Origin of the sequence: Pseudaquabacterium terrae, from assembly GCF_013266755.1 — a bacterium.
GTDB lineage: Bacteria > Pseudomonadota > Gammaproteobacteria > Burkholderiales > Burkholderiaceae_C > Pseudaquabacterium > Pseudaquabacterium terrae.
In genome coordinates, this window is record NZ_JABRWJ010000020.1 from 1 (window position 1) to 53,870 (window position 53,870).

The following is a 53,870-nucleotide window of genomic DNA, read 5'->3' on the forward strand; positions in this document are numbered from 1 at the left end:
GCTCGAATGGCCGCGAAACAGGCCAGTTGAGGTCGCTCCGGCGGCACCGACGGGCTGTATGACCTTGCCAACCGGCGTAGCGATGGTGGAACGCGCTTTCATCGGCGGTAATTCAACGGCCTGTTAGCGGAGCAGTTTCACCCGCAGGCGCCGCGCCCGTTCGGTAAACGCCTTCTCACCCCCTTCGAGGATGTCGCACACGACCTTGCGGATCCCGGCATCTTCCAACCCGCCGGCGATGTAGCTGAAGGTCGGCAAGCCGCCGTCCGCTGCAGGGCTGGTGTTCGCCACGATGATTTGATCGGCGTCGGTGTTGATGACCAGGTTCGCGTTGTGCGTAACCATGATTACCTGTCGCTTGGCCTTCGCCACTACGAACAAGTTGACCAGTTCGTCGAACACCGATTTCGGATCGAGGTTCTCTTCGGGCTGGTCAATGATCAGCGGACGGTCGTCGGCGTCGTCGAGCGCGAGGTAGAGCAGCAGTAGGACGATGCCTCTCGTACCCGGCGAGAGTTTGCGGATGTCGACTCCGTCGTAGACGATCTCGTACTGGACCGCAATGTGGTCGGTGCTGAACAGCCACTGCGCGAACCGCTTCAGCCAGTGCCGGAACGCCTCCTGCTCGGTCGGTGCGTACGGAGCATGAGCGAGCAGTTCTTTGTAGTGCGCGGCTACGAAGGCGGACATGGCCCCTTCGATGTCTTGTGCCGAGCCAGTCTCCCATGCCGGCTGAAGTTCCGCGCGGACGACCTTTTGTAGAGCACCGATCCCGTAGAACGAGCCGGCCTTGCGGCGATCGATCAACTCTTCTTCCCCTTCGGTGGCCCAGCCGGCAATGTCGGCGACACGTCTGACCTTAACGCTCAGCCGTTTCAACGTGCCACTCATCGCGTCCAGCCGCCGCATCAGCGGCGCATACAACTCGATCAACGCCTCCTGTTCTTTGATCACCGCTGCGAACAGACGACCATAAGCTTCGTCGCGCTCACGCTGTAAAACCTTGCGACGTTCGAACGCGCCCTTCGCGTTCTCCAGCCGGGTCTTAAGTGTCTGCAACGCCGCCTTCTCGGTCGAGATCTTCTTGGACAGCGCCGCATACTGGTTCTGCACTGCCTTGTCCGCGCTGATTGACAGCTCCAACCTCGTCATTTCGGCACGCAGCAAGGCGATCGTCGACTGCTTCAGGTCCGCATCCAACGGAATCAGCGGGACCTTGGGATCCCCAGGCGCCGGCACGGTGCCGTTGATCTTCGCGATCTCTTTGTCCGCCCAAGCGATGTAACCGGTCAAGGCCGAGTCGACGTTGCCCTTGTAGACCAACAGAAAGTCGTCCCACTGCTTGGCATCCAGACCGCTGCCATGGTGCCGGGACATAACGTCGCGCAGCATCTCGGGCGATTTGGCATTGCGCGTGTTTTTCACCTCGTCCTGCATCGCGACAAAGGTCCTGCGCTGCGCGCCGAAGGCGTTGACCTTGGCCGTCAAAGATGAAGCCGTTTCCGCCAGTGCCGTGTGACGCTGGACTTGTGCTTCGGTGCCCTTCTTGATCGCGAGTTTGGACTGGTCTGCGATGTAGCCCTTTATCAACTTGTCCTTTGCGGCCACCTGCGTGGTCAGTGTCTCGACGAGCGCTTCGTTCTCCAGTTCCGTGGCGATGCGATCCGAAATCGCCACGATCGACTCCCCTTCCAGCCGGCGCGCCTGCTGATAGCGCAGTGTGCGCTGCTCGCGAAGCTCTTCGAAGCTGTAGGCGCCCTCCTGGCCATCCTGCGTGTGCGCCTCGAAGACGACCCGCTCGATCTCGCGCACGAGTCCCTCCGAGGCTCCCTTCGAAGAACACAGTTCCTCGACGAACTGCTGTGACAGATATCGCGCGCGAGGATAGGCAAGATCGTCGGCATCCCTGCCGTCGAGTCGAGAGACCGACGTATCGCCGCCGCCCCACGACAAAGCCACGCGCGCATTGCCGACCAGCGGACGCGCCCTGACCAGGAACGAAGGGCTGATGTTCTCGTCCGCGTTCCACGCGCTCGAGGAGATCGCGTTGCACCCCGCAGCAACCATGTCCGCGAGCGCGGTCTTGCCAGACCCGCGCGCACCGATGATCGCGACGAGTCCGGCGTTGAGCGGAATGTCGCTGGTCGTGATCCACGATGCGTCGATGATGCGGACCTGCGAGACGGCCTGCGAAGGCATCGCGCCCTTGGGCGGTTCGCTGCCAACCCAGGCGCGGCCGTGCGGATCGATGCAAGCCTGGCGCAGCGCATCGAAAGTCAGCGCACCCTTGACCCAGGTGTAGCGGTCCTCGGCTGGGCGGCCGATGCTCGCGAGATCATGCGCATCGCAGCCGTTGAGGCAGGGTTTGCAGCCGCCATACCTGTCCTGCAGTTGGTCGGCGGTGACATCCTTCAGGCCAAGCCAGAACTCACGCTGCGACGGACTGCCGGCGAAGATGATGTGCGAGAACTTCTCGATCTCCTGACGGATCGTCTTGTCCGCAGCCTGCTGCAGTCCCGAGGTGCCGTCGCCCTTCGCGCCTGCGACGGCGATGAGGATGTTGTCTCTCGCCCAAGCGCTCTCTTTGAATGCGCTGCGGAGCCCGTCGAAGCTGACCCTGAACTGTGTGGCACCGTGCGCCAGCGCCTTCCTGTCGTCCTTGATCGATGCATCCGCCGCCTTGCCCAGCCGGATCAGATCGGCCTCGGTGCAGTCGTATCGGTCGCTGTGCGCGCCGAAGTGCAGACGCGACAGGAAGCGCTTGATCTCGTTCACGTGATCAGGATCGTCCGGACTCACTAGGAGGTGGAGATTGACGAACCCTGTCTTGGCCGCAACGTCCAAGCGAAGCTCAATGTTCGGGAAGAGCAACTTGACGTCCGAGAGTCGTCCCTGCTCTCTGCGGAGTCGAACCGCTTCATACGTGTTCGTTGTGTAGTAGTCGGTGACCCCGAGCGCTTCGATGCGCGGCGCGCAGCCTTCGACGGCCTTCAAGTACGCCTCCCACGGATCGCCACCGCCGAACTGGTCGTTCAGCAGGGTGCCCGGCCCGTGGATGTGCGGGTCCCAACGATGCCATTGCGAGCCGCGCGTGATCATCTGCACATCTCCCATAGACAAGCGGCGACGTTCCGCTTGCTCGTGCTGAGTTGCCCAAGCTGGCTCACGGTGCCGGACGCGGTCTGGACGCGTTCGCGCAATTCAATCACAGCCAAAGAGGCTGCGAATGAACAGCCACTGCAACCGATGCCAAGCCGTCGGCCGGCTCATCGGATCGGGGTAAACCCGTCCTCAATCTTGATGAAGGAGCAAGGCCGTGAAACGCCGTGCCTCGCCCAAATATTCGTCCCTGGGGGTCTCGTCGAAAGACCGGAAGAACTGCTTTCCTCAGGCCGAATGGGTTCCCCAGCTCGAATGGCCTGTCCGGATCGACGAGGTTCGGCTCTATGGGAATCCTGCGGTCAGATGCCCGATGGCGGCCTTCGCAGGTTGAAACAATAAACGATGTCATTGGGCTATCGGGCCTCCTGAACTACGTCAACACGGTCGACCAAGCCTACCTGGACAAGCTTCGTCGCAAGTTCGGCGCCGCAGTGGTCGACCTGTTCATCCACAGATCCTTCGGCTGAAGCATGCAGTTCACCGTGGTGGGGTTTGTGTCCTCTCACCGTCGACCGGCAGGCCCGTACGGCGCGAACACTTCCACCGTCCAGTCGACAAAGGCTCGCAGCTTGGCACTCACGTGCCGACTCGACGGATACGCAACTGACACGGGCATCGGCGGAGGTTCCCAGCCGGCCAGTATCTCGACCAGCGCGCCGCTCTCGACGTGTGGCTGCGCCATGAAGGCAAAGGTCTGTGCCACGCCGAGCCCGGTCAACAGCGCCGTCAGGTGGGCCGTGCTTTCGTTGACCGCGATGACTGCGTGCCCGTTGATCTCGATGCGCTCGCCGTCGCGCTCGTAGAACGGCGGAATGTCGCGACCCGTGCGCGACGAGAAATAGCTCACTACCCGGTGCCCGTCGAAGAGATCGGCCGGCGTCGCGGGCACACCGTGGCGCTTCAGGTAATCGGGCGTCGCGCAGGTCATGTAGCGCATCTGTGCGACGCGGCGCGCCACCAGCGACGGGTCGCTCAGCTCCCCCCCGCGCAGTACGCAATCCACTCCCTCGCCAATCAGGTGGACCGGCCGGTCGCCAACGCCGAGCTCCAGCAGGATGTGCGGGTAGCGCGCCAGGAATTCCGGAAGTCTGGGAATCAGGATTCGGTTGGCCAATGACGAACCGACGTCCACACGCAGACGGCCCCTGGTCTGTGCATTCGTGACATCGGCTTCTATGTCGTCAATCTCGGTCAGAACCCGAGAGATGCGCTCGTAGTAGGCCGCCCCTTCGGGCGTCACCGTCACACGCCGCGTCGTGCGCTGCAGCAGCTTCACACGCAAGTGGCCTTCCAGTTGCTGGACCATCTTCGTCACGCTCGGCTTAGGCATCTGCAGCAGGTCGGCCGCTCGGGTGAAGGTGCCAGCTTCGACGACTCGGGCGAACACGCGCATGGCTGTGATCTGGTCCATCGCCGGATTATTAGCGAAGCGGAAACAAAGTTGTCCCGCTCACCGTCTTGGTTGGCGCAGGCTGCGATCCCACACTTCGTTCCGTCGCCAAACTTGGCGACGCACCCCACCGAAAGGAATCGACATGACCACGACCAAGATCCAAACCGTGCTGATGACAGGCAAGACCCACACGACGGCCAGCCACCGTGAAGGCGCACCGCGCGGCGTAGAGCGCGTCGACATCAGGATGTCGATTCCGGGCAAGGCCGAGAACGAGATCGTGCTCGAGGCGATCCAGTTGCATCCGACCGCTGAGCAGTTGTTTGCCGGAGCTTGGTCCGCCTGCTACACCGGCGCACTTGGCTACGCGGCCAAGGCGAAGAAGGTGGCCCTGCCCTCCGACATGTCGGTCGACATCGAAGTCGACCTCGGCCAGACCGGGGGCGCGTACTTCATTCAAGCCCGGATCGATGTGCACATGCCCGGCGTCGCACCCGACATGGCACAAGCCATCGCGCATGCAGCTCATGCGATGTGCCCTTACTCGAAGGCCGTTCACGGCAACATCGACGTCGTCACCAACGTCCATGCCGCTGAAGCGCTCGCCGCGTAACTCAACTTCTGGGAGAACAGCATGTCCAAGCCCCTTGCCGACAAGGTCGCCCTCGTCACTGGCGGCTCACGCGGCATCGGCGCTGCCATCGCGCGCCGCCTGGCGCAAGACGGCGCCGACGTCGCCATCAGCTATTCGGCCTCGGCCGCCAGCGCCGAGGCGCTGGTCGAGGAACTGAAAGGTCTGGGCGTGCGCGCCGCAGCTTTTCAGGCGGACCAAGCCGAGCCGACACAGGCCGAGGCGCTGGTGAACAACGCCGCTCGCCACTTCGGTAAGCTCGACATCCTCGTCAACAACGCCGGCGTGTTCGTGGTCGGCCAAGTCGGTGCGCCCGACATCGACGTGGCCGCGCTGGAGCGCCAGTTCGCCATCAACGTCGGCGGCGTGGCCGCTTCCGTGCGCGCGGCGGTGCCGCTCATCAGCGACCACGGCCGCATCATCTCGATCGGCTCCGGCGCCGCCGATCGCTCGCCCTGGCCAGGTGTGGCCGACTACTCGGCAACGAAGGCAGCGGTGTCCGCCTACACGCGCGGCTGGGCGCGCGACCTCGCCCCGCGCGGCATCACTGTCAACACCGTGCAGCCAGGCTCGATCGATACGGAGATGAACCCGCAGGAGGGCGACTTCGCGGCCACGCAGAAGGCCGCCATCCCCCTCAATCGCTATGGCAGGCCCGAAGAGATCGCGGCGGCGGTGGCCTTCCTCGCAGGCCCCGACGCCGCCTTCATCACGGGCATTTCGCTCGACGTTGACGGAGGCGCTGCGGCGTGATTGCCAAGCTCGGCAATTGCAGGATGAGAAGTTGGATTTCGCAGCTGGATGAACGGGCCTTCGCCTGATCCAAAGCGTCGACGCCTGGCTTCTGAAGTGAACCTGGCAGCCGCCAAGTGGTGTCGCGAGAGTCGGCTTGCGTAGGAGCGCACGGTCGGCGATCAACGCCGACCAGCTGCATTCAGCCGAAACGTCCATGACATGCGGCTGTGGTCATCTTGCTGTCGCTCGACGCGTCGAGTCCACTGTCAGGAACTGGGGCCGCTCCCGGAGGCCGCGAGCGGCTGCTTCCTGGGTGCGAAACGCGAAAGGCCGGGGGTCTGGCCGTCGGGCAGGTTGGAGAAGCTCGACGGGCGGGTGTGGGTCGGCAGCGCGAATTCAGGTCGGAGAAGACCAGTCAGCGGAACGGTGCTGCGGGTCATTCGTCAGGTCTACGATCGCTGTACCGCCTACCGCTGACCTTCGTCCCGTTCGCGGTCGCCGAGCTCGGCGACTGCTTGATTCCAGATAGCGTGAGTTCGGCCTTCGCGCCCGAGTGACCGACAACGCTGCGAAGCGGCCGAGCGGCCGACCGAGCCACTGCCCCTCGTGCCCCGCGTCCGAAGAGATCGCTCGGTTCACGGTCGCGCGGGTGAGCCGGACGTCAGGGTGTTCGCGGTGGCTGGCTGGGCCCCTGGAGCGATCTCCTCACCGAAAGGTCAGATCGCCAGGTGTGTAGAGCAATCCGCGCTCGCTCAGACTCCGATGGCTCTGCCCGCCAGTGCGGCACAGGTCGCCGACAAACCCCTGCCGTCTCGGATTGCCCGCGTAGCCCCAGGCACCGGTTGCTGCGTCGAGCCAGTAGCTGCCGCTAGGGATGAAGGTGCACTGCATCCGGTCCAGGACGAGCATCTGCTGCGGGTTCATGAGTTGGCCGTTGACGAAGACCTTGCGCTGAGCTTGCACAGCACCGGCGGCGAGCATCAGGCCAGCCGCGAACACTGCCGTGGTCACGATCCGAGTGAACGTCATGCCGATCTCCGGAAAGGCCTTGAACATGAGTTGCAGGGATGAAGCGTTGAGGTGCATGCCACTGCGTACGCGTCGTGCAGCGCCAGCAGCGCGAGTACCCCCCGGCGCCACCGTCGGTCCGTTGTTCCCGGTGCGGCTCAGCCCAGTTGATTGCGCATGCGCTGCGCGCGATCGCGCGGCGCTGGGTGGGTGGACAGCCAGTTCGAGCCGCCGCCGGACAGCTTGCCCAACTTTTCGAGGGCCGTAACGGCCGCGCGGCGGTCGTACTGGCGGCGCGAGAGGAACTGCATCGCGTAGTCGTCCGCTTCATTCTCGTTGCCTTGCGAATGCTGTGCGCGAACTACCTTCACGAAGAGCTCACCGAGCTCCGACTGGGCCAGTGCTCCCGCCTTGCCGCCGGCAGCCGCAGCGGCTTGCTGCAGGGCGCCCGAACTCAGCGCGAGCTGCATGCGCTTGCGCGAGTGACCGGCCTGCACATGGCCGATCTCGTGGCCGATGACGTACCGGACCTCGTCGTCGGTCATCATGTCCATCAGGCCGCTGTAGAAGCGGATCGAGCCGTCGGCGGTGGCGAAGGCGTTGACGTCCTTGGTCAGGTAGACCTTGTAGTTGAGGTCCAGGCCCTGGTCATCGCGGCACTGTCGGGTCAGTGCGGCGAGGCGGCGGGCATACGGGTCGTTCGCGGGCGCGATCGGCGCGCGCGCGTCCATTTGCTCGACCATGCGGCGCGACTGTGCACGCATCTCGTCGTCGGTGATGCTGTTGGCGCTGACGAGGCCCTGGGCGGCGCCCAACGCCTTGCCCAGATCGAAAGCAAAGCATTGCGGCGCCAGAGCGGCAGCCGGCAGCAGCAACAGGGATTGGCGGCGTGTGATCATCGTGCAACTCCGAAGGTGCTTTTGCGACGTTCGTCCGGCGGGGCATCTGGCCGGTTGCAAGCGCCTCAAACGTGACTCTGCCAAGCAGTTCGTGGCAGCGTCCGATGAACCACCGGCTTGGCCGCCCGATGCCCACAGGCGCAACAATGCGCCGTGCTGCCGAGGGCGCGGGAGTGGCTCAAGTCATGTCCGGCCGCGGCACACGCGTCGGCATGTCCACGGAACGCGCGGAGCGGCATTCCTTCACGATTTGCCGCACGTCCGGACTGCGGCGGTTCTGTTAAATCGGATGTGACCAGGCGCACAGGGCGTAAAGCCACTGGAGCGCACACGAGAACAGAGCAGCGCGTCAGCTCTCGCTGTACAACTGACGATCGTTGCATCGTCAAAGTTGATCAACTGCCCGCGACCGCCCATGAGTCGCCGCCTGCGATCGTCACCCATCCAGCAGTCCCCCCGCACTCGAGGCCGCTGCCCCGGCCTTCACCCATGGCGCCAGTTGCTAGTCGTGGCCAAAATGCCTGCGTGCCACGTCGCCCCTGACTCACTGGACCATCACCGCCGATACAGCCTGGTCGCGGCCCTGCACCTTTTCAAATGATCGTCTTCCCGGGCGCTGTGTTTCCTCGTTCGCGCTCCAGCCCTCCTGGCAGGATCGCCCTTGGCCGCCACGCGACAAGTGCGGCCACAGCGCAAGTGACGAGAGCTGGGATTGTTTGTCTCTGCCGATGCACGCGCCTGGGCTTGACCGTTCCAATCGTTCGCAAAGAAGGGATGAATGTGCTCTCCTGCAAGTTGATTTCCGTCCTGCTGGCCGCGCTGCTGGCTGCCCCGCTCAGCTGGGCCACTCCGCCGGTTCCTGAAGGCACGAGGATGCGCGTGATGGATGCCGGCCTCGGCACGCGCGATTGGCTGGAAGGGCGCCTGAAAGCGGGTGCCGACAGCTGCATGATGGTCTTCCTGGACCGGCCATCCGCCAGCGGACACACCGCCGTCTCGGTCGCGGGCGCGCGGCAGGTCCAGATGTTCCAGAGCGGCCAGTGGGTGCCGGCTCCCGTTGGGGCCATCAACGCCGCGCAGCCCCGTGAGTGCCGCGGCGGCGGCGACAACGGCTGATCGGGCGCCTCCATCATGCGCCCCGCAGTCGGATGCGCGCTGGCTCCACCTGACCTGGAAGGCAACCGCGCGTTCCAGGTCAGGTGGAGCGGCCCTGCGGGCGCGGGCGATCGCATCGTTCTGGTTGACCCGCAAGGGAGTTCGCGAGCCGCCTCCCTTCTTTCGCATGCGATCGCAACCGGCACCACTGCAGCCAATCTGCGCGCACCCGCCCAATCCGGCGAATTCGACGTCCTCTTCCGCATGGCCCAGGGCATTGCCCTTGCCGGACAGCGACTGACCGTCGCCATGGAGCCCATCGTCCTGCGCGTCCCCGGCCCTGCCAAGGCCGGCAAGCCCTTCCAGGTCCAATTCACTGGCGATCACCGAGCGGCGCGAGGATAAGCACGCATCGCAGGGTCGGCAACTTTCCTGCACGCTCTTGCTCCAAGCGCAGCGGGGGCAGGGACATCCCGCTGCGCGAACCAGGAGCGGAGTTCGATGATGAATGGCAGGACGATATTCGCCCGGTGGGCCTTGACCTGTTCCATCCTGGCTGGCGGCCCGTCGTGGGGCACAACGCCCGCATCAACCGAGCCGTCCGCGCTTGAGGCGCTGCAAGACGCCTACTCGCGAGCGGTCACGCCCGGCGATGATGCGGTGCGCTATCGCGAACTGCTCGCGATCCTGCTGCAGCGGCTCAAGCGCAGCAGCTCCGCGACGGTCGAACTTGATGCCCTGGCGCGCGACGCGACTCGCGCGCTTGAACCCCTTGCTCCGTTCGTCGGCGACCCTGAGAAGGTATTCCGGACGGCCGTCAACGCAGCGGCGGCCTCGCTGCGCTCGATCGATCCGCACTTCCGCTACATCGACGCCCGGACCTACGGCAACGAGCGCCACGAAACGCCGGCGGGATTCGGCGGGCTGGGGCTGCAGGTCGAGTCCAGCGGCGGTGCCGTGCGCATCGTGTCGCTGATACCCGACAGCCCGGCCGCACGCGCGAACATGCTGGCACCCGGCGACCTGATCGTGCGCGTCGACTCCGAGCCGCTGTCGGGCATGCCGCTGAGCGACGCCATCGCCCGCATGCGTGGCCGACCCGGAACGCCGGTGTCGATCACGGTCCAGCGCAGCGCTCACGATCCGGAGATCACCGTCGCGCTCAAGCGCGACACGATTCGCCGTCAACTCCTGCGCACCAGCATGGAGGGCGACGTGCTGGTGCTGCGATTGGCGGGGTTCGGTCCGTCGGTCGCGGCGGCACTCGAGCAGGCCATCACGCAGGCGGCCGCCGTGGCACGGCCGAAAGCCGTGGTGCTCGACCTGCGCAGCAACCCGGGCGGACTTCTGATCGAGGCCGTCAAGGTCGCCGACACCTTCATGAATGGCGGTGAAATCGTGTCGCTGCGCCGCCAGGAGTCGACGCGGTCGCGTTCGTGGCAGGCCGACCCGGCGGAACTGCTGCCAGGCTTGCCGATGGTCGTGCTGATCGATAGACGCTCGGCATCGGCGTCCGAGCTCGTGGCGGACGCGCTGCAGCACCATGGCCGCGCGACGGTGATGGGGCAGCGCAGCTTCGGCAAGGGCAGCGTCCAGACCACACTGCCGCTCGGGCAGGACGGTGGTGCGATCAAGCTCACGACTGCCAACTACTACGGCCCCTCTGGGCAGACGGTGCAACGCATTGGCGTCGCACCCGACATCGAACTGGTCGCGGACAAACTGCGCGGCAGTTCCGATGACACGGCGCGGCCAGCGGACGCTGTGGCGACGCGCAAGGCACGCGCGCGCGTCGATCCCGCGCAGTGCTCGGATGCCAGTGCACCAGACCCGGCTCTCGCATGCGCCATCGACTTCTTCAGATCGGGCGGTCTCGAAGCGTTCGTCGCCAGATTGGGCGAGCGCGCGCAGTGAGCACTTTGGCACCCTTGTGTGTGCTGCCGGCAGATCTGCGGTGCCGCACGTAGCGGCCCGGCGTCTGGCTCCAGTCACGGGATGGCCAACCGGCCGAACCGCTGCAGAGCGGCCTGCCAGCGCTCACCGGCCGCTCCAGTTAAGGGTGTGCGCCACCTGCCGTTGCGCTGGTGATGGCACAGACGCGGTGCCTGCGGGCAGGTGTTGCATAAGCCTCTAGGGAGGAAACCGACGGGCGATTTCACGGACTCGGCCAGAAGCAGTCAGATCAACCAGAAGCATCCGGCCTGCCCTTAGCGCCGGACCAATCCTTGTCCAATAGGCAGTCGATGAACGCCCGCAGAGCGGCTGGCACGTGGCGTCTGCTGGGGTGATAAAGGAACAGCCCCGGACGTGAGATCGACCAGTCAGCGAGCACTTGCACCAGCCTTCCCCGTGCGAGATGCTCATCGAAGCACTCGAGGTCGAAGGCATAAGCGATGCCGAGCCCTTGCAGGGCTGCGGCGACGCCGGTGCCCGAATGATTGGTGACCAGCGGTCCTTCCACCGCTACCTCGAGCCGCTTGCCCTTCTTCGAAAACGCCCAGCGGTAAGCCCGGCCATCGAACTCGAGTCGCCAGTTGATGCAGTCGTGGCCGTGCAGGTCGGCGGGCGAGCGCGGTGTGCCGCGACGCTCCAGATAGTCCGGCGACGCCACCGCCATCATCTTCACGTCAGGCGTCAGTCGCACGGCGATCATGTCCTTCTCCAGCCGCGCGCCCACGCGGATGCCGGCATCGAAGCGACCCGTGACGATATCGCTCAATCCGTCGTCGACCACGATGTCCAGCGTCACTTCGGGGTGCGCGTCATGGAACCGACGTAGCCGGGGGGCGATGATCTGCCGGGCGGCCATCCCCAAGGTGTTGATGCGCAACGTGCCGCTCGTCTTTCCGGCCGAGGCGGTGGCCTCGGTCACCGCCTCGGCCATTTCTCGGATCAGCGGCGCTATCCGTCCGTACAACTGCTCCCCGGTGACGGTTGGGGCAACGCTGCGCGTGGTGCGGTTCAACAGCCGCGTCCCAAGCCGTTCTTCGAGCTGCCGAATGGTCTGACTCAGCGCTGAGGGCGAAAGCCCCAAATGATCCGCTGCGCGCGCAAAGCTTGCCCGCTCCACCACTGCGGCAAAGGCCTTCAGCTCGGCAAATTCGGATCCGCGCATTCTGTATCTTTATCTACATAGCTCATAAAGATTCTAGGTGATTCCCTAAACTCTCGCTCGCGCGCATTCTGTCGACATCATCAACAAGGAGTCCCCATGCGCACCTTGATCCTTCCCGAGCCGATTGCCGCTTACTTTGCGGCCGACCAACAGAATCCCGAAGCTCTGGCCCGATGCTTCACTCCACAAGCCGTGGTGAAAGACGAAGGCCACACCTACGCCGGCCTCGAAGCCATCAAGGCGTGGATGGCGGCGGCATCAGCCCGATACAGCTACACGACTGAACCGTTTGCATTGGTGAAAGAGGAAGGCTTCCAGGTCGTCCGCGGCCGGGTCAGCGGCAACTTCCCCGGCAGCCCCGTCGATCTTCATTACCGATTTCGACTCGAGCGCGGCCTGATCGCGTCACTGGAGATCGCGGTATGAGCTTCGATCTTCAACTGAAAGGCCTGCGGGCGTTGGTCACAGGCGGCACCAAAGGAGTCGGCGCGGCGGTGGTTCAAGGCCTGAGCGATGCAGGCGTCGAGGTGATCACGACTGCGCGCTCCGAGCCGAAGAATCCGATCGAAGGCGTGGTGTATGTCGCAGCGGATCTCTTGACGGCCGAAGGAGCGGCTGAAGTAACGGGTTCAGTGCTGAAGCGTTGGGGAGGCATCGACATTCTGGTCAATGTACTGGGTGGTTCGAGCGCGCCCGGCGGTGGCTTTGCGGCCCTGGACGATGCCCAGTGGCTTAAGGAGCTGAACCAGAACCTGATGCCGGCGGTACGGCTCGACCGTGCACTGCTGCCCGCGATGCTGGCACAAGGCTCGGGTGTGATCGTCCACGTCAGCTCGATCCAGCGACTGCTGCCACTGCCGGAATCGACGACTGCCTATGCGTCCGCCAAGGCTGCATTGTCCACTTACAGCAAGGCATTGTCCAAGGAGGTGACACCGAAGGGCGTGCGCGTGCTGCGCGTCTCGCCAGGGTGGGTCGAGACCGACGCGTCCGTCGCGCTGGCCCAGCGACTGGCAAGCCAGGCCGGTACGGACTATGAGGGTGGCAGGCAGATCATCATGCAATCGCTTGGCGGTATTCCGCTGGGCCGGCCAGCCAAGCCGCAGGAAGTTGCCGACCTGATCACCTTCCTGGTGTCACCCCGGGCAGGCTCCATTTCAGGCTCGGAACACTTGATTGACGGGGGGACGGTTCCGACGGTCTAGGCGTGCGCGAACGTAGGGCCGCTTCGGATCGGGCCCGGTCGGCTGTTGGATCAAGGCCGCGCTGAAAGGCCGTCATCAAACTTGGGGATGCCGGCGAGTTGACGGTCGTCGCCGACGGTCAGGGCCACAACCAGTCGGTCGCGAACGTCCCAGGCCAGAAGCGGGTGCACCCGAACGGCAGCATTCGTCTGAGGTCTGTTACGCCGCCCTCAACATGCCACTGCGGTCGTGGCAGTTGAGGTACTCGAAAAATTGCTCGTCCGCACGAGCCACCGTCACCTCGTGGTAGAGCTTCAGCTTGGCCGCCGGGCCCAGGGTCGACAGGTACTTCATCGCGGCACCGAAGATAGCCACGTGCGTGGGGTGTGATTCGGCCCAGCGTTCAAGCGCGGCCAGGCTCTTCCACCAGCTCATGCCGAAGCTCTTTTCGGTGCTGCGGCCGTCGGCTGTTTCCACGCTCAGGTAGCGATTGGCAAAGCAGCCGATCGCGAGGCCCTCGTCTCGCAGGAAGGCCATGCCTGCGCGCAATACCGGCTCCACGTCGCGTTGATACATGGCTCGCTCTTCGGCTTGCGTGTCGCCCCAGTCCTGGCCGGAGCGGATCAGGCACAGGTTGTCGTGCGGCACCACCATCACCCGCCCACCATCGCGCACCAGGCGAGGCGCGCCCGTTGACTCCATCGCGTCGATCTGCGAGGCCGGGATGCGGTCGCGCGCACCGCCCCAGTAGGCATGCTCGGTGACCATGTCGCTCATGCCCGCAGCGAGCGTCGCGATGCCCTCGCGGCGATCGGGCGCGGAGAACAGCGTCTCGTAGCGCCGCACGTCGGGGCGCACGCCTTCGATGAACGTGCCCACGCCGGCGCGCGGCTCGCTCGTCCACTTCGCTCCATGCACCGCAAACCATGCGTCGAAGCGCCCGGGATCGTCCCAGTACGCCGCGCAGATCACGTTCGTGTAGCCGGCTTCGTCGGTGTAGCTCGATCGATCCCAGTGGGCCGGGCAGCCATCGCACGCGAACGAAGCGGCAAGGTCCTTCAGCGCCGCATCGGCCGCCGCCGCTTGGCCGAGGTGCTGCACGCCGAAATACGCCATCACGACGCGCACCACGCCCGGCGCGTGACGCGCGACGAAGGACGGATAAGGCGGCACATAGTCGTCGGGAACACGGCGGTGGCGCGTGCGCGGGCACTGCAGGTGGGCGGGAATGGCCGATTCCATGATGGTGTCCTCCGCGGTGTGTCAGGCGGCGCGGCGCAGCGTGGGCGGCGCCTCGGCCAGGTCATCGCGTTGCGGCACAGGCGCCATCTCGTCGTCTGCGCCTCGGCCCAGTTCACCGGTCGCGCTGGTGCGCACCACCATGCGGTCGCCCGGCGTCTTGTCGAGCAACAGGCGCGTCACGTCCGGCCGCGCGTAGTGGCCGGCCGGGTCGGCCGCCGCCTTGGCCAGCGAGATCATGCCGAGATCGAGATCGGCATAGACGATGCCCTCCGCATCCTCGGCAAGCGGCTCGTGCATCAACTGTCCATCGGGCGCGTAGATGGCGGTGAAGCCACCGCCCGGCAACAGCAGCTGCTGCTTCGTCGGATCGTCCCCGCAGAGCAGCTGCACCATCTCCTGCGAGACGGTGGCGCAGGGCGCGAGCACGAAGCACTGGCCCTCGACCGCGTAGACGCGGCTGGCGGCGTTGTTCACTTCGGGCCCGAGCGCGTAAGCGCCGCCGCGGTACAACGAAAAACTCGGCCACGCGGCGATGTGAACCTGTTCGTTCTGTGCATACATCGCGTACTTCGACAGCGGTTGCAGGTGCTCCCAGCAGCACAGCGCGCCGATGCGGCCGAGCGCAGTGGGGTACACGCTCAGGTCGCTGCCGTCGCCTTCGCCAAACACGGTGCGCTCCACGTGCGTGGGCTTGAGCTTGCGGCGCTGCGCCACCGTCCGGCCCTCCGCATCGATGATCCACTGCCCCATGTAGAGACTGCCGCCCTGTTTCTCGCTCAAGCCCATGACGACCACGATGGCGTGCTCCTTGGCCGCATGCGCGATGCGCTCTGCTTCGGGTGTGCCGTAGACCAGCGAGTGGTCGTGGTAGCGCTGGATGAATTGCATGCCCCAGGCCGGAGAGTCGAGCCAGATGAACCACGGATAGCCGGGCAGCCAGGTTTCGGGGAATGCGATCAGCTTGGCGCCGTTGGCGGCCGCCTCGGCGATCAGGCCGATCGCCTTGTCTATCGAGGCGTCGAGGTCGAGGAATACGGGGGCGGCCTGGATCGCGGCTGCGCGGAATTTGGGGTGGTTGGCTGGCATGGTGGCCTCCGGCGGATAGGTGGTGCAGATCGTAGGCAGGTGCCGCCGCAGGGGCTTGCCTGAGCGTGGCGCAGTGCTTGACTGCAAGGCGCAGCGCCGTTGCGCCGCCCGGCGCGCCGGCCTATGCTGTGGCGCATGTCCAGCACCCTCAGCACCCACGACGTCGCTGCACCGCGCCGGCTGGCCTTCTGGACCGACATGGTCTGCCACACCTATGTGCAGCTGGAGTGCGACGCGCCCGCGGGCGGCGATGTCATCGACGGTGAGATCGTTTCCGACGAACTGGCCACGCTGCAGCTGTCGCGCGTCACCGCCACCGCGCAGTTCGTGCGCCGAACGCCGGCGCTGATCGCGCGCGCCAGCGAAGACCACTTTCTGGTCAGCATCCAGACCCAGGGCCGCGGCGTCGTTTCGCAAGACGGGCGCGACGCGGTGCTCGGCCCCGGAGACTTCGCGCTGTACGACAGCACGCGGCCTTATCAGCTCACCTTCGACAGCGACTTCCAGCAGTTCGTGCTCAAGCTTCCCGGCCCGACGCTGCGCACAGCCCTGCGTGACACGCAGCGGCTGACGGCCACGACGGTGAGCGGCGATCGCGGCGCCGGCCACCTGATGATCCAGATGATCCGCACCCTCGCCGCCGACATCGGCTCGCTGGCGCCGCAGTCCGCCGCTGCAGTGGCCGACAGCGTGTCGCAGATCCTCATCGCCGGCCTCGCCACCTTGCCCGCGGCCACTCAGGTGCCGGTATCGCAGTTGACGGCCTATCACCGCGAGCAGATCAAGGCGCTGGTGCGATCGCGCCTGGCCGACCCCGATCTCGGCGTGACGCAGATCGCGCAAGCCCTGCGGCTCTCGCCAAGCACGCTGCACAGAGCCTGGGCCGGCGAGCCCTGCTCGCTCAGCGATTGGATCTGGTCCCAGCGCCTAGACGCCGCCCGTCGCGACCTGTGCGATCCGGCGCGCGCCGCGCGCACCGTGAGCGAGATCGCCTTCGCCTGGGGCTTCAGTGACGCGGCGCATTTCAGTAGAGCCTTTCGCGCACGATTTGGCTGCTCCCCCCGCGACATGCGCAATGCGTGATCGCGGCGCCCAGGGCGCCTTACCTTGGCATCGAGAACTTTGCCGTCATCCCAGACGGTCCGTCGCCGGTGGCCGGTAAGCTTGAGCCGGAAGCGTTGCGAAGTGAACGAGCTCGGGTATCTCCGGGAGCCTCCGCTGGCGTGAAATGCTGGTGATCACAATCAGGCTCCCAGGTTCAGCGTCGAGTGTTCGCTTTGCGCCTTTGCGCCGACTCGGAGGCACCTTTGAACGTCTGCTTCCTGCAGGGCGACCGGGACGGTCGCACAACAGCCGGTGGCGCTACCTCGACTGAAACCCGTCACCCAAGTTGCGGACGCCGGTACCCGCCGCCGCGAGCGGCGCTGGGCGGCCAGAAGGAGACGGTCGGGTGTCTGCCTCTTCGCCGTCACTCGACGGGCCCTGGGGAGCGCCTGTTGACGCTCTGCGCCGCCACCTCGCGCATTCCTGAGTTCTGCGAGAATCGTAATTCTGCGACACTGGAATCGTCGCACGAAGAGGACCGAAGCTTGATCAAAGAAGTCCAGCCAGCGGCACTCGCGAGCTTGCGTATCTTCGTCAGCTACCCGCGCGGTGGAGCCGCGCACACCTGGGCCGACAAGCTGCACGCGGAATTGCGCGCGCGAGGTGCCATCGTTTGGCACGACGAATACAGCATCCAGCCCGGAGCGTCGAACTGGCTGGCTAGTATCGAAGACGGGCTGCGGCGTGCTCACGTCGTTGTCTGCGTGATCGGCCAGGAGAGTGGAGGCTGCCGGTGGCAAGAGCGAGAAATGCTGCGCGCAGACCAACTCGGACTCCCGTTGCTGGCCTGTCGGGTTGCAGACGTGGAAATGCCGCTTTACGCGATTGAACGCCAGCCGATCGAATTGCGCGAGCCTGTCGACTGGCAGTCAGTGGTCCATGCGCTACTGGCGTTCAAGCTTCGGCCAACGTCTGTCGAGCCGACGCAATCCCCTCCCGATCCTGCGCGGCGCAAACGTGAACTCGCGTACCTCAACGCATTCGTAAGTGGGGATTTATCTGCGCATGAGGAGCGATACGAACCGGTGGCGGGTGAAGTGCGCCGGGGGCCCACGCTCGAACGGTCGCACAAAGGGCTGCGCACGGGCCTGAGGATCGACGTCACATCGGTACTCGAAGCCTTTGGGTATCGCGACGTACCGCAAGTCGATGACGCGCCGGTGAGGCATGCTGACGTACTCGACGCATACCGCGCGCTATCGACTCGGCCGATCCGTCGTCTGGTGGTGCTCGGTGAACCTGGCGCCGGTAAGTCGTTCTCACTTCAGCGCATTGCAGTCGACCACGCACGCCTCGCAATTGACGATGGGGCGGCACCACTTCCCGTACTGGTGCAGTTGGGCCTTTGGACACGAGCCGCCGAACCGTTGGGAGCCCTAATCGAGCGGCAGCTAGGTGATGCCCTAGGCCCTGACTTCGAGACTCTCCTCGCCGAGCACCGCGTCGTCCTGATGCTTGACGGCCTCAACGAGATTCCGCCTGGCCAACGCCACGACAAGGCCGCCGAGTTACGCCTTATGGCCGAGGACGATCGTTTTGCGGCCGTGCTGGTAAGTTGCCGCGAGCGTGACTTTCGGGAGGAGTTCAACCTACCCTTCGACCGTGTCACGCTGCAGCCACTAAGGCCGGCGCAGGTACTTCGCTTCCTTCGACGAGTCTACAGGCTGGACCGGGGCGACGACGAAGGTGAAAGGGAAGCCGAGCGTCGCTTCTGGGCGTTGGCAGGCGGCGAAGAAGTTCGCAACGTATGGCTGAAGTGGCGAAACGCGGGCGCCAGCTGGGACCAATTTTGGAGCGAAGGTTGGGCAGAGAGTGAGGATGCTTGGCAGTTCAAATTCAAGATGTCGATGGTGCTGGACGAGACTTGGAATGGAATGCGCAAACGCAGCCTACTACGGCTGGCCTCAAATCCGTACCTTCTGACCGTGATCGCGCTGCTACCGGGTCCTGCGCGCAACAGGGCAGAGCTATTTGACGGATTCCTCAAGGTGTTGCACCTTCGTGAAATGAATGCTCGCGAAGCACGTCACGACGGTGCCAGCGTGCCTAGCGAGGCCAGTTGGCAGGCGGCGCTCGTTGAGTTGGCGGAAGCGCTGCAGCGGGCTCGGCCGGTCGACGATCGTGACGAAGGTGCCGGAACCTCGCTGCCCCGCGGCCGTTGGCCAGCTTCTATGACGTCTGCGATGCTGGCCTTCAGCATTGACGCCAGCGTACTTCAGCGTAGCGGTGACGAATTGCGGTTTACCCACCAGTTGCTGCAGGAGGCGCTCGCCGCCCGTGCGCTACGGCGGGCTTGCGAAACTGGCGATCGACCGGCGACCGACTTTTGGGCTGGCACGACGTGGCAACGTCGCACGGGCTGGGAGGTGGTGGCCGAGATCGCCGCTGAGTCCTGTGTCGGCGACACCGTCACGCTATTCACCTTGTTGAGCTGGCTCGCCGATGCCCAGCCTGAGGTGGCATTCCAGGCGTGGAAACGGGTCGGCGCACCGGCATTCTCCGAAGGGCTCGCCGAGTCCATATCAAGTCGGTTGTCAGCACGGCTTGTCGAGGAGACGCTCGAACCCGACCCTGTAAGCCGTGCTGTGATTGGGCGCACCCTGGCTGCATTTGGGCTCGACCGTCGTCCTGGTGTGGGTCTTCGATCTGACGGGGTACCGGACATCGCGTGGGTACAAATTTCTGACGGGTCCTTCGTGTATCAGGGTAAGAAGCACCGTGCGCTACTCCCGTATGAGATCGCCCGGTATCCGGTGACGAACGGTCAGTTCAAGGCCTTCGTCGACGCTGGTGGCTACACGGACGCTCGATGGTGGCATGCGCTTGCCATGAGCAAGACGCGCCCGCAGGCCTCCGCCTGGAGTGACTCGAATGCGCCGCGCGAGACGGTGAGTTGGTTCGAAGCGATGGCGTTCTGCAACTGGTTGAGTCACGCTCTTGGTTGCGTCGTGAGTTTGCCAACAGAGCGGCAATGGGAGCGCGCTGCGGCGGGCGACGACGGACGCAAGTACCCCTGGGGCAATGGCTTCGATTCCCGATGGGCAAACAGCGGCCATTACCCGCAAGTGGGACGAACGACGGCGGTTGGCATTTACCCTCACACTAGCGCCGAAGGCTTGCACGACCTCTCGGGCAATGTCTGGGAATGGTGTCTCGACGAGCCGACGAAGCCTTCCCGCGATCACACGAATGGAGACACTTCCCGCGTAATCCGCGGCGGCTCGTGGGGGAATGGCCTTTGGAACCTACGAGGAGCTACCCGCGACGGCCGCGGCCCGAACTTCTCCGACCGCCACATCGGCTTCCGTGTCTGTCGTTGCTAACACCCGCTTCGCCTGCAGTTGGATGTCTGCTTTGGGTCGGCAGTGACCCGTCGAGTCCATGGGCAGCAGTCGTTCGATCTGGCACGCACGATTTCTGTCACGGTCGGCGGCCATCGGCCCTCCTTCCGCCGTCTTGGCCACCGGCGATTTCAGCTGAATCCAGAGCTGCCGGTGGTGAACGGATCCGGTGCACGCCTGAACGACCGCAAGGTTGTCTGAGACCGTGAGTACCCCGCTACGTGCCCGCAGCGGGCGGCAGCGCCGGCGTCGAGTCAGTGCCTTCCAGCAGCAGTCCGGTGTCCTGTGCCTACTCGATGACGATGGCCGACGAGGTGCCGAGCAGGGTCTCGTGCTCGGCGGCCACGACCTGCAGTTCGCGGCGGATGTCGTCGATGCGGCGATTCAGCTTCGCCCGCTCAACATCGCGCGCCCCGTACAGTTCCGGCGGCTTCTCGACGAGCTTCTCGCGTTGCCCCAGCACGAGGGCCAGTTCGCGCGTCAGTGACTCGCGGACCAGGTTGGCGCTGGCATCCGAGCCCGGGCGCGGCACGCGCAGGCGCAAGGGCCGCAGCAGCACGTCCAGGCCCTGCTTCTCGCGCATCTGGCGAGTGAACCACTCGATCACCTGGCGCTTGACCCGGCTGGTGCGCAGCCCGGCCAAGCCGCCCGAGAAGATCTTCCGCGAGTCCGCCCTGGTTCATCGGCTAACTTGAGCAAACGCTGCTCGCGGGAGTCGGCGATGCTCCTTTGTGAAGTGCTCTCTGAAGCGGACTAAGCGCGTCCTGTCCCTGAAGCTGTCCGCAGGCGGCTCGAATAAGTTCGGTGACATTCCAAGGAGCCACCTGAAGCTCTGGGCCGTTTCCGATTCCTAGCAGTCGCCCATCAGGGCTCAGCACCAGCTTCAATTGACCTCGCCCCAAATAGCGAAAGATCTGCAGCTCCTTTCTTGACTTCAAATCCCAGATCCGAATGTTGGAGTCCATAGAGCCGGCAATTAGTTGCGCCCCGTCGTTGGAGAACGCCATCGTCAAGACCGGAAGTATGTGATCCAAAGTTGCAACTTGTAGGGCGTCCTTCACAGACCACAGTTCGGCAACGCCACTACCTCTTCCGAGGCTAGCCGTGCCGCCGTCCGGCGACAATGCCACGAAGTTTGCACCAGGGAGCGAAGCGAGGAGTCTATTGGTCCGCAAACTCCATACTTCTGTAGCGCTTGTCCCGGCGATCAGGACGTTGTCCCCGTTCCTATCAAACGCAACACCTGTTAGGTGACCGATAGCTGCCGTCCGTAACCGAATTTCGGCCTTGTCAATGTCGTAGACAATTGGGTTCTGGTATCCGCAAGCAATGAATCGACCTGCTGCGTCGAATCTTGTTGCCTGGGAGACACGGCAATCAGGATCGAGATCCGCGATCTTGCGAGAGCTGCCCCCCTCTACTTCGTAGATCGCGCCTTCGCTTTCGGCCAGAAGCTTACCGCGCACATTGAATCCCACCGCGGAGATCCGACCAGAGAAGCTCGCCGATTCGAGTCTAGTCGCGTCGACAGTGCTCCAGGCTTGGACCTCTCGGGAAGTGCTGGCCGCCACCCGTTTTCCATCCGCGCTGAACGCGAGTCCTTCGAGGGTCCCTGACAGACCCGCTCTGACATATGGCACCTGAAGCGACCAGAGGTCCGCGGATCCGCGGCGGTTGCCTACTAGGAGCTGGCTACCAGCCTCGTTGAACACGCCGTCGATGACGGGGCCGTCGACTGCAAGCCGTGCTGTCTCCGTGCCGCTGCGAACCTCCCAAACCTGCGCAATGCCGGTTTCCGCCCCGGGCTCTTCGCTGCCAATGAACACGAGCCGGTTATCCGGACTGAACTTTAGCGAGCGCACGCGTGCCAGACTTCTGAAGGTGACCTCACTGACACGCTCCGCATCAGTAGCTCCCGAGACAGACCTAATTCGAACAATTTGGTCCTCGCCTGCAATGCCAACACGCCTCCCATCTGGGGAAAACGCCACTCGAACGGGAACCGATGAAACAGCGATTGTTTGTGTCACCTGCCTTGTTCTGGTGTCAACAATGCGCACCTCGCGATCGGTCGCGATTATCACTGCCGATCCGTCCCGATTAATGGCCGCGGCGCGGATCCGCTCGGTGGCAGGCCGCACAGGCAGCTTCTCATGCCTCTGAGAGGAATCGAGAAGTTTCCAAACATTCAATTCGGTGCGATGAGAAAAGCCTTCCGGCACAATCGATGACACCAGCAAATGCGTTCCGTCCTGGCTAAATTCCAGATAGTCAACGTAGCCAGCGGCCGGCCCGAGGGACGTCGGCTGCGAGTGATCACCAATCCTGGAAATCCAAACTTCATTGCGTGCTACTGCAACCAGGCCCTGAGGCGCGAAGGCTACGGAGTCGCTGACACGACCGGGCATTGGCTCCGCCATCAGTTGTCTGCTTCTGAGGTTTACGATAGACAGACCAGCCGCTACGGTTGCACCGATCGGCTCATTCCCGTGGAAGGAAACTCCCAGCACGCCCGCATTGTGGAAGTCAAAGTGACCAAGCCGCTGTCTGAGCAGTGGAGCAACTTCTTGGAGTGTCGCAAACGCGCTGCCGCGCATGTCCGCCGGAAGCGAAGGCAAACGGCTTCGCAGGGTCGCCGCGCGTTTAAGCGACTCGATTGCCAAGAGCGCCGAAAGTGCCGGCATGGCTTTCCTACTTGAGGACTCCGCCGCCAAGTGCTGCACGATTGCAGAGTCACGTAGCTGTTCCGCATCGCTGAGGTCCTTGACTGCCCTCGCCGTTGCAGCCTTCGCCCGATACGACTCAATCGTCAATCTTGCCGCCACCTGCCGACTGCGTTCTGCCCTTTCGCTTTGCTCTTTGGCTTCCCGCGCCGCGGAACTGGCGGCCTCCTGCTGCAAGAGCGCCTCAGCCCGCGCAGCAGACGCAGCCCCGGCTGCGGTGCTCGCGGCTTCAATGCTCTCGCGTCGTTGAGCGTTGGCACGGTAGACAAGAAGTCCCAGGACTAGAAGAACCAGCGCGAAGCACGAAGAGGCGAAGCGCTGTCGGCGGCTCAGATTCCAGAAGCCAATGCTATTGCGGATCCGCGCGACGATGCCCGCCGAAGGTTCAAGGTCTTTGCGCTCCGAGCTATCAATCTCTTTCGTGCGCGCCACACCAGCGATATGGGGCCACCAAGCGGAGCCTTCGACTGGTTGACCAAGTTCGATTGGAAGGATGGGGCCTCGACTCCACCTTTCAAAGACGATGACTTCCTCTGCCACGTGCCGAGAGGATGCGGCCTTCGGTGTGACGATGATGACCAGCACCTTGCTAAACGCGATTGCGAACCGCAACGACAATGGGAGGGTTGCGTTCGGTCGCGTCTCCTGCATATCAATCCGGACCGAAGCGACCGCTCCTAGTGAGTTACTAAGCGTTTCTGCATATGCGGATCCGTCTTCGCGCGCGTACGACACAAAAGCATCGAAGCCGAACAGCAACTTTGCTGGCAATGTGATCGCCCTCGCAAGCCATATCAAGGGGGAACGCCAGCGTGCTTGTGCCACGCTTGAGGCGGTTCGTGGAGTCATCGAAGCGCGGCTTACTTCCATCGGGCATCGGTTGGTGTTTCGCTCAGGTGGTACCTTGCCTGTCAGACGCATTCATCGCCTACGCAACTCTTTGCCCGGGACGTCATGCGGTGTTGCATGCATTGTCGAACTTGCCAAGCAGATGGGCATAGTTTGTCTGTCCCCGATTGATAGATTGATTTCTTTGACCGCATTAGTGCAGCGAGACGTCAATGCCCGCGCGAGAAGCGACGAATCGGCGCTGCGGCCCCATTGATGGAAACTAATGTTCGATGTGGATTCTTGGATTCGATCCGTTTGACCGATCGCTCGTACTGGCGGGCCCGCGATCATCAGTGTTGCCGACGCGCGGCTGGGATCACAACGATGCGTGCTGAGCGGCGCGGTGTCAACAGCCGCACCAGAGATCGATCTCCGGTCACATTAGAGCAGTGGGACGCCGATGCCAGGCTGGTCCGTCTCGGGATAGTGAGTGACACAGTCGTACCGCTCGCGGACCGCCGTCAGCGCTGCGCTGCCCCACACCTCGGTCAGCCGGTTGTTGTAGTTGAAATATAGTTCCTTCCGATCGCCACCGTACTTTAGGAGCCGCGCGATCGCCTGCCGGTCGGGATGACAGAAGTGGTCTCCATTCGTGGAGATCAGGTAGCGCGAGCAGTCGAGCAATTCCATCAACTCGCGGCTCACGTTGTTCTGGCTGCCGTGGTGAGAAACCTTGAATAGGTCGAGTTTCAGGCGCGACACACCGCGTTGGTCCAGCAGCGTCTGAATTGAGGAAACTAGGACCGGCGCGTGGGCGTCGGCCGCGAGCAGCACGCTCTTGCCGCCGAACTCCGCCAGCAGCGCGATGCTGCTGCCGTTCGGAGCGCCGGCATCACCGGTGAACTTGACGTCGGCCAACTTGTCGACGTCCTGCAGCGTGGCCGCATCGGCAATCGTGCTGCCCGTTGCCTTCAGTAGGCGGCTGTAGTCAACGCGCCCGCCCGGCTCCAACCCCTGGCGCTTGAGCTCGCGTTTCCACACTGGGCCGAGCTTGGCGAGGCTTGCACGCGTGGGCGACAGGACGGTCAGCTTCATACCCCCCGGCAAGATGTGATCGAGCAACGTGTCGTCGCCGGTCACGATGGCGGCGCCGTCGTGCCAGCGGTTCCACGGCAACTCGAGGTCCATGATCGCGGTGGTGAACATCTCCGCCTGGCGGGCGCCGAGTTGCCCCGCCACGTGGCGCCAGCCGTTGAACCACAGGTCCCCCAGGCGCAGGCCACGCCTGACGGCCCTCAGCATCGGCACGGCCCCGCCGATGTGATCAGCATCGATGTGCGAGAGCACGAACAAGTCGAGCACCCGCTCATGCGGCGGTAGCGCGTCAATTCGCGTCAGGAGGGACTTCGAGGACCCTTGCGTTCCGCAGTCGATCAGGACCCGATGCCACGGCGGGCGATCGCCATACTCGATCCAGATGCAATCGCCGTGGCCGGCGGGCAGGGCTTCAATATGGAACGCCGGCCCGTCGCGCCGCTCGCCGAGCGTGGCGAAAAGCCTGGGCTTCGTCCCGCTTGTTGACGCCGACGCCGACGCGGCACCGCCGGTGGCGCCCGCTACCGGTCCCCCGCCATATGTCGACGGCGGAGCCGGCCCCGCAGGCGGGGGTGCCGGGGGCGGGGGCGGGGGCGGCGTACCGCCGCCTACCTCCCGAGGGCCGTGACGGGCCAGGATGTCGATGAGCCGCTGCGCCGTCTCGACCAGCCCGTTGCGACGACTCCACGTGTCGCGCCTGTCTTGAGCGCCCGGCGGCATGGCCTCGCGAAAGGCCGCCGTGCCCCACCAGGACGCATAACGCTCAAACTGCCGCCGGGTCGATTTCACCGGAAAGGCGTCGATGCGCGGGTAGGCGGAGTCGAGTTCCTTGGCGTGCGCGAGCGCTTCATCGGCGAACTTGCCCAACTGCTCTTCCGTCAGGCCCGGGTCGGCAAGGCGAATGAGCCGCAATTCGGCCAAGCTGGCATGCGCCCATGCGCGTTCCTCTGGATCGCGATGGTCTAGGTAGTGCTCAGCCGCTAGCCAAGCCGCCTCCCACTCGCCGGGACGAAGCTCACGTCCGAGCACCTCGGCAAGCGAGACCAACTGAACCAGCACCCAGTGCAAGGTCGCCTTGCGCTGTACCGCCTGCACGTCGTTGACGAGCAAGCCGCGCACGGCCTGCGCGTAGTAGGTGCGCGCCTGATCGAGGAGCACATGCTCGCGCTCGAAGGGAACACCGGCCGCGGACCCGCGTTGGCTCGCGATCGCGAACGCAGCCTGCGCCATGCGCTTTCGGCTGCTCGCGCGCAGACCCAAGCACTCGACCGCGAATTGTCCGTTGCCCGGCAGCCGCTCGATGGCGATCGACACCGCCTTGAGCGGCTCGACCAGTCCGTTCGATGCGTGTGCTCCTGAGGCAGCGGCCAGATCGATCCCCTCGAGCGCCGCGTTCATTGCCAGCCTGGCCTGCGAATAGCGCAGGGCCTCGATCTGAAGGTCGAGGTTCGGCGGCAGGGATTCGTACACGACGATACTGGCCCAGTCGTGCCACTGCGTACCGAAGCGGGCATGGAGTTCGCCGCGCGCCTGCTGCAGTACATGCAGCGGATGCTCGCCCCACAGAAGTCCTTCATAGAGTCGTGCCGTGAGCGGCACCGAGCCCGGCTTGCTGAGCGGAAATTGGGATCCGATGACCAGCGGAATGCCGGCCTGATGGAGGGCATGGGCGAAGCTCGCGCCCGGCGCCACTACCGACCCGACATTGCCGCTGTCGCAACTTGCTATCGTCACGACGGTCGGAAGACGTCCCAGCGGGGTGATGGCACTGACGAAGCGTCCACCAGGGACGACCTCCGGCGAACCGTCCTCGCCCCGCAGAACGACGCCGTATGATTCGCTCGAGAAGTCATCCACATCGCCATGGGTCAGCACGTGAATGTGGGTGAAACGCTGGGCTTCGCACTCGTGCCGCACCTGTGCAACGGTCGGGCCGACCAGAATCGTGAGGTGATCGCCGAATTGCTCGCCGCCATCGGTGCGCGCTGTCCTACCGCGGTCGGACTTCGGAGGGTAGAGAAATGGCGTGATAGCTGTGACGAGTGCGGCGCGATGCGCTTCGAAAGGCACGTCGTCCCGGTCGGAAGCCACGAACAGAATGCGCGGACGCTCGGGCCACGCGAAACCGTCGGAGGGTACCGTGCGAATGTGGCGGGTGACCGCGACCGGCGGACGCGTCTGGACCGACACCGCGGACGCCGTGGAACCGACCGGCACTTCTGCGAGCTCGAACGGCAGCAGGGCAAGCTCCGCGGCCGACAAGGTGAGGCGCAGGTGCACGAGGGTGTTCGTACGCCCTGGCTCCGCGGACACGGCCCCGGTGAATCCGGGCACCGACTCGAGGATCCTGCCCATGTCGCGGCCGATCTCGTGGAGCATGTCGAGCCGATCCCGCTCGTCACCCGTTTCGTACCGCAGTTCCTTCAAGCGCCGTTCGAACACGCGCTGCTCGTACGGCACCGTGACGACGGCCGCACCGGCGTCATTACACACCGCGAGGTATTGCGTGTATGGCGAGAGCAATTGATTGTGCGAGGGACCCGGGCGTAGGAATTCGACGCTCACGCGTCGGATCGCAATCGGCTCACTATTCACGCCGCGCTCCTCGAAACTTCCCGCTCCGCCTTGTCGCCAATCCATGTCGAATTGAAGTCTAGGACCGGACCGACGCGAGTTGAAGCATGCACTATTGCATGGGATCAACGGATTAGCAACTTCGCCGGTCGAAGTGCCCGGCGGTCGCCATTCCTCTGCAGCCGCAATCATCAGTTTTGTGGAGACGCCTGGACGCCGGTCCGGCCGCGCTGCACCGGGCCTCGTCGCCCTGGAGAATTCCCCTGGGCACTGTGGCGGTTGCTCCCCGTGCACGGCGGATTTATGTGTCACATGCACACTTGGCCGATCCAGGCACCCAGTCGTCTTCATGTCGCGGTAGCACCGGCAGTCGTTGGCCTGTTCAGCGGCTGTACCGTCATGCCCCCCGTGCGCCCTACCCCTGCCCTACCCCCGCCATGTCGACGTTCGCGACGGAATGGCTGTGTCGATTGAAGCAAGCAACGCGTCGGGTTCACCGAGTGAAGATGAACGACGGAGACCGCATGATCAACACCTGCGCCGAACCCAAGCCAAAGGCACTAGTGGTACCGCATTGACTCTGCATGCCTTACTCGTTAGGCTGCGTCGCTCACGGAGCAAGGCGCGGCGGGCACTGGCTCGGGGGCCCGCAAGATGTGGTGAGCCGCCTTGCTGAGGATCGACCAACGATCGAGGGAGCAGCCATGGCAGTCGAAGTGAGTGGGAGCTCGCACCGAATCGGTCTGGCGCTGTCGGGCGGAGGCTTTCGGGCGGCCGCGTTCCATCTAGGCGTGATGCAGGCTTTGCACAGGCTCAGGCTCCTGGACAAGATCGACCTGCTGTCATGCGTGAGCGGCGGCAGCATCGCCGGGGCAACGCTAGCGCTGCACTGGAGCGATGGCCAGGCGCTTCAGCAGTTGGATACCTACCTTCGCACGACGTCCATCGCAGTTGCCTCGGCTATCGGAGGCATCCTCGATCCTTTCGAGTCCCGGCTCGACAAGCTCGCGCACTCCTACGATCGCGACTTGTTCGGCGGTCAGGCGCTTGCGGCGCTCAGCGCAGGGCCGCGTATCTACCTGAACGCCACGAACCTGGCGACGGGCAACATGTTCTTCTTCGTCGCCGGCGGAAGCAAGCCGACAGAGATGGGTGACCATGAGATGGGAGTCTGTGCCGCTGACGGCATCGCGATCAGTCGGGCCGTTGCCGCATCTTCGGCCTTCCCGCCCGTGTTTGCCCCGCTCAAGCTTGGCCCTGAACTCTACCCCCACGCCGCGCCCATCGACTACGTGACGCTGACCGACGGCGGCATCTACGACAACATGGGCGTGAACCCGGCGTTGCGCACCGATCGCAACCCGCTGGACTACCTCATCATCAGCGACGGCGGAAAGCCGTTCGCCAATCAGTCCGAGCCGACGGGCAAGGGCTCTGTCGTCCTGGTCGCCGCGCTGGACATCATGATGGAGCAGATCCGCGGTCTCGAGTTCGACCGCGTCCAGCACCGCCACCTTGCTGGCAAGGGACCGAAGCCCCTGTGGTTCTCGATCGACAGCGAGATCGGCGAGGAGCGGCCGGGAGACGCCGTGTTCGCCTCGTCGATCGGCACGAACCTGAAGGCGCTGCGAGGTCAGGAGATGGACGTGCTCACGCGTCACGGCGGCGCGCTCGTGACGTCGAGACTCGCGAAGTACGCGCCGGAGCTGATCGCATGAAATGGTGAATGAACGCCGGGGAGGGCGGGCATGAATGGAGTGTCGCCGCGCGGATTACCAGGGTTGCTGTTTTTCCTGCTCGTGGTCGTCTGCCTCTGGTCGCTGGGCAACGTCGCAAACTTGTTGCGAGGCGATGGCCTGCGTGCTGCCGGGGTCTTCGATGGCATCGGCGCGACTCGGGCGACGGGAGAACCAGAAGGCGAAAACTCGTCCGGGAAGGCTGCCGCAAGGAAGGCCGCCGACCCCGCGAGTGGCGCAGCTTCGCACAGTGCGCCCGTCGAGGGAGCCAAGGGGAGCGATGCGTCGTCTGATGACAAGCGCAACACGGCCGAGACGGCGCGCGTGCCGAGAGATGCCGAGCTGCTTTCGGTGCTCGTGTTCCTGTGCGGGTGTCTCGGTGCGTCGTTGCATGCCCTGGGCTCGTTGGTGGCGTTTACCGGCCTCGGCACGTTCAGCGCCACGTGGACCCTGTGGTACCTCGCACAGCCGCTTCGCGGGGCAATCCTCGCGTCAGGCTTCTTCTGGTTGATCCAGGGCGGCCTGTTCGGTGGCATTGCCGCAAACCTGCCAGTGAACGTCGTGGCCATGATGGGTGCGACGTTCCTCGTCGGACTGTTCAGTGACCCTGCCATCGAGAAGCTGAAAGAGGTATTCCAGGTCTTGTTCAAGACGGAGACCGTCCGGGGCGCCGGCGATCAGCCGAAGGCCCCTTCGATCCGCAAGGCGGTCTACGAAGGCGGGCCACCGGTTCTGATCAAGGTCGAGGGGGAAGGATTCACGGCCACGGACCTCGTCAAGGTCAATGGTCAGGCAGCTACTGTGAGTCAGCGCGATGCGACCACGATGACGATCGACCGGCCCGCGCCCGAGCAGAAGGGCGCCCAGCTCAGCATCGTCGTCACGCATAGCGGGCCTCGAGGGCAATCGTCGAAGCCGTTCGTACTAACCGTGCCGTAGGGGGAGCTTGGAAGATGGCCGCTAAGGGAAACACGCAGATGTTCACGATACTCGCTCAGGACCCGGTGGTCCGGGGCCCAGGCGGGGAACTGGTCTTTGCCCGGGTCGCCGTGCCGCTGGAGACGCTGTCCATCGGTCCGACGGGGTACCGCCTGAAGGTCGTCGATTTCAACGCGTCAACTAACCGCCTGTACGAGGCACACAACTACGCGACGGATGCGGACGGCCGGATCGTCGATCCGTACGCTGTCCCAAATACCGGCGGCGTGCGGGCTCGACGCAGATTCGAGAACGACGTGCTCGCCGACCCGAAATTTCACAGTCAGAACACGTACGCGATCGTGATGCGAACGCTTGGGCGGTTCGAGCACGCCTTGGGTCGCCGCATCGGCTGGGGGTTCGACGGGCACCAGCTGCACGTCGTTCCTCATGCATTTGTCGATGCGAACGCTTTCTACTCGCGAGAGGACCGTGCACTGGTGTTCGGATACTTCACCGGCGTCGATGGCGAACGGGTGTTCACGTGCCTCTCCCATGACATCGTCGTACACGAGGCCACGCACGCGATCCTCGACGGATTGCGAGCCGGCTTCATGAACGAGTCCGGCCCTGACCAGGCCGGCTTCCATGAGGGCTTCGCGGACGTGGTCGCGCTGCTCTCGGTCTTTTCGCTGAAAGAGATCATTGCGCTCGCCCTGACCGGCACCGACAGCCTGCCGGTCCGGACGACCGACGGTATCCGCCTGATCGACGGCAACCGCCTAAGCGCCCAAGCCTTGGCCGACGGGATCCTGTTCAGCCTCGGCAAGCAGTTCGGCCAGCAACTGGACGGGTTGCGGGCAAACGCGCTGAGGCAGTCCCTGAAAATCAAGCCCAGCCGCAGGTTGCTGCAGACCGAGGCGTACAACGAACCTCACTCCCGGGGCGAGGTTTTCGCCGCGGCCATGCTGCGCAGCATGCTGGAGCTGTGGTTGCGCCGCATCAAGGAACTCGGGACATTCGGTCCCGGCATGTACAACCTCGATGCGGTGATTGCCGAAGGGGCGAAGGTAGCCGATCAACTGCTGACCATGGCGATCCGGGCGCTGGACTACTGCCCGCCGCTAGACCTCGAGTTCGGAGACTACCTGGCTGCGTTGCTCACCGTCGACTCGGAGGTCGCCCCGGACGACTCCCGATACGGCTATCGCGAAACCATCCAGAAGACGTTTGCCTCCTACGGGATCGATCCTCCATCGGCCCGCACGGAGTCCGATGGTTGTTGGAAACCCTTCACCGCGCACGACCAGACGCAGTATCACAAGACCAACTTCGACTCGATGCTCCGCGACTGCGAGGAGGTGTTCCGCTTCCTGTGGGAGAACCGAGCGCTGCTCAACGTCGATGACCAAGCCTACACACAGGTCATCTCGGTTCGGCCGAGCGTCCGGTTCGGCCCGGACGGGTTCCTCTTGAAGGAGACCGTCTGCGAGTACACGATGAAGGCCAACATCTTCGGCGCGGAGATCACGGCCGTTTGTGGAATCAAGCGGCCCGCCGGCATCGAGACGACGACGCGCCTGACCGTCTATGGCGGCGGCACGCTCGTGTTTGACCCGTACGGGCGGATCAAGTACCACATCCAGCGCCCCCTAAGCGACGGAGCATGGCAGGAGAAGCGCATTCAGTACCTGCTGGAGCAGGGCCTCATTGGCGCACAGGAGCCGGATGTCAACCCCTTCGCCGAAGTCCATCGGCTTCGAGCTTCAGCGGCCAGGAACCAGGACAGCGCGAGCAAGCCGGAGGTGAACGCATGACAACGAAGACGCCCGTCGCGGTTCACATCTTCGCGTACCAGGTCGGTTTCGGCGACTGCTTCTTGGTCCGCTTCCGCTACGCAGTGGGCCCAAGCCGTCACATCCTGATTGACTTCGGATCCATGGGCATGCGCAAGGGGACCGCCGCGGCCGACTGGATGCTCAAGATTGCCAACGACATCGCCGACAAGTGCGAGGGCAAGCTAGACGCGGTGATCGCTACGCACCGCCATGCCGACCACATCAGCGGCTTCGCGACGAACAAGACGGGAACGGCCAGTGGCAACATCATTGCTAGCTTGACCCCTTCGGTCGTCGTTCAACCGTGGACGGAGCAGTTGGACCTGGCCGAGGATGCGGTGGCTCCCAATGTCGCTCACAGCGCAAAGGCTCGATCCGCCGCGTTAGCGCTGCGGAGCATGAACGCCGTGGCCGGATCGGCGCTGGCGCTTGTGTCGGCAAAGGGACATGGGCTTGCCCCCGCGCTGGCAGCACGCCTGGGTTTTCTCGGTGAAGACAACATATCGAACCTCTCGGCGGTGAAGAACTTGGCCGCGATGGGTCCGAATGTCTACACGTTCCACGGTGCTTCGGACCCGCTGTCCAAGGTACTGCCCGGGATCAAGACGCACGTCCTTGGGCCGCCGACCGTCGAGCAGACGGATTCGATCAAGAAGATGCGCTCCCGCGATCCGGACGAGTACTGGCACTTCCAACGCATGCGGATGGCCACCGAGGTGGCGACCTCGCAGGACACCGACGAACCGTTTCCCGCTGCTCGAAGCATACGCGGCACGCGTTTGCCCATGAGCACGCGCTGGGTCGCGAAGCGGGTGAGGGATGTGCGCGGCAGCCAGTTGCTGCAGATCGTGACCTCGCTCGACAAGGCAATGAACAACACGAGCCTGATCCTGTTGTTCGAGGTGGGAAAGAAGAAGTTGCTTTTCCCGGGCGATGCACAAATCGAGAACTGGAGATACGCGTTGAGCTTCCCGAAGATTGTGAAGCAGTTGACGGAGGTCGATGTGTTGAAGGTTGGGCACCACGGCAGTCTGAACGCGACCCCCAAGAGTCTGTGGGGTGCGTTCGCGAAGAAGGGCACAACCGCGACTCCGAACCGATTGAAGACTGTCCTATCAACCATGCCGGGGAAGCACGGCGATGAAGCACGAAAGACGGAAGTGCCGCGAACGACCTTGGTCAATGACCTAACAGAACACTCAGAGCTTCACAACACCCACGACCTTGGCGAAGGGGAACTCTACAAGGAAGTGGTTCTTGAAATCTGAACAAGACGAGTGGCTGCTACTGTCGACGATGACGAATCATTCATTGGTCGCGCTTCGAGGAAATTGTCTCAGCGCAGCAACCTTGACCTTCCAAATCCCGCGACACAGCGGTGATATGCGTCGGTCAATGCAACCCGTCGGCCCTTGGAAGGCCGCAGCATTTGATCGTGGACCTACGCCAACGCACAGCCACCCGGACCTTCAGAAGTGCCTGGCGCGGGATCCGTGCTTCGGTATGCACTTCAACCCTTCCGGCGCATCGTGGGGCCGCCTGGTCCCAAATTCGCGTGGCCGTCAGTCGGCCTTCGTGACCCAGGCGCAGGTCGGACGCCCATCGTGGGACAGCCGCACACTTTCGGCATCCACAAACGTCGGGGGATGAGGAAGTGCGCACTTGAAACCCGCGAAGCGGTCGAACTGGCCCCGCTGCAATGGGTGCACTGGTTCAATCATCACCTCATCACCGCCTGCTTGAGCCCATCGGCCACATCGCGCCAGCCGAAGCCGAGGCTAACTACTACCGCCAATGAGAGGAGTCCGTCATTGCGGCGTGACTCAAACCAATGTGTCACCGGCGAACCCGTGGCAGCTCGTTCGCCTACGCCAATCCGATCGACCCGGTGCTCGATGCCCTCGAGATCGAGCTTGGCTGATCTCGGGACTTCAGTTCAGCTTTATCCGCATCGCCCTGAAACGCTGCCCGGTCTTCGGTGCAGCGCCGCATTCCACCTCCGCGCTGTTCGCTCCGTCGTCACTCAGCAGCATCAGCTGCTGACCGTCGAAGTTGAACGCGGCTTCGGCATGGAATCCTGGGGCGAGCTCTGCTCGTAGCCGCGGCGCCTCCAGCGGCTTGCCCGACCATTGATAGAGCGCAAAACCCCCGGCATCCGCCACGGGCCCGGCAACGATCAAATACTGGTCTGCGGCCCGCTCGATGCTGCGAACGCCACGGCCGCCCAGGTCCAGTAGGACGGGATCGGCGAACGCGGGCTTGGCGCCCTTGATGACGTCCGCAGGGTTCGCAAGCGGAACGAGGATCGCCTTGCCCTGGCTCAGCGGGTTCCTGAATCCGATCAAGAGGCCGCCCTCAGGGGTTGCTGCCAAGCCCTCGATGTTGAGCCCATCCTCTTGCTCGGGCTTCTTCTTGGCCGCCTTGCCGAGTTTCAGGCCTTGAAGCGCCGGCGCAGCTATCAACTCCTGCAGCAGGCGCTTGAAGGGTTCGCCGGTTGGGCGAACCGTCGGCGCCGCGCCGGCGCCAGGTTCGATCTTCGTGGCGAAAATCCTGTGTCTGCCTTCGAGGAACTTGCCCTTGTTGCCGGTCAGGCTGTGAGAGGAGATCCAGTAGACGACGTCGCCCACGCGAGCGGCGCCCTCGATGTCCGAAGCCTTCGCTCCGGCGCCGAGGAACTGGCGCAAGTCGACCGGCTGCCCGACCGGTGCCGCTTGGCCTGCTCGATAGACCCGCAGGACATTGCACTCGTCGTCCGCGACGACGAAGTGTTGTGCATCGAGCATCGCAGCAGCTGATGCCTCGGCCATGCCGGTGTAGCGCTCGACCGCTGGCGGTTGTGCATGCGCCGCGAAGGGGACAAGGGATGCCCACGTCACCCAGGCTACGGCGTGAAGTGCGCGGGCAGTTTGTCCCATCGTCAAGGCCTGCAGTTCTGCACCAGCATCCGGCCGTGCGCCGGGAAGTCGACGAACGGGTTTCTCGTGCCCTGGAGCAGCTGGATCCGGTCATTGCGCCGGACCTCGTCGGCAGCCGGCTCGGTTTGCTCGTGCCAGGCAACGTACATCGCCCACTCCGGCTCCGACAGCCGCACGCCGTAGGCGAGCGCCATGTGCATCACCGATCTCGCCAGCCGGCCTCGCGCATGCTCGGCGGGTTCCACGACCGTGACCTTGCCGCCGCCCGGCCGCTGGATGGACTCGACCTCGAAGTCGCACGCCGCGAGCTCAGCTCGGTTGGAGTTCGAGAAAGTCCACTGCTCGCCAGGAATGTTGTCCGTGAGCGCGAAGTTGGAGCGTGCCTCGTTGACCTTCAGGATCGAAGGCCACAGGTTGTGCAGGTCGCCCTGGCCGGCAGCCACGTTGATCTTGCTCTTCGGCAGCACATGCTCGATGTTCAACGCCAGGCCGCCGGCGGTCTTGCGATCGGCACCTGGGGCGAACGGCGCCTGGCAGTAGATCTCTTCGCCACCGTTCGGATACAGGGACCACAGTGCCTGCTTCGCGGCCGACTTGTAGCCGCCAAACTTGCCTTGGCGCGTCGGACACGCGACGTCAACTGCGTCCGGCGGCTCGTCGATGTCCGGCGGAGGTGGCGGGGGCGTGGTCTGCCGCGGGGCCCTGACCTTGACCTGTTGCCCGTCCGGGGTTCCACCAGCGGGACAGGCAATTGGCTGCGGGTTGCCGCCGGAGCTGAGGCAAATCCAGATCTCCTTGAGCCGGTTGCCCGAAGCGACGCTGACCCGCACATTGTTTCGAGCTAGCTTGCCAGGGTTCTGATCGACGAAGGCTTGTTTGATCTTGCCGCTGGTGACCGACGCCGTTCCAGCGGCGGCACCGCCAGCGGCCATAGCCGCAAAAGCCGGCCGCTTGATCTGCCCCAGGAGCGACTCGATGGTGTTGAAGTAGGCTGGCGCGTCGTCCCACGCGCACGTGCCGTGCGCCTGCCACTCGTTCTGCATGAGGTCGGTGCCCGGCACAGAGCACAAGTGCCGCTTCAAGAGGTCTACCGGCAGCGGTCCGGAGGTCTTGCAGTGCCGCGGATGATCCTGGGCCGAGTGGGCCTGCTGGCTCTGCGGCCAGAGGCCATGGACGACAAACTCGAAGTTGTTCAGCTGGCACTGGTAAGCGTGCTTGGCCCGCTGGGCGGAACTCGTCTGCTGCGCGCAGTGCTCCGGCGACCACGACAGCACCAGCGCCAGGTAGTCCGTCGAGACGTCGGGATTGCGCCAGTCCGGCTGCCGTACCGCCGGCTCCTTGATCGTCTGCGGCAACTGGCAGGTGGCCTGTCCCCACGATAGGCCAGCCGAGGCGAGCAAGAGACTGGCGAGGCGCATCGGACTGAACGGGCACGTTGCGTCTGCGCCCTCGCCTCGAGGCGGCGTGAGAGGTCCGGCATCGATCGTCTCCCTGAGGCACGCGGTGGTGGCGCGCTCACGCTCCATTCTCGGGCTAGAGCGCTGCTTTTGGTTTCATCAACCTTGGGGAGTGCCTTGGGGAGACTGTCGAGCCATCGCAAGCGGGCACTGATCACGCAGCATCCGACACCCCGGCAAGCGTTGCAGCGTCTTCGTGCAACTGACGCAGCGCCACCAGCGCCGCAAGCGCATGCGCCGCGGCTGGCGCATCGGCATCTCCAGCCGCACCGGACAAACCTTCCCCCAGCGCTTGCACCCGCCCGCCCAGCTCGCGCAGCCCGGCCGCCGTGAGCTCGCGCGCGATGCGCGCGTTGTCCGCCGGCCATGAGCGCGGCAGGCCGCTGAGGCCGTGGTGCACCAGCGCACCCAAGTGCCGCCGCAGTTGCGCGAGCCGCTGTGCACAGGGGTCGGCAGGCTCCGGCGGCAGCGCCGTCAGCGGCAGCGCGGCCAGCGCGCCGCTGGCGGCGCCGGCAAAGTCCGGCACGACCACGGCATCGCAGCCGATCGCCCACGGCTCGATGCGTGGGCGGCCATGATCCCAGTCGAGCAAGCCGGCGACATGGCGCAGCCGGCCAGCACGCCCGCTCAGGGCCGCGGCCACCGCGCCCAACGCGTGCGGCACATGGCGCTCGTGCGTGCGCTCCAGCAGCAAGGGCTCGCCGGCGCCATCGCGCAGCAGTGCGAGCACGCTCTGCTCCTGTGCGTCGTAGCCCAGTTCCTCGACCACCGCGCCGCTGAAGACGACGAATCGCCGCGCCGCGTGCCTCGGCAGCAGCGCGGCATTGGGATGCGCGCGCTGCTCGGCTGCGAGCGCCGCGACGCTTTCGAAGCGCACCGGCGCCAAGAGCTGGGCCCAGTCGCCCGACTGGGGCAGCACGCTGTTCTGGGCGCTGCGCGCGCGCGCCAGCCGCACGCTGCCGTCGGCGCGGCGAGCGGCCTGCTGTGCCAGAAGCTGGCCCCGCGCCAGCGCCTCCAGCCGCACGCCGGGCGCCAGGCGCTCGGCAGCGCGCAGCGCCGCTTCGTCGGCCTGGGCGCCGGCAGGGACGCGCCAGTCGTGCGGCAGCACCAAGCGGGTACCGGTGTCGACATCGGCCATCACCAGCGTCGTGCGGCGACGTTCGCCGTCGCGCACCGTGCGCGCGCCCAGGCACATCAGGCGCAGGCGGTCGAGCGCGGTGTCGCCGGCGACGCCGAGACCCAGCACGCTCTCGCCGCGGCCCGGCTGTGCGCCGGCCGCCAGCCGCAGCGCGAGCTCGGCCAGCAGGTCCACGCCCTGCGCCGCGTCGTACAGCGCGCTGCGCTGCGAATAGGCCTCGCACCAGGCCTCCAGGTCCGCCAGCAACAGGCCGAGCCACGCGGCGTCGCCCGTGGCGGCGCGCGCGCTCGACAAAGGCTGCGCCAGTACCACAGCACCGCGCGCGACGCCATGGCGCAGCAGCGCGGTGATGAGGGCGTCGAAGGGCGCGCGATCGATGTGGTGACGCGTGCCGGCGCCGCCTAGCCGGACCGTGGCGATCGGCGCCGACGGCGCATCGGCCGCGGCGCGGCGGAAGGCCCAGACGCCGAGCGCGACGTGCTCGCAGGCCGCCGCACGCAGGCAATCGCAGCGGGCGGCCTCGATCGCCGCGCCAGCCCAATAGCGCACGGTGGCGCTGGGTAGGCGCGCGGTGTCGCAGGGCTCGCCGCTCGCGCGCCGGCGCAGCTCGACGCTCAGGCCCGAGTCGGCCAAGCGCCCTGCCAGGTCGAGCAGGCTGGCCGGGATGGTGCGGGCGAGCGCGTCGTCGTCGGCCCGCTCGGGTGGCGGCGGTTCGGCGGCGGCCGGCGTCGCCGCGCCGCCGCCTGGCTCGTCAGCGGGCGCCGGCAGCGCCTGCTCGCGATACGCGAGCGCCACGATCACGCGGTGCCGGCACACGCCGGCTGCTCCGCAACTGCAGCTCGCCTGCTGGATCGGCATGCCACTTGGCCATCGGCACTGCACGTTGTCTTCGAACGCGGCGTCGAGCATGCCCGTGGCGTCGAGCGCCAGGCGCGGCCGGTAGCCGGCGGCCAGCTCGCGCAGCGCGCGCTTGACGATCCCGGCGTTCGTCGCCTGCGCCAGCGCTTCGGGCGACAGGTGTAGCAGGTCGGCGCGCACGCTCACTTCAGCTTCTCCGCCAGCCACGCGGCGAGCTGCCCGGGCGTCATCGCGCCCACGTGCGCGCCTGCCTCGACCAGCCGCGCGGCCAGCGCGCGGTCGTAGATGGGGTCGGCGCGTTCGTCCAGTGCGGCCAGGCCCAGCACCTGCGTACCCTGCCCCACCAGCGCACGCACGTGGTCGACGAGCACGTGCTCGGCCATGCCCTCGAAGAAGTCGCTGATAACCACCATGATCGCGCGCCTCGGCACCTCGATGCGCTCGGCGGCGTAGCCGACGGCCTTGCCGATGAAGGTTCCACCGCCGAGCTGCACGCCCATCAGCACCTCGACCGGATCTGTGACGTTGTCCGTCAGGTCGACCACCTCGGTGTCGAAGGCGATCAGATGGGTCTTGATGCCGGGCAGCCCCCACAGGCAGGCGGCGGTCACCGCGGCGTGGATCACCGAGCCGAGCATGCTGCCGCTCTGGTCGACGAGCAGCAGCACCTGCCAGGGCTCGAGCACGCGCTGCGTGTTGACGTGGAACAGCGGCCGCTCGATCACCAGCCGGCCGCGCTGCACGTCGTAGTGGCGCAGGTTGCGGCGCAAGGTCTCGCGCGCGGCGAACTGCGCCGCGGCGCCGGTGAGCGACAAGCGCTGCGGCTGGCGCCGGCCGTTGAAGGCGCGCCGCACCTCTTTGGCGAGCTTCTCGATCAGCTCGCGCACGACCTTGGCCACCAGCTGGCGCGCCATCGCCAGCACCTGCGGATTCATCAGGTGCTTGGTGCGCAGCACGGCCTGCAGCAGCGCGGGGTTCGGTGTGGCGCGCTCGAGGACTTCGAGGTTCGTCACCACCTCGTCGATGCCGTAGCGCTCGATCGCATCGCGCTCCAGGCGTTCGATGGTTTCCTTCGGGAACAGCTCGTGGATCTGGTTGATCCATTCGGGCACGCTGAGCTGCGAGGCCTCGCTGCCGCCGTGGCGGTCGAGCGTGTCGCGCGCCTCGGGCCCGTCGCCGGGCTGCGGGTCGTCGCGGCCGTAGAGCCAGGCCAGCGCGCGGTCCATCGGCGCGCCGGCGCCGCCGGGGCCCAGGCTCGCCGCGCCAGCTTCACCGAGCAGCAGGCGCCAGCGCTCGGCATCGTCCAGCGTCGGCAGTGGCTTCATTCGACAGCCCCCGGTTCGGCACCGGAGCCGGCATCGAGCCCGATCTCGCGCGCCCAGGCGAGCGCCTGCGCCTCGACGCGGCGCGCGTCGAGCAGCGCATCGACACCGCCCTGCAGCGCGAGCAGCCGGCGCTCGTGGGTGCGGTCGAGGCCGAGCAGCCGCGCCACCAGCGCGGCGAGCAGCCCGCGCTCACGCGGCGGGAACCAGCCGAACGCGGCTCGCAGCTGCGGCAGCGCGACCAGGAAGTCCTCGTCGCCCATGCCCGCCAGCGCGGCGTGCACCGCGCGCACGACGCCGTCGGACTCGGTGGCCAGCGCGCGGGCGCACGAGAACAGGCCGAACAGGAAGTCGCCCAGCGCGTCGCGTGGCGGCATCGCCCGCGTGACGGCCAGCACCTCGTCGCGCGCTGCGTCCGGATCGGCGCCGGCCAAGCCCTCATGCCCGTAAGCGACACCCAGCGCCGCGCCCCGCAGCGCGGGTGGCAGGGCGGCGCTGCGCGCCAGCCGCGTCAGCGTGCCGAGCACGAAGTCTTCATCGAGGCCGGTGAGCGCCAGCGGCAGCAGGCGGTCGAACACCGCCACCGCCTGCACGTCGGCTTGCATCTGCTGCGGGCTCCCGGGGCCGGCGCGACCCTCCAGCAACCACAGCAGGCGCTCGGCGATGCGCACCAGCGTGGCCTCGAGCAGGCCACGCGGATCGTCGCCCCAGAAGCCGGCCTGGCACAGCTGCGCCAGCGTTTGCGCCGCGGCGGCGAGCGCGCCGTGCTCGTGGCAGTGCGCGAGGCCGCCGGCGAGCCGCGCGGCGGCCTCCTCGCCCAGATCGGACAGGCCGGCACGAACGGCCTGCAGCAGGCCTTGCGTCAACACCGCCGGATCGTCGCCGGCATCGTCGAGCTTGCGCAGCAGGCTTTGCCGCGCCGCGGCCTCGAGCGTCGCGCCATGCACCGCGGCCTCGATCAGGTCCGGGAACCAGCGCTCGTCCTGCTGCAGGCGCCAGTGCTCCTCGAAACGCAGCGCCGGCGCCAGACCGCGCGCCGCCCGCGGCGCCTTGGTCTCGACGAGCCGCGCGCCGCCCACGCCCAGCACGTGCAGCTGCCACAGCAGGCGCGCGCGCGGCGTGTCCTCGGCGCGGCGCCGGTCGAGCACCAGGGTCTGCGCAGTGCGCGACGGCGCGATGCCGCAAGCCGCGCAGCGCGCGGCGACGTCGTGCAGCAGCTGCGGCAGCGGCGTGTCGCCGTGCAGGCGGCCGCTGCCTTCGCCCGTCAGCGCCAGCAGCGCCTCGCGCAGCACCGGATGGTGCTGGGCCGTCAACAGCCGCGGCGCGCTCCACGGCGGCGGCAGCTCGAGCGCCTCTTTCAGCAGCGTGGACTGCAGGGCATCGAGCAGGTCGATGCGCAGCGGCGCCGCATGCCCACGCAGGCGCGCCAGCGCGGCCGCGGCCTGCTCGAAGGCGACGAAGTCGGCGGTCGACAGCGCAACCTGGCGCACGCGCAACCGCCGCACCAGCACAGCGACCGCCCGCCGTGCCGCGGCCGCCGCGCCGTGCTGCCACAGCCACTGGTAGTACATCGGCGAGGCCATGCCGGCGGCATATCCGCCGAGCGCGTCGACCTGCCGGTACTCGAAGGGCACCAGGTAGCAGCCGGCGGCACGCTCGTCGGCAGGCTGCGGCGCGAGCGGCTCGTCGCCGGGCGGCAGCAGCGGCCAGGCGCGCTCCAGCGCCGGCTTGTGCCAGCCGCCGCAGACCACCAGCACGCGTGCATGCTGCGCCGCGGCCCAGGCGATCCACTGCGCCATCTGCGCCTCGCGCGCCTGGTCCTGCGCGGTGCCCGGGTCGTCGCCGCGCAGCTCGGCGAAGTACAGCTCGAGCCGGCGCGCGAGCTCCTCGTCACCCGTGGCGCCGGCGGTGTCGACCGCCTCGAAAAGGTGGTCCCACAGCGCCTCGTCGCTGTCGCAGGCGAAGCGCCGGCACAGCGCGGCGCTGACCTCGGCGTAGCGCGAGCGCCCCGGCCGCGCGCCTTCGCGCCGGCGCTCGTCGTCGGACAGCGTGCGGTAGCGCCAGTGCGGCAGGTCGATGAAGCGCAGCAGCGCGCCGGCGGCGTGGCCGCTGCGCAGCGCGACCCATTCGGGCGAGTGGTCGAGCAGCGGGAACCAGCAGCGCGCCGGCGCGCCGTCCTCGTTGGCGTAGCTGTACAGCGCCAGCGGCAGCTCATGATCGAGCAGCAGCTCGGCCAGGCGTGGGTTGAAGTCGCTCGGCCCCTCGATCAGCACCGCCTGCGGCCGCAGCGTGGCGATCGTGCGCTCGACCAGCCGCGCGCAGGCCGGGCTGTGGTGGCGCACGCCGATGACGCGTACTTCGGACACTATGCCGACTCAGGCCCGCTCGGTCGGGTCATTCGGGCAGCAGGTGGCGCGCCGCGTGGAAGGCGCGCCAGTGTTCGCCCTTGCGGCGGCCGGCACGCTGCTCGATGTAGCGGCGGATCTTCTTCAGATCCTCGGCGTTGTCCTTGGCGGCGGCGCCGGCCAGCGCCTCGACGATGTCGCCCGGCTGGCCGGCATCGCCGCGCAGGTAGTAGCCGCGCAGCGCCACCGCGTGCGCGACGCTGACCGCTTCGGCGGTGCTGACGGCGGTCGACAACCGCTCGCCGGCCTGGCCGTCGCGATCGAGGCCGGTGCGCAGCTCGCGGAAGGCGGTGACCAGCACCTCCAGCACCTCGGGCGAGGGCTGCACCGGCACGCGGTCCTGCGCCAGCAGCCGCGCCACCTCGGTCTGCACCAGCGCGAGCTCCTCGTCGTAGTCGGCGATCGGGAACACGGTCTCGAACGCGAAGCGCCGCTTCAGCGCCGCCGACATCTCGTTCACGCCGCGGTCGCGCGTATTGGCGGTGGCAATCAGGTTGAAGCCGGGCGCGGCGAAGATCACGTTGTCGTCGGCGAGCTCGGGCACCATCAGCAGTCGCTCGGACAGGATCGACAGCAGCCCGTCCTGCACCTCGGGCGGGCAACGCGTGATCTCCTCGAAGCGCACCAGCCGGCCCTCGCGCATCGCGCGCAGCAGCGGCGAGGCCACCAGCGCACGCGGGCTCGGGCCCTCGTTCAGCAGCAGCGCGTAGTTCCAGCCGTACTTGATCTGGTCCTCGGTCGTGGCGGCGCTGCCCTGGATCGTCAAGGTGCTGCTCCCGCAAATCGCCGCGGCGAGCAGCTCCGACAGCAGGCTCTTGGCGGTGCCCGGCTCCCCAACCAGCAGCAGCGCGCGGTTCGATGCCAGCGTGACCATCGCGCGCTCGAGCAAGCTGGGGGCGCAGACGAACTTGCGGCGGATGCCATCGCCGCCGGCGATGAATGTCAGCACCGCCTTCATCGACAGCCGCCAGCCGGGCGGCACGGGGCCTTTGTCGACGTTCGCGAGTTGCGAGAGTTCGTCGGCGTACAGCACTTCGGCGGGCGGGCGTTGCGCAAGGGCAGGTCGGTTCATGGCTCGAAGGGGGCGAGGCGGCAGAGGTCGCGCAGCAGCTCGCTGCACATGACGGGATCGATGCGGCCGAAGCCTACATCGCGGGATTCGCTGTCCTGGAGCGTGACCTCGCCGAGGGTTTGACGCGGCGTGGCCGACAGCTGCATGACCGGCATGCCGGGATGGAGATGCAAGACGGCCCGCAGGCCGGTGGGATCGACGGGCAGTACGAGCGTCGAAATCACGCCCCCATCGTCGGCCGACCCTCGCAGCCAGCCGCGATCGATCAGCCCGATGGCCGCGCCCGTGGCGATCTCGCGACCCTCGACACGCTGGATGCGCGCACCCGCGGCCTCATCGGGCCTGAGCGTGAAGGTCTCGCGCGCCAGTTGCTCGAAGGGCTGGAGGATTTCGTAGTCGCCGAATTGCCGGCCGAACGCCTCGCGCAGCTCGACCGGCAGCAGGAGGGGGTGTGCAATGCCGAGTCGCGCGTCCGCCGGCGGCTCATAGCGTGCATCATGAGCGTCCGACAGCGTGCCGGTGCAGCGCCGGCGCGACGAAGAAGGCCGGCAGCTTCGGCAAGCGCGCCGGCAGTACCAGCAGCGGGTCGGCATCGAGCAGGGCTTGCAGCGCCTGCGCCATCGCGTCTCCGTACGTCGCGGCGACGGCCCGCGCCTCGGCCTCTAAGCCGCTCGCAACGAACCAGCGCAGCCCGTGCTGCGCGTCCTCGCGGGCGGCCTTGCCGTTGCCGAAGGCCTGCGGCAGCGCGGCGGCCAACGCGGTCGGGGCGTGGGCGCGCAGCCAGTCGATGGCCAGCGGCCTGGCCTTCTTCAGGTGGCGCAGCGCATGCAGCGCGATCGGCGCGATGCGCGTGCTGTCGGCGATCGACGCGATGCGGAGACCCGCTTCGGGATGGGCCGCAGCGAAATTCGCGAGACCGGGCAAGGCGACGTCGCCGAACTTCGCAAGGATGGCGTGGACGACCGTCGAGGTGTCGCGCCAGACGGACCATCGGCTGGCCGGATAGCTGTTCCACACCGCGAGGCTCGCCGCATCGGGCAGCAGCAGCACGACCTCCAGCGACACGCCGTAGCTGTAGAGCGGGTCGTCGAGCGCATCGGCGGCTTGCAGCGGCTCGCCCGCGAGCACGCGCTGGCGTGCGGCTTCCTTGATGCGAAGCTCGATCAGCGCATAGTCCAGGTCGCTCAGCTTGGCCGCGTAGTTCGGGCGCCGGCTCGACGGCACGAAGCTCGTGTGGCGCAGGCGCTCGGCCTCGCCCCATGTCAGCCGATCCGGATGCGCCGGCGGCGCGATCTCCAGCGTTGGCAGCGGCTTCGTGCGCGCCTTGCGCAGCCACGGCGGCTCGCGCAAGACTGCGGGCAGCTTCTCGGGAGCGGCTTCGCTGACCTTGAAGGTCGCGAGCAGCAGCTCGAAGCGTTCGCGCGATGCACCGGACAGCGCCGGCAACGCCTGGGCCAACGCATCCGGCTGCCGCAGCGCGAGCCGCACCGCCCAACCCTCGGCCTCACGGGACTCGGTGGCCTGCGCATGCTCGATCACCGCCTTGAGCGCTGCCGCCGGGTAGCGCTCGGCTAGCCGGTCCAGCTCGGCGCGGACTTCCTTGCGCGCCATCAACGCGGCCAGCAGCGCGGGCAGTTGCGGCACCTGCATGCGCGCGACGAAAGCGGCCTGGCTTTCACGGTTCTGCCGGTAGTCGTGCGCGTGGCCCAGCAGGTCCGCCAGCAGCGGGAACGCCTGCTCGCCGTGCAGGTGGATCTGCAGCAGCATCGTCTGCTCGACGTCGCTGAAGAGCGCGGGCCTGCCGTTCAGGTACTCGCGCGCAGCGGCGGGTGGCAGAACGCAGTGCGCCAGCAGCCCATGCGGGTCATCGCCGTCGGCCAGGCTGGCGAGGGCCCAGTCTTCGCGATGCGGGCATAAATGGGCGCGCAACAGCCGGTCGAGTGGCGTGGTTTCGCCGAGGCGTTCGAGCGCCGCCAGCAGTTCGGCATGCGCACCGTCCCCGGCCGCGGCGACCGCGGCTCGCAGCGGCGGCAGCATCGACTCGACGACGCTGCGGTACGGCGTGCTGCCGCGCCAGCGCCGCGCGAGCTCGAGCACCAGCTCGGCCATGAAAGGCAGCCCGTGCAGGTGGATGCCGACCTCGGTCGCCCACTGCAAGCCGTAGCGGTAGAAGTAGCGGTTGTTGCGGTTCGGCCCATCGATGCGCGCGACCGCAAGCTGCACGCACAGGTCGGTCCAGAACGGGCGATCGGCCCGTGCGAGGTGGTCACGCCGGATCAGCTCGTCGCCGCGCACCGGCCCCCAGTACGCCCACGTGCCACCGGTCTGCGCGTTGAGCAGCTCGATCTCGAGGCGATAGGGGCCGAAGTCGGCCGGCAGACCGATCGGCGCGTCGACCATGGCTTCGGCATCCGGCAACGGCATGACGCGGATGCCGCGCACGACCGGCAGCGTCGCGCGCAGCTCCTCGGTCCACTGGAAGCCGCCGTGCGGCTCGTCGAATGGAGCGACGGCGGCGTCGAGTCCTGACGTCATGTCAATCCTTCAGCGGTGCCAGCAGGTCGGCGTCGCGCAGCAGCTCGCTCGCGAGGATCGGATCGAGCCGCTCGAAACGCACCAGCCCGCTCGCATCCCAGGTACCGGCCTGGCGAAGCGTCAGGTTCGGGATGCGCTGCTTCGGCTCGTGGGTCGGGTCGCCGACGACCGTACCGGGGTCGAGCTCGAGCTGCACCTCCAGCCCGTCGCCGACCGGCTTGCTGAACCAGCCGACCCAGCCGGCGTCCTGCGCCTGGCCGCGCTCCCAGCCGCGGTTGACGAGGCCCATCACGCTGCCGGTCGATACCACCTTGCCCGCATAACGCGTGATGTGATGGGCCAGGCGCTCCTCGTTGCTGAGCTGGTAGGTCTCGCGGCCGAGCTGGCGGAAGGGCTGCAGGATCTCGTAGTCGGCGAAGACCTGGCCGAAGGCGGCCTGCAGCGGCGCCGGCATCTCCAGCACGTGCGCGATGCCGACGCGGGCGTCGTCGGGCAGCGCATATGCCGTGTCGTCGGCATCGGCGAGCGTGAAATCCTCGGCGACGCGGAAGGCGGTGTCCAGCGTATTGTCGGCGTCGTAAACGCCCCAGACCAGGCGCGCGGCCAGGTGCCGCATCAGCGGATGCTCGAGGAAGAAGAGCCGGAAGTCCGCCGCCGGCCAGCGGCGGCGCTCGACCATCGCCATCTCCAGCCGCACCACCTGCAGGCTGGCGACGGCCTTGGCGTCCTTCTTGATCTGCTTGAAGCGTTCGGTGGCAGCCTCGGCCAGCGCGGTGTCGTCGGACTTCAGCGGCTTGGGCAGGTCCTTCAGCCGCACGCCCTGGGCGTCACGCACGAAGGGCTTGAGGGCCTCGTCGAAGGCGACGGTGAACGCGCGCGGGCCGAAGTCCAGCCGCAGCGTGCCGTCGTCGTCGAGGCCGAGGTCGGGTACCAGGCGGTCAGCCAGCTCGGCGGCGGTGAAGCCGCGGGCCTCGGCCACCGCGGCGATCTTTTCCTTGGCGCGCTCCTGCAGTGCCTTGAACTTGACCTTGCCGGCAATGCCGTTCAAATGCATCAGCGCGACGTCGCTGCCGATCGTCGCCAGCAGATCGAGCCCGGTCACCGCACGCTGGTGTTGCGACTCACCGGGCCAGTCGCGGATGCGCGGCGCCAGACGGCGTGCGGTCTCGTCGTCGCCGAGCAGGCCGAGCGCGTGGAACGCCCAGGCGTCCTTGCTCGGCGCGCCTGCGCTCTGCCACGCCTCGAACACGTCCCACGCGAATTCGGCCAGCGACGCCGGCGTGCAGGCCGCGCGCACGATCTCAAGCCCGGCGTAGGGCGCCTCGAGCTTGCTGATCGCGAGCATCGTGCCGATGTGCTCGATCGCCGTCGTGCCGAGTGCGGCGCCGCCCTCGCGCAACAACGGACGGCGAAACGATGCGGCGACAAAGAAGTTCGGCAGCTTCGGCAAACGCGACGGAAGCACCAGCAGTGGATCGGCGTCGAGCAGGGCCTGCAGCGCTTGCTGCATCGGCTCGCCATGCTCCGCGGCGGCGGCGCGCGCCTCGGCCTCGAAGCCGTTGGCAGCAAGCCAGCGCACGCCGGCCTGCGCGTTGTCGCGCTGCGTGCGATCGCTGCCGAAAGCCAGCGGGAGCGCGGACGCCAACGCGGTGCGTGGATGCGCGCGCAGCCAGTCGATCGCCAGCGGCTTGGCCTTCTTCAGGTTGCGCAGCGCATGCAGCACGCCGGGCACGAAGCGCGTGCTGTCGGCCGCGAGCGCGATGCGCAGCCCGTGTTCAGGGTGCGCCTGCGCGAAATTGGCGAGGCCGGGCAGTGCCGCTTCACGGAAGGTGGCGACGATGGCGCGCACCTGGGCCTCGACCTCGCCCCAGGTGTTCCATTGCGCGGCCGGATAGCTGTTCCAGATCGCCAAGCCCACGGGAGCCGGCAGCATCAGCAGCAGCTCGGGCGAGCAGCTGTAGGACGAGTACCGCTGCGCCACGACGACGTCGCCATCGCGCAGCGCCTCGCCGGCCAGCACGCGTGATCGCGCGGCTTCGCCGATGAGCAGCCCCTTGAGCACGTAGTCCTCGGTCGTGAGGCCTGCCGACCGGACCTGATGGGCGCGCCAGGGTGGCAGCGTGTACCCCGCGTGGCCGGTGCACTCTGCATCGGTCCACACCAGCCGCTCTGCCGAGGGCCGCAGCGTCGGCGCCAGCGTCGGCAGTTCGGTCGCGCGAGCCTTGCGCAGCCACGGCGGCTCGCGCAGCAGCTGCGGCAGGCTGTCGGGCGGCGCCTCGGCCGTTTGCAGCGCGCCCAGCAGCGCCTCGAAGCGCTCGCGATCGCCATCGGGCAGGGCCAGCAGCGCGGCGGCGCACGCCGCGGGCTCGCGCAGCGCGAGCCGCACCGCCCAGCCTTCGGCGAGGCGCGAGCGCGTGGCGAACGCGCGCTCGATCACCGTCTTCAGCACGGCGGCTGGGTAGCGCTCGGACAGCCGGTCGAGCGCGGCGCGCACTTCCTTGCGCTCGATCAGCTCGGCCAGCAGGTCGATCAGCGCCGGCACCTGCAGCCGCAACGCAAGCGCAACGAACTGCTCCGCGCTGTCGCGGTCTTGCGCACTACGGATCATGTGCGCAAGGACCGGGAACGCCGCATCGCCGTGCAGGTGCACCTGCAGCAGCAGCGCCGGCTTGACGTACGACATGTACGGGTAGACGCCCTTCAGCGCGTCCAGCGCCACGTCGACCGGCTGCACGCAGGTCAGCAGCAGGTTCCGCGCATCGTGGCGATCGGCACCGGCGGCGACCGCCCAGTCGGCGCGGTGCGGGGCGAGGTACGCGCGCACGAGGCGCTCTGGTGGTGTGGCGCCGGCTTGTTCGTCGAGCAGCGCAATGACGGCCTCGTGCGTCGCATCGTCGGCACCGGCGATGGCATCGCGCAGCGGTGCGAGCATCGAGGTGATGGCGACGCCGAAGATCTGATGGTCGTGCGTGACGCGGCACAGGTCGAGCGCCCGCTCCACCATGAACGGCAAGCCGTGCAGCGCCAGCCCTGCGGCGGTAACCCAGGCGAGCGGCCAGTGCTGGGCGTAGTAGTGGGTGTGGTACTGCGCACCCATGGCGGCAGACGGCTCGGCCTGGGCTGCCAGGGCCTGCACGCAGAGTTCGAGCCATGCTTCGGCGTCGGTCGTGGCGAGCTCCGTGCGATGCTGCCGCTCGACCCAGTCCGACGGGCTCCAGCGCTGCCAGGTGCGGCCGGCGAGTTTGGTGAGCTCGGCAAACTGCTGCGTCCTGAAGCCGTGGCCGTCCTGCTGCACGACGAGCTGCTGATCGATCGACGGGCGGCCGTCGCTGGACATCATGGGCAGCCGGATGCCACGGACCACCGGCAACTCGGCGCGCAGCTCGCTTGTCCACTGGAAGCCGCCGGTCGGCAACTCGATGGCGGCAGATGCCGGCTTTGCAGTGGCTGGGGAGGCGGGAACCGCGGCCGGCCCGGCAGCGGCGGCAGGCGGCGTGCGAGCCGGGGACGGCCGCGCCACCGAGGCCGAAACCGGCGTGCTCGCGTCGGCGTCCTCCGCCGGCGCGCTCACGGCTGCGAGCTTCGCGCCTGGCGCGGGCACCACCTCCGCGTAGCCCTTGCCGGTCTTCTCCTTGACGAGCTTGTCGTGCTCCGTGCGGGCAGCCGCATCGGAGCCGAAGGACTTGGTCTTCGTCTGGCCCTGCGTGCCGATGCGCCCGAAACGCACCGTCACGTCCACGCCATCGAGCTCGATCTCCCAGAACTTGCTCGACGAGCCTTCCACCAATTCGAAGCGGCGCATCGTCTTCCTCCCTGCTTTGCGCTCGAAGCGCCGCACTATATCGACTGGCTTCGCAGGTGCATGCGCTCGACTGCCTGATACCCCACGAACGCAGGAACCAAGGGTTGGGCGTCGCGCGGTCGCGCTCCGCCGATCGACGCATTGCGTTGGGTGGAGGCCGAGACGATCGCGCCGAGGCCCCTCCCCCTCACCCCAGCAGCATCCGGCTCGCCGGCGACGCGCCAACGACTGCCACTGCCCTGGCCTCCGAGCAGCCAATGTGCCCCGATCGGCCTGTCCGGACCATCACCCCGAAGGGTGTCACCCAAAGGTGCGGTGGCACACGGAACGAGGTCACTGCTCGATGAGCAGCGACATGGGCCGGCTACCCGTGGACGGTCGGATTCATCCCAACATGAGAAGGCACAGAATCAGCGCCCATGAACCGTACGGCCTTCTTCGCACTGCTCAGCAAGCGCCTCCTGCCGATCCTGCGCGCCGAGGCGTTCCGCGGCAGCAGTCCGACGCTACGCCGCGTCGATGGCGTGGTAGTTCACGTCTTCAACGTCCAGAGCAGCGCGGGTGGCGCCTGCTGCTACCTGAACCTGGGAGCGCACCTGGCGTTTCTGCCGACCGCGGGCCCAACGGATCACCGAGGCCCAATGCGCCTTCCGGGCGCGGATAGAACCAAATCCAGAGGGGCTGTCCAGCGGCTGGGCCTATGGGACGACGGACACGGAGGCCGAAGCAACTGTCGGCCGGATGATCGAGCAATGGGAACGCCAGGCACGGCCCTTCTTCGAACGACACGGCTCCTATCCCGCGGCATTCGAGCGCCTGCTCAACGCCGTCGACGCGAGCAGCTTGCATCCGGCGCACCTGCTCACGCACGCGCGCATCGCGTGGCAGCTGGGCCATGAGGAACAGGCGCGGCGCTTCGGTGCGGCTGGCCTCGCGCGCGTGCCGCCGTCTGCATCCATCCTCGCAAGAGAGCTTTCAGACCTCCGTGCCGAGATGAGCCATGATCGGTAAGCGGGTCGGAGTGGGAGGGCGGTCATCCCCTAACTTGTGGATGACGCGTCCTGAACTCTTCGGCCGTAGACTCGCACTTCCGGCCAACCTCTTTCCTCCCTCCCTCCCGGCCGGACTTTGGCGCCACGCACGCTCCCCTCGGGCCGCGTGGCGCCTCTCTTGGAATTACGCACGCGTTCCTGCTCGTGAAAGGATCGATGACGGTACGCGTCGTCGCACAGTCGCGCGGCTTCTGGCGAGAGGCCGGCTGATGACTTCGCGAGCGCTCACTCGGCCTGCCCCACCATGGTCCCGCGGCAACTGCGCCCTCCGCAGTGGCACGGATAGTCCTGCGAGTCATCCTGCTCGTCGATGCTCAGGCAATAGTCCAGGAAGAGCTCCTCGCCGGCGCGGATCGACCGGGTCGTTCGGAACTTGACCGTGAGTCCGCCATCTGCAGCCCGGGCCTCATAGGCCTCGCAGTTCGGTTCGCATGCATGGTTCAAGTGCCGAGTGGGGTTGCCTCCCGCCTGGCCGTCGATGAAGGTGCCATCGGACAGCTCGAACAGGTAGGTCAGCGAGTTGTTCCACGAGACCTTCGTGACCTCATCTAACGTGTACCTGCGACCGGTATAGGCGCCGAGAACGGCACCGGATCGGATCGCAAGCTTCGCGAACACGCCCTTGCCGTGAACACTGCTGCTGCGGACCTCCACGAGCTCGTCCTTGAGACTGCTGTCCTTCGCTCTTCCCATCGTCAATCATCCTCCTCGATGACGGGCCGTCCATGGAACGTGCCTGCTGATGACCTCCGGAACGACGGAGGTCGCCGCTCATCATGGTCGCTACTTCGCCGGCAGGGGTCAACGCGCAGGCAGTCCCTTCACGAAGTTCCTCTTGATCCTGTACTCGGTCCGCAGGTGCTCGAGCCACATGGCCCTGCCCACCGGCGGCATCAGACCGGCGATCTCCTCGACCATCTTCAGCTCGGAGCGGTACGGGCTCTTGGAGTCGGCCATCGCGCTGACGAAGACCCGCTTCAGCAGCTCGACGCGCTGCTCGTTGTGCTCCGGCCCCAACACGCGCGCCATGCGGGCCATGACGCCCTCGGCGCAGTACGCCGGCGGCTGCACCAAGGCCAGCGCCTCCTGTCGACGCCCCTCGCTCAAGAGCACCTCCGCCCGCAGCGACACGTCGCGTTGGCCCGCCGCGGCGCCCCGGGACGCCAGTGCGTTGGTCGTGTCCCGTTCTGAACGAGGGCCTGGTCTTCGCGCTTCACGAGCACGGCCTGCAGCTCCGCGCGCAGCGCGTCTGCATCTTGGCCGTCAGCGGCTCCGGCTTTCACGACGGCGTTGTACCGATCGACGCTCGGCGCGTCGTCGAAGCGCTTTCGACGCAGCACGAAGGCCTCGTGCACCTGGCCGTCGCGGTCATAGCAGCGCAGCAGGTCTTCCTGCAGGCCCGCGTCGCCGGGGAAGGCCTCGTACCCCTGCTGCGCATTCGCGAACGCCTCGCTCAAGCGACCGTGCTTCTCCAGGAACGCGGTGCCCTGGTGGTAGCTGCCCTGCTCGGACATGTCCTCGCGCATCACCGCGAGCGCGCCGTCTATGTCGCCCGCCGCCTCCAACTGCTGCAGGTGGAGCCTCTCTAGCGTCCACAGGCGAACGTCGCGCTCGGTGTCGCGCGACAAGTGCGGCGCCCGCTTCCTGCTGGCCTCGGCCTTCGCAACCTGAGCCGCGTGCTCGGCCCTGGCCGCCAGCACCGCGTCCTTCGCTGCCCGCCATCTTGCGGCGATTGCACTGCGGTACCGTCCGAGCGCCGCGGCGCCCATGGCGGCCTCAGCGCGGGCACTGTCGAAGCAGCCGAAGGGGTCCTCCAGCACCAACTGCAGGTACGTGTCGCCGAACGCCGCGGGCTGCGGTCCGGCTTGCTCGAGCGCTGTCACCCATTCGGCGCCGATCGCCTTGATCAAGCCGCCGATGTCGCCGTCGGAGTCGTCCGCCTGCATCAGCACTGCCCAGCCGCGGCGCATCGCGTGCAGGCTGATCACGAACGCCATGGTCGGATCGCGCTCCCGGGTCTGCGCCAGCAGGGGCAGGACGGCTTCAGCGCGGCGTGTATAGCCGTACCCTTCCCTCCACGTGATGTAGTCCGTCCCGGAAGACATGATGTCCGTGACCAGCGCCTTGAGGTCGGCAATGTCGTGGGGCTCTTCGGTCAGCTTGCGCCACTGGTGGAGCTCTCGGCTGATGGCGTCATCGCGGTCGGCCAGATCGAGCAGCCGATCAGCGAGCACTGCGGCGCTGCGGCCATGCAGGAAGTCCTTCAACGTCTCGCGCCGTTCGAGCTCGGTCTGGGCATGCCTGACGCCGGCGTGGCCCTTCTGGCCGCCCTCCTCGTCGATGCTCGAGACCGCGCCGATCAGCCGCTCTCGCCAGACCAGCGCGAGGGCCACCTGGTGTTTGCAGAACGAGCCATCCTGTGCATGAGCGCAGGTGCAATCGCCACCAGGCACGCCTTCGTGGATCCACACCTCTGTGCGGTACGGCTCGGAGCCGACGACGATGGCTCGAATCGTCGGCGTGGTGCCCAGTTCTTCCGACGCCACTTCGACCGCACCGGAAGCGGCGCAGGTCTCGCCGCGGACGAAGACGGTGGAGTTGCTGACCCGGCGCAGCACGCTGTCGCTGAGCGCGGCGGCCAGCACCAGGACGACTTCGTCCCGCTCAGGCTCGAAAACGGCAGTCATCGCGCTGAGGCAAGCGGCGAGCCCTGCTGCGCTCGCCGGGCGCGTCTCGCCCGGGCGGACTGCGGGATGGAGTCTCGGGGGCAGGAGCGACCAGCAACGAGCGCCCTCATAGTTCGTCACTCATGTCGCGGAATTCCAGCTTGAACTGCGAGCCCTCGAAGGTCATGACCATGCGGCCAAGCTCGGCCCAGGAAACCTCTCGGCCATCGATGACGACCAGCGGCATGCGGTCTTCATCGTCCAGGTCGCACTCGATCTTTCCGCGCACGACTTGGCGATCGCTCACCTGCAGGCCCAGGTCGCTGTCCTCCAGGTGCTGGACGGCGAGCGACCGCCGCATCTTCTCGATCAATCTCCCGAGCAGCACGAGCAGGTCCCCTTCGGGCTCGCCGATGCCTTGGAATTGGTACCCGGCCGGGTGACCGTCGCGGAGCTCGAAGGCATCCAAGGCGACGCCGGAACCGAACAAGCGGGCGCGAAAGTGGAACTCGTGAGCACGCCCACTTGCGTCGCTCATCTCGATCGGCTCGAAGCGGACGTGCTTGAAGTCGTCGAGCCCGGCTCGCTCGGCCACATCGGCGTTGAAGCACCCGCCACAGAGTTTCCTGTACCCGGTCTCGATGGAGCCGTAGTTGACGACGTCATAGGCTTGGGTCGGCTGGCCACAGGCGTCGCAGGTGATCTGCTGCATTTGATGAGGGCTGGGCCCTTGATGTATGGGAGGTCAACTATAGGTGGAGCCCCCACATACGCGACCTATCGCCGAAAGGATTCCGCATGATCCCGCAGCCTAGCAGGCCGTTGAATTACCGCCGATGAAAGCGCGTTCCACCATCGCTACGCCGGTTGGCAAGGTCATACAGCCCGTCGGTGCCGCCGGAGCGACCTCAACTGGCCTGTTTCGCGGCCATTCGAGC

General features: G+C 66.5%; 37 protein-coding genes and 2 pseudogenes. 16 read left to right on the forward strand and 23 right to left on the reverse strand.

Annotation, left to right across the window (positions count from 1 at the left end):
• Positions 1–123 precede the first annotated feature (123 nt).
• Both HLB44_RS35010 and HLB44_RS35015 read right to left on the reverse strand, forming a co-directional pair.
• Positions 124–3,099 carry a TrlF family AAA-like ATPase gene (locus HLB44_RS35010; protein ID WP_173135016.1) on the reverse strand — a complete coding sequence of 992 codons (2,976 nt, stop codon included), beginning with the start codon at positions 3,097–3,099 and terminating at the stop codon, positions 124–126.
• Between the two features lie 565 nt (positions 3,100–3,664).
• Positions 3,665–4,573 carry a LysR family transcriptional regulator gene (locus HLB44_RS35015; protein ID WP_173135018.1) on the reverse strand — a complete coding sequence of 303 codons (909 nt, stop codon included), beginning with the start codon at positions 4,571–4,573 and terminating at the stop codon, positions 3,665–3,667.
• 124 nt (positions 4,574–4,697) lie between these two features.
• On the opposite strand from HLB44_RS35015, the gene HLB44_RS35020 reads away from it, so the two are divergent.
• Both HLB44_RS35020 and HLB44_RS35025 read left to right on the forward strand, forming a co-directional pair.
• Positions 4,698–5,168: an Ohr family peroxiredoxin gene (locus HLB44_RS35020; RefSeq protein WP_173135021.1), complete on the forward strand. Its 471-nt coding sequence runs from the start codon at positions 4,698–4,700 to the stop codon at positions 5,166–5,168.
• Between the two features lie 21 nt (positions 5,169–5,189).
• Positions 5,190–5,939, forward strand: coding sequence for an SDR family NAD(P)-dependent oxidoreductase (locus tag HLB44_RS35025; RefSeq protein WP_173135024.1), 750 nt, complete (start codon positions 5,190–5,192; stop codon positions 5,937–5,939).
• A 687-nt stretch (positions 5,940–6,626) separates the two neighbouring features.
• Here the strand turns inward: HLB44_RS35025 and HLB44_RS35030 are convergent.
• Together HLB44_RS35030 and HLB44_RS35035 are read right to left on the reverse strand one after the other, a co-directional pair.
• Positions 6,627–7,007, reverse strand: a complete 381-nt coding sequence (locus HLB44_RS35030; RefSeq protein WP_173135027.1) for a hypothetical protein — start codon at positions 7,005–7,007, stop codon at positions 6,627–6,629.
• 80 nt (positions 7,008–7,087) lie between these two features.
• Positions 7,088–7,804 carry a M48 family metalloprotease gene (locus tag HLB44_RS35035; protein WP_246312653.1) on the reverse strand — a complete coding sequence of 239 codons (717 nt, stop codon included), beginning with the start codon at positions 7,802–7,804 and terminating at the stop codon, positions 7,088–7,090.
• 768 nt (positions 7,805–8,572) lie between these two features.
• Between HLB44_RS35035 and HLB44_RS35040 the strand changes: the two genes are divergently transcribed.
• From HLB44_RS35040 to HLB44_RS35050, 3 genes are all read left to right on the forward strand, one after another.
• Positions 8,573–8,944 (forward strand): hypothetical protein, encoded by a 372-nt coding sequence (locus HLB44_RS35040; protein WP_173135029.1) that lies wholly within the window; start codon positions 8,573–8,575, stop codon positions 8,942–8,944.
• Between the two features lie 15 nt (positions 8,945–8,959).
• The gene (locus tag HLB44_RS35045; protein WP_173135032.1) at positions 8,960–9,328 is read left to right on the forward strand and encodes a hypothetical protein; all 369 of its coding nucleotides are present in this window, start codon (positions 8,960–8,962) and stop codon (positions 9,326–9,328) included.
• Positions 9,329–9,427: 99 nt separating this feature from the next.
• A complete protein-coding gene (locus tag HLB44_RS35050) occupies positions 9,428–10,837 on the forward strand; it encodes a S41 family peptidase (RefSeq protein WP_173135035.1) in 1,410 nt (469 codons plus the stop codon).
• Positions 10,838–11,105: 268 nt separating this feature from the next.
• On the opposite strand, the gene HLB44_RS35055 is transcribed toward HLB44_RS35050, so the two are convergent.
• Complete coding sequence (locus tag HLB44_RS35055) at positions 11,106–12,038, reverse strand: LysR family transcriptional regulator (RefSeq protein WP_173135039.1); 933 nt, start codon at positions 12,036–12,038, stop codon at positions 11,106–11,108.
• 96 nt (positions 12,039–12,134) lie between these two features.
• Between HLB44_RS35055 and HLB44_RS35060 the strand changes: the two genes are divergently transcribed.
• Both HLB44_RS35060 and HLB44_RS35065 read left to right on the forward strand, forming a co-directional pair.
• The gene (locus HLB44_RS35060) at positions 12,135–12,464 is read left to right on the forward strand and encodes a nuclear transport factor 2 family protein (RefSeq protein ID WP_173135042.1); all 330 of its coding nucleotides are present in this window, start codon (positions 12,135–12,137) and stop codon (positions 12,462–12,464) included.
• Positions 12,461–13,243 carry an SDR family oxidoreductase gene (locus tag HLB44_RS35065; RefSeq protein ID WP_173135044.1) on the forward strand — a complete coding sequence of 261 codons (783 nt, stop codon included), beginning with the start codon at positions 12,461–12,463 and terminating at the stop codon, positions 13,241–13,243. Before HLB44_RS35060 ends, HLB44_RS35065 begins: the two co-directional genes overlap by 4 nt.
• 198 nt (positions 13,244–13,441) lie before the next feature.
• Here HLB44_RS35065 and HLB44_RS35070 read toward each other — a convergent pair whose 3' ends face one another.
• Positions 13,442–14,464 (reverse strand): phenylacetaldoxime dehydratase family protein, encoded by a 1,023-nt coding sequence (locus HLB44_RS35070; RefSeq protein ID WP_173135046.1) that lies wholly within the window; start codon positions 14,462–14,464, stop codon positions 13,442–13,444.
• A 21-nt stretch (positions 14,465–14,485) separates the two neighbouring features.
• Positions 14,486–15,550: a carbon-nitrogen hydrolase family protein gene (locus HLB44_RS35075; RefSeq protein ID WP_173135048.1), complete on the reverse strand. Its 1,065-nt coding sequence runs from the start codon at positions 15,548–15,550 to the stop codon at positions 14,486–14,488.
• 135 nt (positions 15,551–15,685) lie between these two features.
• Here HLB44_RS35075 and HLB44_RS35080 point away from each other — a divergent pair, with 135 nt between their 5' ends.
• Together HLB44_RS35080 and HLB44_RS35085 are read left to right on the forward strand one after the other, a co-directional pair.
• Positions 15,686–16,633: an AraC-like ligand-binding domain-containing protein gene (locus tag HLB44_RS35080; protein ID WP_173135114.1), complete on the forward strand. Its 948-nt coding sequence runs from the start codon at positions 15,686–15,688 to the stop codon at positions 16,631–16,633.
• Between the two features lie 413 nt (positions 16,634–17,046).
• A complete protein-coding gene (locus HLB44_RS35085) occupies positions 17,047–19,977 on the forward strand; it encodes an SUMF1/EgtB/PvdO family nonheme iron enzyme (protein ID WP_173135050.1) in 2,931 nt (976 codons plus the stop codon).
• A gap of 307 nt (positions 19,978–20,284) precedes the next feature.
• Here HLB44_RS35085 and HLB44_RS35090 read toward each other — a convergent pair whose 3' ends face one another.
• The 3 genes from HLB44_RS35090 to HLB44_RS35100 all read right to left on the reverse strand — a co-directional run bounded on the left by HLB44_RS35090 (position 20,285) and on the right by HLB44_RS35100 (position 27,209).
• Positions 20,285–20,638: a hypothetical protein gene (locus HLB44_RS35090; protein WP_173135052.1), complete on the reverse strand. Its 354-nt coding sequence runs from the start codon at positions 20,636–20,638 to the stop codon at positions 20,285–20,287.
• A gap of 43 nt (positions 20,639–20,681) precedes the next feature.
• Positions 20,682–23,639, reverse strand: a complete 2,958-nt coding sequence (locus tag HLB44_RS35095; RefSeq protein ID WP_343051764.1) for a TIR domain-containing protein — start codon at positions 23,637–23,639, stop codon at positions 20,682–20,684.
• 351 nt (positions 23,640–23,990) lie between these two features.
• Complete coding sequence (locus HLB44_RS35100) at positions 23,991–27,209, reverse strand: CHAT domain-containing protein (RefSeq protein WP_173135056.1); 3,219 nt, start codon at positions 27,207–27,209, stop codon at positions 23,991–23,993.
• 713 nt (positions 27,210–27,922) lie between these two features.
• On the opposite strand from HLB44_RS35100, the gene HLB44_RS35105 reads away from it, so the two are divergent.
• The 5 genes and pseudogenes from HLB44_RS35105 to HLB44_RS37660 all read left to right on the forward strand — a co-directional run.
• Positions 27,923–28,936, forward strand: a complete 1,014-nt coding sequence (locus tag HLB44_RS35105; RefSeq protein ID WP_173135059.1) for a patatin-like phospholipase family protein — start codon at positions 27,923–27,925, stop codon at positions 28,934–28,936.
• A gap of 63 nt (positions 28,937–28,999) precedes the next feature.
• Positions 29,000–29,893: a patatin-like phospholipase family protein gene (locus HLB44_RS35110; RefSeq protein ID WP_173135061.1), complete on the forward strand. Its 894-nt coding sequence runs from the start codon at positions 29,000–29,002 to the stop codon at positions 29,891–29,893.
• A 38-nt stretch (positions 29,894–29,931) separates the two neighbouring features.
• Positions 29,932–31,689 (forward strand): gluzincin family metallopeptidase, encoded by a 1,758-nt coding sequence (locus tag HLB44_RS35115; protein WP_217283938.1) that lies wholly within the window; start codon positions 29,932–29,934, stop codon positions 31,687–31,689.
• A complete protein-coding gene (locus HLB44_RS35120) occupies positions 31,686–32,978 on the forward strand; it encodes an MBL fold metallo-hydrolase (protein ID WP_173135067.1) in 1,293 nt (430 codons plus the stop codon). Before HLB44_RS35115 ends, HLB44_RS35120 begins: the two co-directional genes overlap by 4 nt.
• Positions 32,979–33,374: 396 nt before the next feature.
• A pseudogene (locus HLB44_RS37660) lies at positions 33,375–33,508 on the forward strand (IS3 family transposase); the annotation flags it as partial.
• 133 nt (positions 33,509–33,641) lie between these two features.
• Here the strand turns inward: HLB44_RS37660 and HLB44_RS35125 are convergent.
• The 9 genes from HLB44_RS35125 to HLB44_RS35165 all read right to left on the reverse strand — a co-directional run bounded on the left by HLB44_RS35125 (position 33,642) and on the right by HLB44_RS35165 (position 49,214).
• Entirely contained in the window at positions 33,642–34,625 is a 984-nt protein-coding gene (locus tag HLB44_RS35125; RefSeq protein WP_173135070.1) for a DUF3616 domain-containing protein, read from the reverse strand.
• A 2-nt stretch (positions 34,626–34,627) separates the two neighbouring features.
• The gene (locus HLB44_RS35130; protein WP_173135073.1) at positions 34,628–35,980 is read right to left on the reverse strand and encodes a ribonuclease T2 family protein; all 1,353 of its coding nucleotides are present in this window, start codon (positions 35,978–35,980) and stop codon (positions 34,628–34,630) included.
• 256 nt (positions 35,981–36,236) lie between these two features.
• Complete coding sequence (locus HLB44_RS35135; RefSeq protein WP_173135076.1) at positions 36,237–38,264, reverse strand: hypothetical protein; 2,028 nt, start codon at positions 38,262–38,264, stop codon at positions 36,237–36,239.
• Positions 38,261–39,403 (reverse strand): VWA domain-containing protein, encoded by a 1,143-nt coding sequence (locus tag HLB44_RS35140; RefSeq protein ID WP_173135079.1) that lies wholly within the window; start codon positions 39,401–39,403, stop codon positions 38,261–38,263. The genes HLB44_RS35135 and HLB44_RS35140 overlap by 4 nt, the downstream gene beginning before the upstream one ends.
• On the reverse strand, positions 39,400–41,766 hold the full coding sequence (locus HLB44_RS35145; protein ID WP_173135082.1) for a DUF5682 family protein: 2,367 nt from the start codon (positions 41,764–41,766) through the stop codon (positions 39,400–39,402). Before HLB44_RS35145 ends, HLB44_RS35140 begins: the two co-directional genes overlap by 4 nt.
• Positions 41,767–41,794: 28 nt before the next feature.
• A complete protein-coding gene (locus HLB44_RS35150; RefSeq protein ID WP_173135085.1) occupies positions 41,795–42,877 on the reverse strand; it encodes an ATP-binding protein in 1,083 nt (360 codons plus the stop codon).
• Positions 42,874–43,470 carry a DUF4132 domain-containing protein gene (locus tag HLB44_RS35155; protein ID WP_173135088.1) on the reverse strand — a complete coding sequence of 199 codons (597 nt, stop codon included), beginning with the start codon at positions 43,468–43,470 and terminating at the stop codon, positions 42,874–42,876. The genes HLB44_RS35150 and HLB44_RS35155 overlap by 4 nt, the downstream gene beginning before the upstream one ends.
• Positions 43,373–45,412, reverse strand: coding sequence for a hypothetical protein (locus tag HLB44_RS35160; RefSeq protein ID WP_173135091.1), 2,040 nt, complete (start codon positions 45,410–45,412; stop codon positions 43,373–43,375). Before HLB44_RS35160 ends, HLB44_RS35155 begins: the two co-directional genes overlap by 98 nt.
• A 1-nt stretch (position 45,413) precedes the next feature.
• Positions 45,414–49,214 (reverse strand): DUF4132 domain-containing protein, encoded by a 3,801-nt coding sequence (locus tag HLB44_RS35165; RefSeq protein WP_173135094.1) that lies wholly within the window; start codon positions 49,212–49,214, stop codon positions 45,414–45,416.
• A gap of 419 nt (positions 49,215–49,633) precedes the next feature.
• On the opposite strand from HLB44_RS35165, the pseudogene HLB44_RS38440 reads away from it, so the two are divergent.
• Both HLB44_RS38440 and HLB44_RS37665 read left to right on the forward strand, forming a co-directional pair.
• Positions 49,634–49,822: pseudogene (locus HLB44_RS38440) on the forward strand (DUF4304 domain-containing protein); the annotation flags it as partial.
• Positions 49,823–49,955: 133 nt separating this feature from the next.
• Complete coding sequence (locus HLB44_RS37665) at positions 49,956–50,225, forward strand: hypothetical protein (protein ID WP_246312655.1); 270 nt, start codon at positions 49,956–49,958, stop codon at positions 50,223–50,225.
• A 266-nt stretch (positions 50,226–50,491) separates the two neighbouring features.
• On the opposite strand, the gene HLB44_RS35175 is transcribed toward HLB44_RS37665, so the two are convergent.
• From HLB44_RS35175 to HLB44_RS35190, 4 genes are all read right to left on the reverse strand, one after another.
• Complete coding sequence (locus HLB44_RS35175; RefSeq protein ID WP_173135100.1) at positions 50,492–50,959, reverse strand: SET domain-containing protein; 468 nt, start codon at positions 50,957–50,959, stop codon at positions 50,492–50,494.
• Positions 50,960–51,067: 108 nt separating this feature from the next.
• The gene (locus HLB44_RS35180; RefSeq protein ID WP_173135102.1) at positions 51,068–51,373 is read right to left on the reverse strand and encodes a hypothetical protein; all 306 of its coding nucleotides are present in this window, start codon (positions 51,371–51,373) and stop codon (positions 51,068–51,070) included.
• Positions 51,370–52,953 (reverse strand): SWIM zinc finger family protein, encoded by a 1,584-nt coding sequence (locus HLB44_RS35185; protein WP_173135105.1) that lies wholly within the window; start codon positions 52,951–52,953, stop codon positions 51,370–51,372. Before HLB44_RS35185 ends, HLB44_RS35180 begins: the two co-directional genes overlap by 4 nt.
• A gap of 106 nt (positions 52,954–53,059) precedes the next feature.
• Complete coding sequence (locus tag HLB44_RS35190) at positions 53,060–53,644, reverse strand: DUF7686 domain-containing protein (RefSeq protein WP_173135108.1); 585 nt, start codon at positions 53,642–53,644, stop codon at positions 53,060–53,062.
• Positions 53,645–53,870: the final 226 nt, after the last annotated feature.

Bases quoted from the DNA above. Each gene is read 5' to 3' on its own strand.
- HLB44_RS35010 (WP_173135016.1), bottom strand. From the start codon at position 3,099: ATGATCACGCGCGGCTCGCAATGGCATCGTTGGGACCCGCACATCCAC.
- HLB44_RS35015 (WP_173135018.1), bottom strand. From the start codon at position 4,573: ATGGACCAGATCACAGCCATGCGCGTGTTCGCCCGAGTCGTCGAAGCT.
- HLB44_RS35020 (WP_173135021.1), top strand. From the start codon at position 4,698: ATGACCACGACCAAGATCCAAACCGTGCTGATGACAGGCAAGACCCAC.
- HLB44_RS35025 (WP_173135024.1), top strand. From the start codon at position 5,190: ATGTCCAAGCCCCTTGCCGACAAGGTCGCCCTCGTCACTGGCGGCTCA.
- HLB44_RS35030 (WP_173135027.1), bottom strand. From the start codon at position 7,007: ATGCACCTCAACGCTTCATCCCTGCAACTCATGTTCAAGGCCTTTCCG.
- HLB44_RS35045 (WP_173135032.1), top strand. From the start codon at position 8,960: ATGCGCCCCGCAGTCGGATGCGCGCTGGCTCCACCTGACCTGGAAGGC.
- HLB44_RS35050 (WP_173135035.1), top strand. From the start codon at position 9,428: ATGAATGGCAGGACGATATTCGCCCGGTGGGCCTTGACCTGTTCCATC.
- HLB44_RS35055 (WP_173135039.1), bottom strand. From the start codon at position 12,038: ATGCGCGGATCCGAATTTGCCGAGCTGAAGGCCTTTGCCGCAGTGGTG.
- HLB44_RS35060 (WP_173135042.1), top strand. From the start codon at position 12,135: ATGCGCACCTTGATCCTTCCCGAGCCGATTGCCGCTTACTTTGCGGCC.
- HLB44_RS35065 (WP_173135044.1), top strand. From the start codon at position 12,461: ATGAGCTTCGATCTTCAACTGAAAGGCCTGCGGGCGTTGGTCACAGGC.
- HLB44_RS35070 (WP_173135046.1), bottom strand. From the start codon at position 14,464: ATGGAATCGGCCATTCCCGCCCACCTGCAGTGCCCGCGCACGCGCCAC.
- HLB44_RS35075 (WP_173135048.1), bottom strand. From the start codon at position 15,550: ATGCCAGCCAACCACCCCAAATTCCGCGCAGCCGCGATCCAGGCCGCC.
- HLB44_RS35080 (WP_173135114.1), top strand. From the start codon at position 15,686: ATGTCCAGCACCCTCAGCACCCACGACGTCGCTGCACCGCGCCGGCTG.
- HLB44_RS35095 (WP_343051764.1), bottom strand. From the start codon at position 23,639: ATGCGTCTGACAGGCAAGGTACCACCTGAGCGAAACACCAACCGATGC.
- HLB44_RS35105 (WP_173135059.1), top strand. From the start codon at position 27,923: ATGGCAGTCGAAGTGAGTGGGAGCTCGCACCGAATCGGTCTGGCGCTG.
- HLB44_RS35115 (WP_217283938.1), top strand. From the start codon at position 29,932: ATGTTCACGATACTCGCTCAGGACCCGGTGGTCCGGGGCCCAGGCGGG.
- HLB44_RS35120 (WP_173135067.1), top strand. From the start codon at position 31,686: ATGACAACGAAGACGCCCGTCGCGGTTCACATCTTCGCGTACCAGGTC.
- HLB44_RS35125 (WP_173135070.1), bottom strand. From the start codon at position 34,625: ATGGGACAAACTGCCCGCGCACTTCACGCCGTAGCCTGGGTGACGTGG.
- HLB44_RS35140 (WP_173135079.1), bottom strand. From the start codon at position 39,403: ATGAAGCCACTGCCGACGCTGGACGATGCCGAGCGCTGGCGCCTGCTG.
- HLB44_RS35150 (WP_173135085.1), bottom strand. From the start codon at position 42,877: ATGAACCGACCTGCCCTTGCGCAACGCCCGCCCGCCGAAGTGCTGTAC.
- HLB44_RS35155 (WP_173135088.1), bottom strand. From the start codon at position 43,470: ATGCCGACCCGCTGCTGGTACTGCCGGCGCGCTTGCCGAAGCTGCCGG.
- HLB44_RS35160 (WP_173135091.1), bottom strand. From the start codon at position 45,412: ATGACGTCAGGACTCGACGCCGCCGTCGCTCCATTCGACGAGCCGCAC.
- HLB44_RS35165 (WP_173135094.1), bottom strand. From the start codon at position 49,214: ATGCGCCGCTTCGAATTGGTGGAAGGCTCGTCGAGCAAGTTCTGGGAG.
- HLB44_RS37665 (WP_246312655.1), top strand. From the start codon at position 49,956: ATGATCGAGCAATGGGAACGCCAGGCACGGCCCTTCTTCGAACGACAC.
- HLB44_RS35175 (WP_173135100.1), bottom strand. From the start codon at position 50,959: ATGGGAAGAGCGAAGGACAGCAGTCTCAAGGACGAGCTCGTGGAGGTC.
- HLB44_RS35185 (WP_173135105.1), bottom strand. From the start codon at position 52,953: ATGACTGCCGTTTTCGAGCCTGAGCGGGACGAAGTCGTCCTGGTGCTG.
- HLB44_RS35190 (WP_173135108.1), bottom strand. From the start codon at position 53,644: ATGCAGCAGATCACCTGCGACGCCTGTGGCCAGCCGACCCAAGCCTAT.